Here is a 56,635-nt window from a genome sequence, read left to right as displayed (position 1 = left end):
CCGAAGCCGAAGGCGTCCATCAGTTCCAGGGCATGGCGGGTCACCAGCTCCGTCCTCTCGAAGGGATTGTAGGAGTCGCACATGGCTCCGCTGCCGATCACTCCGGGCCGCACCTTTCTCCTCAGCTCATCCCGGAGGAGCACCAGGGCATTTTCCTTTACGCGCACCCGGTCAAAGCCCTCCACATGGTAGCATGTGCTCCTGCTGTCGCAGTAAATGCACCCATGGGAGCAGCCCCGGTACAGGTTCATGTTGTAATCGCTGCCAAACCAGGAGGTATCCTTGTTCCTGGTAAGGATGGTCTTTGCAGGGACTGTGTCCATATCGATCCTCCTTGTCTGTCAAAGAAGGCCGGAGCACGTGCGCTCCGGCCCATGGCCGTTATGGGAACTCTGTGGGATTCTTCTGTCCGCTTAGGGATTCCAGGAACCCGTCCAGCTGCCGTTGGTTTTTCAGGACCACGGTTTTTTCCCCGCAGGTCTCCTTCATGGCCCGCCAGAGCTTTTTCTGCTTTCTGGTGCGGCTGTCCCAGAGGATCCAGCGGATAAATTCCAGATCGAGCTTTTCCTCGCAGCCCTCCGTCATGGAGCTTCTGGCCCTTCCCTTATGGTCCAGATATCTCCGGTATGCCCTGAAAAGGCAGGAAAACCGGTTGAAATCCATAAAAATGATCCGGTCGGCTTCCTGTAATCTCCGTTCATACTCCAGCTTCCTGTAATTTCCGTCAATGACCCAGGAGGCATTCCTGTCCATAAAGGCCCGGACCTCAGACCTCCCCTGTTCCTCTGCCTTCTCCTCCCAGCCAGGCAGCCAGTGGACCGTGTCCAGGTGGAGGACCGGGATCTGATAAAGTCCCCCCAGTCTTCTGGCCAGAGTGGATTTTCCGCTGCCGGAATAGCCGTTTACTACGATCTTCATGAGGGCCGTTTCCTATAAGATCTGGATCTGGCAGCTTCTCATGGTCTCCAGGGCCGCCGCGTGCTTCTCCGGCGTTACTCCCGCGCAGCAGGAGGCGTCCACGGATACCGGAAGCTCCGGCATGAACGCCTTTATGAGAAGGGCGTTGGATACCACGCAGATATCGGTACAGAGTCCCACAAGCTCCACCGCCTCCAGCTCTCCCGCTTCATACATGGCTTTTAAAGCCTCTGCCAGGGCCACAGAGCCAAAGGCCGGCTTGTCAAAGCACTGGGCTTTGCGGCTGTCCTTCATCTCCTCCAGCTCCGGGATCAGCTCCCAGCCTTCCGTCCCCCTGACACAGTGGGCCACCGGAAGGTATTTCCCCTCCTGGGTCTCCATGTAATCCTCTCCATGGGTATCTCTGGTAAAGAGCACGGTCCCGTCAAAGTCCCTGGCCTTTTTTACCACCGCCGGGACAATGGAGACGGCTTCCTTACTCCCCAGGCTTCCGTCCACAAAATCCTTCTGCATATCGACCACCACCAGCACACGTTTTCCCATATCCTTTTCCTCCGCATTTCTTTATTTTTAAGTCTGCCGATCCCCAGAGGGATCCAGGCCTCCTCTTTCCTCCATAGTACCATCCCCTGGAGCAGATGTCAAAACGAACTGTGTTTTCCGATCCCCTTTGCCAGGAACAGCTCCATGGGCTGCTCATACCCGGGGATATCTACCACAAGGCCGCCGCAGTCCTTATATCCCAGCTTCCTGTAAAAATGCTGTGCCTCCTCGTCCACCTGTGTGGAGGTCAGGAGCATGCCGAAGCCCCGCGCCCGCATGTCATTTTCCCAGTGTTCAATCAGCCTCCGTCCAAAGCCCTTTCTCTGGAACCTGGGATCGATGTACAGCAGGGTGCAGAACGGCGTATTGTCCCAGAAAAGATTATATCTGAGGATCCCGGCCCGCTGTCCTTCAGCCAGTAAGACATAGCCTCTCTGACCGGCAGTTTTTTTATCAAATTCCTCCTCCGGAAGATGCCTGTCCAGGCTGTACCAGAACGCCTTGTCCTCTGGCCGGACATACCGGATCTCCAGGGTCTCTTCCATCCCGCATACCTCCAGTTCTATGGGTACGGCCGCCGGAAAAGCCCCGGCGGGGGAAGCCTTCGTCCTTTGTCCGCCTGCTTCTCCCACCGGGGCCTGCCGTATGTTTTCTGTGTCTTATTTATTTAAAGTACTTCACGCCGCTTTCAAAGATCTTCATATCCTGCTCGCCGTAGATGTTCTTTGCCACAGCATCGCCGCGTCTCTCTGAATGGGCCATTTTTCCGTATACCCGTCCGTCGGGGCTTGTGATACCCTCGATAGCCATGTAGGAGCCATTGGGGTTCCAGTATTCGTCCATGGTGGGGTTGCCGTCTGCATCCACATACTGGGTCGCCACCTGGCCGTTGGCAAAGAGCTTCTTAAGCCACTCGTCGCTGGCCACGAACCGGCCCTCGCCGTGGGATACCGGGTTCACATAAACACCGCCCAGCTCTGCTTCCGCAAGCCACGGGGACTTGTTGGAGACCACCTTAAGGTTCACCATCTTGGAGATATGGCGTCCGATGGTGTTGTAGGTCAGCGTCGGCGCGCCGGCATTCTGCTCCGTAATGGTGCCGCCCGGCACAAGCCCCAGCTTGATGAGCGCCTGGAAGCCGTTGCAGACGCCTAAGATCAGACCGTCCCTCTCGTTTAACAGCTTCATAAGAGCCTCCTTCACCACCTCGTTGCGGAAGGCAGTGGCGAAGAACTTGGCAGAGCCCTCCGGCTCGTCGCCTGCGGAGAAGCCGCCCGGGAACATGACGATCTGGGCCTTTTCGATCTCTTTTCTGTAAAGCTCAACGGAATCTCTGATATCCTCAGCGCTTAAATTGCGGAATACCTTTGCGCTCACATTGGCTCCGGCGCGCTCGAATACCTTTGTACTGTCGTACTCGCAGTTGGTTCCGGGGAATACCGGGATAAACACATTGGGAGTACCGATCTTATGGTTGCAGATCACGATCTGATCTGCCTTAAATACTTCCTGCTTCACTTCCTCCTGCTTTACGCCGGACTCTGTGGGGAATACGTTCTCCAGCGGAGCGTTCCATGTATCCAGTGCCTCTGTAAGGGGAATGGATACGCTGCCGTATTCAAAGGCCGCCCGGTCGGTGACCTCACCGATCAGCGTATAGCTGATGGAAAGCTCGCCCACCTTTCCGTCCGGAACCTCGCAGACGATATCGCCCCAGCCCGGTGCGAAGAAGTCTCTGGGATCCACATTATGCCCGATCTTTACGCCCATATGGTTTCCGAAGGCCATCTTGCTGACAGCCTCTGCCATGCCGTGGCGCTCCACCGCATATGCGGAAACGATCCTTCCAGCTTTGATATCCTCAAAGAGCTTTCCATAGCCCTCGGTGATCTGGCTGTATACAGGAAGGTCATAAGCGTCTTTTTCGATCTTAAATACAACGATCTTATTTCCGGCCTTCTTAAATTCCGGAGAAATGGCCGTCTTTTCGCTGGCCACATCCACAGCAAAGGAAACCAGTGTGGGCGGAACGTTGACTTCCTTTCCGTCCTCCTCATTGAAGGTACCGGACATGCTGTCCTTGCCGCCGATGGACGGAAGGCCAAATCCCATCTGGGCATTGTATGCGCCCAGTAAGGCTGCAAAGGGCTGTCCCCAGCGGGTGGGATCCTCTGTCATCCTCTGGAAATATTCCTGGAAGGTGAAACGGATCTTCCGGTAGTCGCCGCCGGCTGCTGCGATCTTGGCAACGGAGGAAAGCACGGCATAAACGGCTCCATGGTACGGGCTCCAGCTGGACAGATACGGATCAAAGCCGTAGCTCATCATAGTCACAGCATCACATTTTCCCTTTAATACCGGAAGCTTTGCCACCATGGTCTGGATCTCGGACTGCTGGAATTTTCCGCCATAGGGCATCATTACTGTGCCGGCTCCGATGGAAGCGTCAAACCGCTCCACCAGTCCCTTCTGGGAGCAGACATTTAAGGAGCCCAACATCTTCATCCAGCTTTCCTTAACGTCGCCCACTTCCTTTCTCTCAAAGGGCGTTCCTTCCCGGTTGGGAACTGTCAGGGTCACGTCGGCCTCCTGGTGCGCTCCGTTGGTATCTAAGAACGCGCGGCTCAGGTCCACGATGGTCTTTCCTCTCCAGGTCATGGTCAGACGCGGGCTTTCTGTTACCTCTGCCACTGTAACGGCCTCCAGGTTCTCCTCTGCCGCATAAGCCAGGAATGCATCCACATCCTTGGGATCCACCACCACAGCCATTCTCTCCTGGGACTCGGAAATGGCGATCTCCGTGCCGTCCAGGCCTGCGTATTTTTTCGGAACCTTGTCCAGGTCGATATAAAGACCGGCTGCCAGCTCACCGATGGCAACGGATACGCCGCCTGCACCGAAGTCATTGCATTTTTTGATCAGTCTGGAAACCTCCGGACGGCGGAACATCCTCTGGATCTTACGCTCTGTAGGCGGATTTCCCTTCTGGACCTCTGCGCCGCAGACCTCAATGGAAGCCTCTGTGTGGACCTTGGAGGAGCCGGTGGCTCCGCCGATGCCGTCGCGGCCGGTGCGTCCGCCCAGGAGGATGATGATATCGCCGGGATCAGAAGTCTCACGGATCACATTTTTTCTGGGAGCTGCGCCCATGACCGCTCCGATCTCCATTCTCTTTGCCACATAGCCCGGATGATATAATTCCTTTACGAATCCGGTGGCCAGGCCGATCTGGTTTCCGTAGGAGCTGTAACCATGGGCAGCCTCGGTCACGATCTTCCTCTGGGGGAGCTTGCCCTTTAAGGTCTCGTTTAACGGTCTTGTGGGATCGGCTGCACCAGTGATGCGCATGGCCTGGTAAACATAGGTACGGCCGGATAAGGGATCACGGATGGCTCCGCCAAGACAGGTGGCAGCGCCGCCGAAGGGCTCGATCTCTGTGGGATGGTTATGGGTCTCGTTCTTGAAGTTCACAAGCCATTCCTCAGTTTCTCCGTCGATCTCCACGGGAACCACGATGGAGCAGGCGTTGATCTCCTCGGAGACCTCCAGATCCTCTAATTTTCCTTCTGCCCTTAATTTCTTCATTCCCATAATGGCAAGATCCATCAGGCATACGAACTTGTCGTCTCTTCCCTTATAGATCTCCTTATGGTCGGCCAGATACTGATTATAGGTATCCTCGATGGGCTTCTTATAATCGCCCTCGGTGAAGGTCACATTTTTAAGCTCTGTGGAGAAGGTGGTGTGGCGGCAGTGGTCGGACCAGTATGTATCCAGCACACGGATCTCCGTCACAGACGGATCCCTCTTCTCTTCGTTTTTATAATAAGCCTGGATATGAAGGAAGTCCTTGAAGGTCATAGCCAGATTTAAGGAACCGTACAGCTCCTTTAAGGCTGCCTCGTCCATGGAAGCAAAGCCTTCAAACACAGCCACATCCTCCGGCTTTTCAAATACGGATACCAGAGTTTCCGGGATCGTTTCAGAGGCCTTCCTGGAGTCCACCGGGTTGATGCAGAAGGCCTTAACGGCGTCCAGCTCTTCCTTTGTAAGACTTCCGGAGATCACATAAGTGGTGGCAGTCTTAATGACCGGCTCCTCTGTCTCTTTTAACAGCTTCACACACTGCTCGGCAGAGTCTGCTCTCTGGTCAAACTGACCAGGCAGGTATTCCACAGAAAAAACGGCGTCGTCTGCGCCATGGACAAAGTCTCCTTCAAACACCTCATCCACCGGCGGCTCGGAAAAGATCGTACCCAGAGCCTCCCGGTACACATCCTCCGACAGATTTTCGATGTCGTAGCGGACCAGGACACGGACCCCTGTCACACCGGCGATCCCCAGATAGCTTTCGATCTCATCGCAAAGCTCTCTGGCCTGGACAGCAAATTCCGGCTTCTTCTCAACAAATACGCGCTTTACGCTCATGTTTCTTCCTCCTTGTGAAAATCTTTATATAAACAGGTTGCATTCTTGTTCTCTTATCATCTTACCACAAACGAAATAAATAAGTAAAATTAATATATCTAATTTTATTTATATTTTAAACTAATAAATCATCAATCCTGGAGGCTGCGGTTCAGCTCACTGAGCTTCAGTGCGTCCATGGTCATCTTCATGATCTCACGGACATCCTCCTCTGTCATCTTCATGCGCTCCGCCAGCTCCTTTAAGCTGGCCTCTCTTCCCAGCTCCTCGGCCATGCGCTTTGACACCTCCTGGAGCACGTTGACCCGGGCCAGCATCTCCTCCTCCAGATCCATCTCTGCCTTCTGCTCCCGGATCACCTCCTCCATCCGCACATGGATCCGGCTTTCCAGCAGCTTTTCAAAGCCCTCCTGGAAGCCCTCGTCCGCCAGCTCCATCAGCTCCATGCTGGCCTCCTGGATCAGATCCGCCATGGGCACTCCCCGGTTCAGATAATCCTGGATAAAAAACAGGGCCTTTTTCAGATTTCCCTCCACCAGTCGGTTTTTTGCCTCCCGGTCTCCGGCCTTCATCCTCTTAAGGAGCTCCCGGTTCTCTTCCTCGGTACAGGGCGGGATCACCGCCAGCTCCTCCATATAGACCTGGTAGATATCCTCTGTGCCGGTTTCCGTGTTCTGTTCCATCTCTTCTCTCATCTCTTCTGACATGCTGTTTCCCTCTTTTCAAAACTCTTAAGTTGTGCTACAATAGTGTCGTTTACCTATAAGGAGGACTAATAATGGATATCAATTACGAATTATATAAAGTATTTTACTATGTGGCCCGGACCTTAAGCTTCTCCGAGGCCTCCAAATGTCTGTTCATCTCCCAGTCGGCCGTGAGCCAGTCTGTGAAGGTCCTGGAAAAAAAGCTGGGCCAGACGCTTTTCATCCGCAGTACGAAAAAGGTCCAGCTGACTCCCGAGGGAGAGATCCTGTTCAAGCACATTGAACCGGCCATGAACCTGATCCAGAAAGGAGAAAACCAGCTTTTGGAGGCCAACTCCTTAAACGGCGGCCAGCTGCGGATCGCCGCCAGCGACACCATCTGCCGCTACTATCTGGTCCCCTATTTAAACCAGTTCCACAAGGCCTACCCCAACGTCCACATCAAGGTGTTTAACTTTACCTCCATCGAGTGCGCCCACGTCCTGGAAAACGGCCAGGTGGATTTTATCCTAAGCAACTACCCCAACTCCGGGCTTTTAGCCAGCCACAGCGTCCGGGCCATCCACGAATTCCACGATGTGTTCGTGGCCAATGCCGAGGCCTTTCCCCTGACGGATCAGATCCTGACCCTGGAGGAGCTAAAGGAGTACCCCATCATGATGCTGGACCGGAAAAGCACCACCAGCGAGTTCCTCCACTCCATGTTCCAGCGCTCCCACCTGGATCTGGTGCCGGAGATCGAGCTGAGCAGCAACGACCTGCTCATCGATCTGGCCCGCATCGGCCTGGGGATCGCCTTTGTGCCGGATTTCTGCATTCCCGCCGACGAATCCCAGCTTTATATCCTTAAGCTGGCCCAGAGCCTTCCGGCCAGAAAGCTGGTGGTGGCCTCCAACGGCTCGGTCCCCTTATCCCAGGCGGCCAAACAATTCATGGATATGCTGTAAAATGGCCCTAGGGCTCCCTTCCATTCCAGAAATCCTCCAGGCACCGGGCCGCATTTCCCCGGTTCACCACCTGGAAACGCTCCCATTCCCTGGGAAACAGTTCCAGATGATCCATTCTTAAAAACCGGTCATCCAGCAAAAGGATCACTCCCCGGTCCCCAGGCGTCCGGATCACCCGCCCGGCCGCCTGGAGGACCTTATTCATGCCGGGATACTGGTAAGAAAAATCAAAACCCTTCTCCTCTGTCTCATCAAAATACCCCTTCAGCACCTCCTGCTCTACGCAGACCATGGGGAGCCCCGTGCCCACCACGATGACCCCGATGAGCCGCTCCTCCTTCAGATCGATGCCCTCCGAAAAGACGCCGCCCATGACACAGAAGGCGGCCAGGGAATGGCTCCTCTCCTTTTCAAACTCCTCCAGGAATTCTGTCTTTTCCGCTTCTCCCATCCCCTGGCCCTGGACCAGCAGATCCGCCTTCAAAGGCTCCTCCTCCAGGATCTCCTCGATCTCGCCCATATACTGATAGGAAGGAAAAAACACCATATAATTTCCCGGCCGGCTTTGGGTGACGATCCGGATATAGTCCGCCACCTTCCGGTATTCTGACGGGCTGCGTCTCGTGTAGCGGCTGCTCACGTCTTCCGCCACCATAAGGAGGCGGTTTTCCTCTGGAAACGGCGAATTCACATACACCGCGTAATCCTCCTGGTTTCCGGAAAGCAGGGTCTTATAATACCGGACAGGAAGGAGCGTGGCCGAAAACAGGATGGTGCTGGCTCCCTGATCCATGCATCTGGAAAGGAGCCGGGAAGGATCCACGCAGAAGAGGCGCACCAGGAAGGAGCCGTCCTCCCGGTTTTCCTCATAGATCCGGTAATGGCCGTCCAGCTCTTCATAGACGTTTAAAAAATCCCGGAGGCAGAAATAAAAGTCCAGCACCGTCTCCCGTTCCGGGAACTCCGGGAATTCCTCCATAAACGTTTCCATATAAGAAAAGGCGGTCATGATCCCGGCAGCCAGCCCCGTCACATCCTCCAGGAGCTGCCAGTCCCCGCACTCCCGCTTCATGGAAAGCAGCAGCTTATTGCACCGGTCCAGCTGCCGCTCCAGCCTGGGCGACTTTCCCTTTATGATCCGCTTCACCTCCAGGAAATCTTCCTTATAAACAGAGGCGCTGTACATCTCCCTGGCCCTGGACACCAGGTTGTGGGCCTCATCCACCAGGAAAAGATAATCTCCCGAGGCCCCGTCGGCAAAGTAGCGTTTCAGCCGCACGTTTGGATCGAACACATAATTGTAGTCGCAGATGATCCCATCGGTCCAGCTGGAAATATCCAGGCAGAACTCAAAGGGGCAGACCCGGTATTTTTCCGCGTATCTCAACACGGTCTCCCGGTCCATCTCCTGCTCCAGGTGCAGGATGTCGAACACCGCCTCGTTGACCCGGTCAAAATGACCTTTGGCATAGGGACATGCCTCCGGATTGCACTCGGTCTTCTCCATGGGGCACAGCTTTTCTTTGGCCGTGATGGTCACGGCCGTGAACACCAGTCCCCGGCTCCTTAGGATCCTGAACGCCTCCTCCGCCACCGTTCTGGTGATGGTCTTGGCCGTCAGATAAAAAACCTTGGAGGCCTTCCCCGCTCCCATGGCCTGGACAGCGGGAAAAATGGTGGAAAGAGTCTTTCCGATGCCTGTGGGAGCCTGGATGAACAGCCGCTTTTTCCGGGAAATGGTCTTATACACGGCCACCGCCAGATCCCGCTGGCCCTCCCGGTAGGGAAAGGGAAACTCCAGGCCGCTTATGGACTGGTTCCTCTGGAGCTCATGGTGACACAGATATCTGGCCCACTTAAAGTATTCGTGGATCACCGAACGGAACCACACCTCCAGCTCCTCCTTCGACCTGTCCTCATGGAACCGGCGGATCTCCTCGGTCTCCAGATTACAGTAGGTAAGCTGGATCCGCACACCGTCCAGATCCCGGTCGCAGCAGTAAAAATATCCGTAGCACATGGCCTGGGCCATATGCACCGCCACCGGCTCTGTAAGCCGCTCCAGATCCATATACACGCCCTTGATCTCATCAATGGTCACGATGCCGTCTTCCTCAAAGATCCCGTCGGCCCGGCCCTCCACCAGAAGTTCGATGTCCTCTTCTTCGTCCAGGGCCGTATATTTTAACGGCACCTCAGCTCTGTAATTCCCGCCCATCCGCTTCTGGATCTTTTTATGGATCCTGGTCCCCGCCGCCATGGCATCCTTCTGGGCCGCTCCGGAACGGCGGTTATCGATGTCTCCGGAGCGGAGCACGAACTCCACCAGCGCCCGCACCGAGATCCTGACCTGTTTTTTCTGTTCCATGCTTCCTTCCTCCGTTCCTTGCTCCATTATACAATACCGGCCCGGAAAAGTCTAATTTCCTGTAAAGAAAAAGCTGGGATCCGAATCGGATTCCAGCTTTTCTAATCAGCAGGGGATGAGGGGCTCGAACCCCCATTTACAGTTTTGGAGACTGCCGCTCTACCATTGAACTAATCCCCTATAAATTTTTCATGAGATTTTTTACTGCCTCTCACGTTTAAAGATGATACCACAGCAGCACCCAAATGTCAATTACTATTTTCCGAAAAATTTAAAAAACTGATGTAATTATTCCTTCCGCTGTCATCAAAATCCTCTCTTTTGGAGAAAAGCCACAGAAAAACCCGGAAAAAGCAAAAAAACTAGTATATTTTGTCGGTTGACTATTGAAATAACAAATGATATAAAGGAAATGAACACGGAAAATCAATAGCATTTATTTTTAAAGGAGTGATACCCATGATGACGCAGAGAAAGATCCGGATCTCTACCATCGCTGAAGCAAAGGACTTTGTAGCCAGAGCCAGTGAGTGTGATTTCGATATTAATATTTTCTACAACCGTGTGATCATCGATGCAAAATCCATCCTTGGAGTCCTCAGCCTGGACTTTACAAAGGTCCTCACTGTGGAATTTAGCGGAGAAAACCCTGGCTTTGAGGAATTTCTGGACGACCACGACGCGGCAAAGATCCACGCTGTGGCATAAAGATCCCGCAGGCCGGAAACACACCGGGGCTGCTGCCAAAGGACATTTTTGTCCCCTGGCGGCAGCCCCATTTTTTATTCGATCCAGGCCACAGCCCTGGCCGGCGCTCCATCGCTGTTTTCGATCTTCATCGGAAAACAGGCAAACCAGAAGAGTCCCTCTCCGCAAAGCTCCAGATCCTTAAGATTCTCAATGTTCACGATCTCACAGTCCTTAAACAGCTTTTTATGGCGGGGAAGGTCTGCATCGTCCATGGGATCCAGTCCGATCACATCGAACCCGATCCCCTTATAATGCCCCTTTATGATGTGATCCAGGACCTCATCATCCACACATGGATAATTTCCAAAATACGCCTCTGTTCCCCAGCGCTTATCCCATCCCAGGTTAAAAAGCAGGAAATCCGCCTCCTCTGCCAGGGCCCCGTATCTCCGGACGCGGTCCATGGTAATGGCGTCTCCCTCCGCAAGGTCCCGGCAGTCGATCACCAGCGCCCGGCCAGTAAACTGCTCTGCCGGAAACTGGTCCAGGGTCGTCCGCCCCTCATATAAATGGGCCGGCGGATCCATATGGGTTCCCGTGTGGGAATACATATGGAGAAGCGTTTCCTTAAATCCATCCTTTTCATAGCTGCTGGCCGGTGAAAGCTCCGGCGTTTCCGTTCCCGGATAAACCGGCATATCCTCCCGGATCGTATGGGTCAGATCGATCACTTTCATTTCATATCCCTCCTCTTTTCCTCCTGGCGATCCGCCGGTCCTGAAGCCGTGTTCCAGCCGCCTTATGTGCGGCTGGGCACCGGCTGGAACGGGAGCTCATCCGTATGGGAAGCCGGGGAAGAAGAAAATACCCCCTCGATGGCCTCCCGTACATTTTCCACTCCAATGAGCCGGATCCGTTTTTCACTCCGGAGCTTCTCCAGGTTGGCCTTTGGGAGCACACAGGCCGTAAAGCCCATCTTCACAGCCTCCGCCACCCGCTGCCCGGCCTGGGAAACGGCCCGGACCTCGCCGGAAAGGCCCACCTCTCCAAAGATCAGCATGCCCGGATCCACCTCCCGGTTCTTGAAGCTGGACACCAGGGCCATGACCACCGCCAGATCCAGGGCCGGCTCATTCATCTTCATGCCGCCGGCGATGTTTACATAAGCGTCGTACCGGCTCATAGCGTAGCCGCACCGCTTTTCCAGGATCGCCAGCAAAATATTGATCCGGTTATAATCCACGCCGTTGGCCGTTCTCCTGGCCATTCCGAAACTGGTGGCCGTCACCAGCGCCTGGACCTCCAGGAGGATGGGCCTGGTCCCCTCCAGAGAGCAGGCCACCACAGCCCCGGAGGCCTCCCTGGGGCGGCCGGAGATCAGCATCTCCGACGGATTTTTCACTTCCTCCAGTCCCTTTTCCTGCATCTCAAACACACCGATCTCGTTGGTGGAGCCGAACCGGTTCTTCACGGCCCTTAAGATCCGGTAGGAATCGTTCCTGTCTCCCTCAAAATACAGCACCGTATCCACCATATGCTCCAGGACCCTGGGACCGGCTACCACGCCCTCCTTGGTCACATGGCCCACGATGAAAATGGTGATCCCCAGCCCCTTGGCGGTCTGCATCAGCAGGTTTGTGGATTCCCGTACCTGGCTGACGCTTCCGGGGGCGGAGGAAATATCCTCCCGGTACATGGTCTGGATGGAGTCAATGATCACCACGTCCGGCTTTCCGTTTTCAATGGCCCCCCGGACCAGATCCAGGTTGGTCTCACAGAGAAACAGAAGCTCCCCGGTGATCGTCCCGATCCGGTTGGCCCGCATCTTGATCTGCTTTAAGGACTCCTCCCCGGAAATATAAAGGACCTTTTTTCCGGCCATGGACAGATTCCGGCAAACCTGGAGTAAAAGGGTGGATTTTCCGATCCCGGGATCTCCGCCCACTAACACCAGGCTTCCCCGGACGATCCCGCTCCCTAAGACCCGGTCCAGCTCCCCAAAGCCGGTGGCCATCCGGTCCTGCTCCTCCAGGGAAATATCCGAGATATGGACAGGGGCAGTGCCCCGGCCTGGGACGCGGACCCTTTCGGCTCCCTGGGATCTCCGTTCCGAGACCACAGGCTCCTCCACAAAGGTATTCCACTCCTTACACGCCGGGCACTGCCCCATCCACTTACCGGATTCATAGCCGCATTCCTTACAGAAAAATACTGTTCCTGTCTTTGCTTTTGCCACTATAATATCCTTTCTTTCCTGCTTACTTCCGGATCACTTTCACTTCCACGGCCTTTCCCTCGGAAAGCTCCACGGAAAGGCTCAGCTTTCCGCTCATGTTGGTCTTCATGCCGCCGATGGCTGCGCCGTCCTCAAACACCTCATATTCCATGTCGTCTTCCAGCTGGATCGTGATCTGGGCGTCCTCTGTTCCCTCCACCTTAAAGGATACCTCTGTGTCCTTTACGGAAAAATCGGTCACTGCAGTTCCCGGAACAGACTCGTATACGAACATGCCGTTGCGCTCCAGTTTTGTGATCTCCTTAAAGGTCTTTACTTTATAAAGATCTCCGTCATGCTCGAAATCCTCGGCTTTGGATTTCACGTCCAGGGAATAATTGCCAAAGCTGATGTTCCCATTCTCTTCTGTACGGATTAATTCATTGATCACTGACATAATACTTAGTCTCCTTTTGTGTATTTCCTAAAACTTCTGCGGTCTTTTATGATCCTTTTTTGATCACTTTTATCATACCACAACCCCATCCTGTTTTCTAGCAGTTTGTGGGTGCCTGGCAGAAAATTTAAGCTGTCCGTCCTTTAAAAGGAGCTTCACCGAATCTCCCTCTCTTACCCTTCCTTCCAGGACGGCCTCCGCCAGCTTATCCTCCACCAGGTTCTGGATGGTACGCCGCAGGGGCCTTGCCCCGTATTTTTCATCATAGCCCTTTTCCACCAGGAAATCCTTCACGTCCTCCCCGGCGTTTAAACGGATGGACATCTGCTGCTTCGTCCGCTTTCCGACGGTATTCAACATAATGGAAACGATCTCCTTCATATGGGTCTTATTGAGGGGATGGAACACGATGATCTCGTCGATCCTGTTTAAAAACTCCGGCTTGAACAGCCGTTTTACCTCATCCATGACCCCCGTTTTCATCCTGGTATACCTGGCCTTTTCATCATCCTGGGAGGTGAAGCCCAGGTGTCTGGGGGCGATGATATTCTCCGCTCCGGCATTGGAGGTCATGATCACGATGGTATTCTTAAAATCGATCTTATGTCCCTGGGAGTCGGTGATATGGCCGTCGTCCAGCACCTGGAGAAGGATATTGAACACGTCGGGATGGGCTTTTTCCACCTCATCAAAAAGGATCACTGAATAGGGATTCCTCCGCACCTTTTCGCTCAGCTGTCCGCCTCCCTCATAGCCCACATAGCCTGGCGGGGAGCCGATCATCTTGGATACGCTGTGCTTTTCCATATATTCGGACATGTCCACCCGGATCAGGGCATTTTCTGTCCCGAACATGGCCTCGGCCAGAGCCTTGCAGAGCTCTGTTTTCCCGACGCCGGTGGGTCCCAGGAATAGGAAGGAGCCGATGGGCCGTCTGGGATCCTTAAGGCCCACTCTCCCCCGCCGGATGGCTTTGGAAACGGCGGTCACGGCCTCCTCCTGGCCCACCACCCGCTCATGGAGGATAGACTCCAGCTTTAAGAGGCGCTCTGTCTCTTCCTCCTTCAGCTTGCTCACGGGGATCTTCGTCCAGCCGGAGACCACGTCCGCGATCTCCTCCTCGTCCACGAAAAGGGGCCTGGAGTTTTTCTCCTCCTCCCACTTTTCCCGGAGCTTCCCGATCTTCTCCCGCTTCTTTTCCTGCTTTTTCTTTATTTCTCCCGCTTCCTCATAGGCCTCGGACCGGATGGCCTCCTCCTTGGCCTTTTCCAGCTCCCTGATCTCTGCCTCCAGCTCCTTTACGCCTCTGGGCTCCACAAAAACCGAAAGCCGCACCTTGGAGGAGGCCTCGTCGATCAGATCGATGGCCTTATCCGGCAGGAACCGGTCGTTGATATACCGGGAGGACAGACGGACGGCCGCTGTCAGGGCGGCGTCGGTGATGGTCACGCGGTGGTGCTCCTCATACCTGGGGCGCAGGCCCTTTAAGATGGCCACAGCCTCCTCCTCTGTGGGCTCCTCCACGGTCACCGGCTGGAACCGGCGCTCCAGGGCCGGGTCCTTTTCGATATACTTCCGGTATTCCTCGATGGTAGTGGCTCCGATCAGCTGGAGCTCTCCCCGGGCCAGGGACGGCTTTAAGATATTGGAGGCGTCCAGGGCCCCCTCTGCGCCGCCTGCGCCGATGATGGTATGGATCTCGTCGATGAACAGAAGCACATTTCCCGCTTCCCGCACCTCGTTCAGCACATTTTTGATCCGTTCCTCAAATTCTCCCCGGTATTTGGAACCGGCCACCATGCCGGAAAGGTCCAGGATCACCACCCGCTTTCCACGGATGGTATCCGGCACATCCCCGGCTGCGATCATCTGGGCCAGGCCCTCGGTCACCGCCGTCTTTCCCACGCCCGGCTCTCCGATGAGGCAGGGGTTATTTTTCGTCCTGCGGCTTAAGATCTGGATCACCCGGCCGATCTCATGCTCTCTTCCGATGACCGGATCCAGCTTTCCCTCTGCTGCCAGCTTTGTAAGATCCCGGCTGTATTCGTCCAGCACCGGCGTATCCGCCTTTCCATCCCTTCCGCTCCGGCCCTGGGCCAGCTCCTCACGGCCGGCGGCTCCTTCCTCTCCCATGGCGGACAGAAGATCGATATAAAGCCTCTGGATATTGATGTTTAATGTATTTAAAAGCCGCACAGCCACACAGTCCGTCTGCTTTAGCATCGCCATAAGGATATGCTCCGTTCCGATGAGCGGGGCATGGAAGCGGACCGCCTCCCTGTAACTGTTTTCCAGCACCTTCCTGGCAATGGGCGTATAGCCCTCCCGGTCACGGATCTGGGTGGGCTGGCTGGAGGACACCAGCTTCTTCTCCAGCTCCAGGACCCGCTCCAGCTTCACGTCTCCGGCCTCCAGGACCCTGGCTGCCGTTCCCGTGCCCTCCTTCATGAGTCCCACCAGGATATGCTCGGTCCCCACAGTCCGGGAACCCGTTTCCTCTGCGGCCTCTGCGGCCAGGATCAGGGCCTCCTTTGCTTTCTCTGTATATCGCTCCATAAAGTTCCTTTCATTCCTCCTGTCAGATGATTTCCGGCAGACGGGCCCTTAAAAAGTCTGCCCGCGCCGCATCCAGCTCCTCACGGCTCAAGGGTCTCTCTGCCTGGCTTAAAAGATTCGCCGGCTGGATCCCCAGCATGAGCCCATAGACGGAGCATGGCTCCTTCATTTTCAGTATCCCGTCGGCAGCTCCCGCCATGATCTGGGATAAAAATTCCATGGCGTCCTTTCTGGTCAGCCTTCTGGCATATTTTAACACTCCATAGGATTTATACGCCTCGTCTGCGCAGGCCACCGGCCTCTGGCCCATGGCAGTCCGCCGGAGCCGCCGTTCCTGGGCGTCCAGCTCCGCCGCCGCTTTGGCCACCAGGTCCACGATCTCCTTTTCCGTCTGTCCCAGGGTCTTCTGGTTGGAGATCTGGTAAAGAGAGCCGGGATTTTCCTCCCCCTCTCCGTAAAGGCCCCGGACCAGGGTCCCGAAACGGCCCATGTCTGAGGTAAGGCTGTTAAAATTCTTCCGCCTGGAAAGGGCCGGCAGGTGTAGGACCACCGACGCCCTGAGCCCTGTTCCCACGCTGGTGGGAAACGACGTCAGATATCCGTATTTTTCATCAAAGGAATATTCAAACCGGCTGCCCAGAAGCTCCTCCATCTGGTCGGCCCGCCGGTAGCACTCTGTCAGGGCGGCTCCCTTTTCCACTGCCTGGATCCGGATGTGGTCGTCGCCGTTTATGGTGATCCCCAGCCGTTCATCCTCAGATAAGACCAGGCCTGCGGCCGCCTTTTTCTTTGAGACCCCGCGGCTTATGGCCCTGCGCTCTAAAAGCGCCGTCCGCTCCAGGTCCGGGATCCGGTCCAGATATAAATAGCGGCTGCGGCTGCCGGAAAAGGCCCCGGACTCCTTCACGCCGTTCATGAGCCTTCCCGTCATTTCCACGCTCTGTTCCTTTGTCATCTTTCCCGGAAAAGGATATTCCCTCCAGTTCCTCACCAGCCGTACCCGGCTGCAGATCACGCTGGAGCCCTCTTTTTCCGGCACATCAAACCATTTTTCCATTCTGGTCTGCTTCCTCCTTCAGTCCCCGGATCTCATCCCGGAGCCTTGCGGCCTCCTGGTAATCCTCTCTCCGGACCGCGTTTTTAAGCTGTAAGGAAAGCCTCTGGATCCGGTCCTCTCCCGCTTCCGGGGCTTTTGCTTCCTGGTCCCCCAGATCTCCCCCGGAGGCCGTCTTTTCTGCCGTGTCCCCATACGCGGCGGGCCGTTTCCCCACATGGCGCTCGCTGCCCTGGAGATGCCGGATATTTTCGCCGATCAGCGGATCGAACACGCTGTAACAGTCCCCGCATCCAAACCGGCTGTTCTTTACAAAGTCCTCATAGGTGGTGCCGCAGACAGGGCAGACCACGCCTGCAAACCGGCTCTCATCCTGGGCTGCATCCGGGATCCCAAGAAGCCCCGAAAGCAGCTTTCCCAGAGGAAATTCTCCCTCAAACAGAGCCGAATACTGCCCCAGGTCCAGCTTTCCGGCACACTGGGCGCAGAGGTTGTGCTCTGTTTTCACTCCTCCGGCCACCTCCACATATTTTACGGTCGCTTCCCGCTTTCTGCATTGTTCGCAAAGCATAGGCTTCCTCCTTTATTCCTGCCCCAGGAACTCATCATAGAGCTCATCCACCAGGGCGTGGACCTGGTCCCGGCCCACATCCCGGCAGATCCCCCGGGCAACGATCAGGGCCAGATCATCCTTCATTTCGTCCATGGCCCTCAGCTTATCCATATCCAGGGCAATGACGGCCCCCCGCCTCCGGTCCAGGCGCAGGAAACCTTCCTGTTTTAACACAGAATATGCTTTATTGACCGTATGCATGTTAATTCCGATCTCGTCCGCAAGCTGTCTCACCGAAGGCAGGCTGTCTCCCTCATGCAGCGTTTCCGTGGCGATGCCCCGGATGATCTGGTTGCAGAGCTGTACATATAAAGCCTCCTCGCTTTCAAAATCGATCTTTAGTATCATCCACTCACCGTCTTTCCTGTAACAACTGTTATATTCATATAGTAACAGCTTGCATCCCATCCGTCAAGCGGTACTTTCTTCCCTAGCGCGTCCTGGTACCGTCCTCGTTCCGGGTGTCCAGGATCTTTTCAAAGATCCAGCAGATGTCGTCCAGCAGCACCTCCATCTGCGGCCGTTTCTCCTCGTCCATATAATCAGCGTACAAAAGGCCGAACATGGTCTGATAATCGTCGTAAAGGGCCTCGGGAATATCCGTCATCTCCGACAGCTCATAGGAGCGGCGGCGCACCCACCAGGAAAAATCGTAATCCCGCAGTTCCTTTTTCATATTCAGGTACATATATTCCCCAAATCCGGCCCAGATGGCGTCCGGCTCGGAAAAACGCAGGTAATGGTCCGCCTTGCTGAGCTTATGGCGGATATAGTACCGGTCTCCGGTCTCCTCATCCTTAACGGCCCCGTAATATCCCTTCTCCGGACAGTAGATGAACTTATAGCCGTCGTCTAAAAACTTCTTTCTCCAACCTGCCGGAAGGGCGTTGATCTTTTCAGCGATCTCGTCTTTTACGGTCTCCTCCACAGAGATCTTTCCTCCATCCTGCCGCTCTGCCGTAATGAAGTACTGCTCGTCGGGCTGGCCGTCCATATTAAAATAGTGGAAGCCCACATATTCGTTTCCCACCATGCTGCCGTCCTCATGGAAATAGAATTTCCGGCCGCCGATGGTCTTTGAGGCTTCCAGGTTCAGAACGCCGGAGGAATTGAACCAGTACCACTTTCCCCCGATCTCCTGCCAGTGGATCCGCACGTTTCCGTTTTCATCATAATAATACCATTTTTCATCCCCGTCGCCGGTGTAGCAGCTCCAGCCCTCCGCCAAAGCGCCTCCGTCCTCAAAAAAGTACCGGAGATTGCCCACCTTCTGCCATCCGGTCTGCATATAAGAATCGGACCCGAAATGGTACCACTCTCCGTCGATATCCTCCCAGGTACCCGCCGCCATGCTTCCATCGGACCGCTCATATTTCCACCGGTTCCCGTCGGGGATCCAGGTCCCGTCGGCTCCAAAGGCGGTGCATACGGCCTGGAGTGAAAAAAGCGCTCCCAGGGCCGCTGCTGCCATCCATTTTCCTTCGTATGGTTTCCTGTTTTTCATATTTCCCTCCAAAAATCTGTTCTCGTCCTTTCCAATCCTCTGTGTCTGCGCTATAATAGCTCCAGTACAGGCAGCCTGCCCATACAATCTGCTTATGAAAGGAGGATCCTCATGAAACGAATCCTTGCCTGGGCCGGGATCCTGGCCGCAGCGGCCGCATTCCTGGCTCTCATCGTCCTGGCTGTCACCGGAGCTCCCGCCAACATCCTCATGGCCCTTGTTTTTGTGGTGATGATCGTTCCCGTCCTTATTTACGGCTTTCTCATGTTCGTAAAGCTGAAAAAAGACGACCGGGATAAGGATATGGAGTAGCTCCATTATACCCTTTTTCCCGGCCGTCTGCAACGGCGCTTTCTTTCCGTTTTCTTACTGTTTTCTGAAACTCTCTTCTGTCCCCGCGCTCTGTGGGGAGCGCCGCTTACCTTCTGAAGATGATGTCGTCCCTTCCCGGTCCGTTGGATACCATGGTCACCGGAACGCCCAGCTCCTCTTCGATGGTCTCCACATATTTCTGGCAGTTTTCCGGCAGCTCCTCGTATTTCTTAATGCCCCGGATCTCACATTTCCATCCCGGAAGTGTTTTATACACCGGCTTTGCTCGCTCCAGATCCGGAGTGGTGGGGAAATCCTTTGTGATCTTCCCGTCGATCTCGTATCCCACACAGATGGGGATCTCATCCAGATATCCCAGAACGTCTAACACCGTCAGGACAGCCTCTGTGGTTCCCTGGACCCGGCAGCCGTACCGGGTGGCCACGGCGTCAAACCATCCCATCCGTCTGGGCCGGCCTGTGGTGGCTCCGAACTCACCTCCGTCTCCGCCCCTGCGCCGCAGCTCGTCAGCCTCGTCTCCGAAGATCTCGCTGACAAAGGCCCCTGCGCCCACAGCGCTGGAATACGCCTTTACAACGGTGGTGATATTTTTGATCTCATAGGGCGGGATCCCGGCGCCGATGGCGCCGTAGGCAGCCAGTGTGGAGGAAGAGGTAACCATGGGGTAGATCCCGTGGTCCGGGTCCTTTAAGGAGCCCAGCTGGCCCTCTAACAGAATATTCTTCCCTTCCTTTAATGCATCATGCAGATATCTGGAAACGTCGCATACATAGGGCGCGATCATCTCTTTATATTCCATCATGGTATCGAACAGTTCTTTCGGATCCAGCAGCGGCTTATGGTATAAATGCTCCAGCAGCACGTTCTTTAAGGCGCATACGTTCTCCAGCTTCTCCATCAGCGCAGTCTCGTCCCCGAACAGCTCACAGACCTGGAAGCCGATCTTTGCATATTTATCTGAATAAAACGGTGCAATGCCCGATTTCGTGGAACCGAAGGACCTTCCCGCCAGTCTGGCTTCCTCGTACGTATCAAACAGGATGTGATACGGCATCATGATCTGGGCCCGGTCTGACACCAGGATCCTGGGCATGGGAACGCCCTTGCTGGTGATGTCCTTCAGCTCGCCGATCAGATACGGGATATTGAGGGCAACCCCGTTTCCGATGATGCTGGTGGTATGATCATAAAAAACGCCGGACGGAAGGATGTGCAGGGCAAACTTCCCATAATCGTTGATGATGGTGTGGCCCGCATTGCTCCCTCCCTGGAAGCGGATGATGATATCGGACTCCTTTGCCAGCATATCGGTGATCTTGCCTTTTCCCTCGTCGCCCCAGTTGGCTCCTACGATTGCTCGAACCATTGTTGATCCTCCTTTGGATGTGTGTCGGTCTGCCAGAGCTCTTTCTGATCTCTGACGCATCCTTAGTGTATACCAGAAAGGTCCATAAGTAAAGAAAATATTGCTTATATTTCCCATAATCCTATATTATATTCCCGATGCTCCCAACACCTCCAGAAACCGTTCCCCTGCCGGAGAAACGGGATTTTTCCGGTCCGTTACAATACAGATCTCCCGGTCCGGCATCCTCTCACCAAAGGTCAGCTCAAAAAGCTCTCCGGCTTCGATCTTCTCCCTGGCAAATTCGTCCATCACACAGCCAATGCCCAGATTCCGCATAGCAAACTGGACCACCATATCGCTGGTGGCCAGCTCAAACTCCGGCTCTAAAAAAACGCCCCGCTCTTCCAGAAACTGGTCCATAAACCGCCGGGTACTGGTATTCTTCTCCAGAAAGATACAGGGCAGGTCCATTAAAGCCCCGTACTCCAGCCGTTTTCCTTTGAGGCTCTGGTACTGGTTCCCAGCCACAAAAACGTTCCGGATCTTTTTCACCGGCCTGACCGCCACCTCCGGTCTGGCGTCGAATGGCGTGCTGACCACACCGAAATCGATCCTTCCCTCATACAGGGACTGGATGGTCTCCGGCGTCGGGGCGTTGGATACCATGACCTTGATATTGGGATACCGGCCATGGAACCGCTCCAGGTGGGGGAGCAGGTAAAACTGCAGGGTCATATCACTGGCCCCGATGCGTACCTCACCCATGTCCAGGTCCACCAGCCGCCTTAACATCCGCTCTCCGTCCAGGAGATTTTCGATCCCCCGCTCCACATAGGGGAACAAAAGCTCCCCCTCGGCCGTCAGCCGGACGCCCTTCTGGGTCCGGATAAAGAGCTGGCTGTTTAACGCCTTCTCCAGCTGTTTCACCGCCTGGCTCACCGCCGGCTGGGAAATGCAGAGCGCCTCTGCCGCAGCGGTGATGCTGCCGAGACGCCCTACATAATAAAACACTTTATAATATTCCGTATTGATACTGCTGGTATCCATGAATAAACGCCAGCCTATACGTTGATCTCAGCCTTGATGCCGAGAAGATCTTTATTTTCCTCCAGAACGGGACGGATCACCTCATCCAGGAACTCCTCCACCTGCTGGGGAGCGCGGCCCACGTACTTTTTCGGGTCCATGGTCTTTTTAAGCTCCTCCAGGGTCAGATTGAAGGACGGGTCTGCGGCGATCAGCTCCAGAAGATTATTGTCCTTGCCTTCCGCCTTTACATTCCTTCCGGCCTCCATGGAAAGCTCCCGGATCCTCTCATGGAGCTCCTGGCGGTCCCCGCCGGCCTTTACTGCATCCATCATGATGTTTTCGGTCGCCATAAACGGCAGCTCGGACATCAGGCGCTTTTCAATGACCTTGGGATATACCACAAGACCGTCCACCACATTGAGGTAAAGGTCCAGGATCCCGTCCACGGCCAGGAAGCCCTCAGGGATGGAAAGCCGCTTGTTGGCAGAATCATCCAGGGTCCGCTCAAACCACTGGGTGGAAGCCACCAGCATGGGGTTCATCATATCTGCCATCACATAGTTGGCCAGGGAAGCGATCCGCTCGCTCCTCATGGGATTTCTCTTATACGCCATGGCAGAGGAACCGATCTGGTTCTTCTCAAAGGGCTCCTCCACTTCCTTTAAGTGCTGGAGGAGACGGATGTCGTTGGAGAATTTATGGGCGCTCTGGGCGATGCCCGCCAGGACGGAGAGCACGCGGCTGTCCACTTTCCGGGAATAAGTCTGGCCGGAAACCGGGAAGCAGCCCGTAAAGCCCATCTTTTCCGCGATCATCTGATCGGCCTTCCGGCATTTTTCATGGTCCCCGTCAAACAGCTCCAGGAAGCTGGCCTGGGTTCCGGTGGTCCCCTTGGAGCCTAACATCTTCATGGAGGAGATCACATAGTCCAGGTCGTCCAGATCCAGCTTTAACTCCATAAGCCATAAGGTGGCCCGCTTTCCCACGGTGGTGGGCTGGGCCGGCTGGAAATGAGTGAAGGCCAGGGTGGGCTGGTCCTTATACTTCTCCGCAAAGGAAGCCAGCTCCGCCATCACGTTCACCAGCTTCTTCCTCACCAGCTTAAGGGCCTCTGTCATCAGGATAATGTCCGTATTGTCCCCCACATAGCAGGAGGTGGCGCCCAGGTGGATGATCCCCTTGGCGTTGGGACACTGGAGTCCGTAGGCGTATACGTGGGACATAACGTCGTGGCGTACCAGCTTTTCCCTTTCCTTTGCCACATCGAAGTTAATATCGTCCTTGTGGGCCTTCAGCTCGTCGATCTGCTCCTGGGTGATCGGCAGGCCCAGCTCCTTTTCCGTCTCAGCCAGGGCGATCCAGAGCTTTCTCCAGGTGCGGAATTTCTTTTCCGGGGAGAAGATGTACTGCATTTCCCTGCTTGCATATCTCTCAGAGAGAGGGCTTTGGTATCTGTCGTACATGATATTCCTCTTTTCCTATACTATTTTCTGTCCTCGATCCCAAGGCGTCTGAATACCTCGTTGTATGCGTCCTCCACGTTGCCCATGTCTCTTCTGAAGCGGTCCTTGTCTAGCTTCTCATGGGTCTCCTTATCCCAGAGACGGCAGGTATCCGGGGAAACCTCGTCAGCCAGGATGATCTGGCCCTTGTGGCGGCCGAACTCGATCTTAAAGTCCACCAGGTCGATGCCCAGGCTGTCAAAATATTTCTTCATCACTTCGTTTACCTTGAAGGCGTATTCTGTGATGGTGTCGATCTCTTCCTCAGTGGCCAGCTCCAGGGACAGGGCATAATATTTATTGATGAACGGATCGTGAAGGTCGTCGTTCTTATAGCTGAACTCCAGAGTGGGGCGCTTGAACACGATGCCCTCTTCCACACCCATCTTTTTTGCAAAGCTGCCGGCAGTGATATTCCGGATGATGACCTCCAAAGGAACGATCTCCACCTTCTTTACTGCTGTTTCCCGGTCGGAAAGCTCCTCCACGTAATGGGTGGGGATCCCCTCCTTCTCCAGAAGCTTGAAGATGTGGTTGGTCATGCGGTTGTTGATGGCTCCCTTGCCGACGATGGTGCCCCTTTTCAGACCGTCCATGGCAGTGGCGTCATCCTTATAATCTACGATCAAGATGTCAGGATCTTCTGTTGTATAAACCTTTTTTGCTTTTCCTTCGTACAGTAAATCAACTTTTTTCATTCCTTTGCCCATCCTTTTCTTTTGATAGTTGGTAACTGGTTCATTTATAAGCTGTTCAAATAAAACAGCAACAGTTCAGAAGGAATTATAATACATCATTCTGGGAAAATCAAGAATAACTTTACGGCCCGGCTGTTTCCGTCTCTGTTTTTCTGTGAAACCAGAACAGGGGGCCTCCGGACTCGATCCCAATGCCGAACACCTCGCCTGACCGGTCCCCCTCCAGCTCCGGCGGACCGTCTGCCGTTTCCCTTGAAACCTCCACCACTGTATGCCCCTTTATATAGAAAGAAGCCGCTGCCAGAAGCTCCAGGACCAGCAGGAGCCTTATGAAAAACCAGAACGCTTTCCTTCTTTTTTCTCTTCTGTATCCATGCCGCCACGGATGGTACGGCCTGTATACATAGCGGATGGCTCCACCTCCTTTTCCTATGTAACCAGAATACCATATTTCCCTGGGAATAAAAAGAGGGAGTCCCACATTTTTCGTGTTACTCCCTGTCCCCTGTTTACTGGCCGCCTGCGGTGCCGGATGCCCCGCCTCCCGTGGTCTGGCCGGACGTTCCGTCCCCGGTCCCATGGGATGTGCCGTTTTCTCCTGCCCCGGTGGTCCCGGTGGTGATCTCCTCCATTCCATCCTTCACATCATCCACCATATCCCGGATGACGCCGCCGCTCTCTCCGTCTGTCCCGCTTTCGCCGGATGGAAGGTCAACGCCTGTGGCCGAGGTCCCGGGCACCTCCTCTGTGGCCCTGCTTCCGGGAGCCGTGGAAGACTCCTCCCGTCCGGAGCTTTGTCCTGCGGTGCTTCCATTGGTATCATTTCTTCCGCAGGCAGCGGCCGCACAGACAACAGCAGCCAGCATAATGCCAAAAGTGATCCGTCTGATCTTTTCCATAATAAAAAATCTCCTTTCTTTCTGCCTTAGTATGCACGAAAGAAAGGAGAATATGTATCAGCCGATCACATCGGCCATGTCGTACATGCCCGGAGCTTTTCCTGCCAGGAATTTGGCTCCCTGAACTGCGCCCTTGGCAAAGATGGCCTTGGAATACGCCGTATGCTGGAAGGTGACCACCTCGTCCTGTCCCGCAAAAATCACGTCGTGCTCGCCCACAATGGAGCCGCCGCGGATGGCCTGGATGCCGATCTCTTTTTTATCGCGCTTCACACGCTCGGCAGTCCTGTCGTATTTATAGTGGTATTCGTTCCCCAGGCTCTCATTGACCACATCGGCCAGGGCCAGGGCCGTTCCGCTGGGAGCGTCCACCTTCTGGTTGTGGTGCTTCTCCAGGATCTCGATATCAAAGCCCGCCTCTGCCAGCACAGGAGCCGCCTGCTTTAAGATCTTAAATAAAAGGTTCACACCCAGGGACATATTGGCGGACCGGAGTACCGCCGTGGTCTCTCCAAGGGCCTTCACCCGCTCCAGCTGCTCCTCCGAAAGCCCTGTGGTACATAAGACCACCGGCGTCTTCGTTTTTTCACAGTAAGCCACAACGCCGTCCGTGGCCTTCGCAGAAGAAAAATCGATGACCACATCGGCCGCCGGACACTGGTCCAGGGTTTCGTATACCTCATAATCTGCCAGCTTTAAGGGATTCACGTCCACACCGGCCACGATCCGGATCCCGTCGTCCTTTGAAACGATGTCCGTGATCACCCGGCCCATGGCTCCGTTGCAGCCGTTTAAGATCGCATTTACCATAATTATGCCTCCAAAACAGAAATTTATAAAAGTCCGAATTTTTCCATTTCTTTCTTTAAAAGCTCCTGGTGAGCCGGTTCCATCTCTGTCAGCGGAAGCCTGGGCACTCCCACCTGTTTCCCCATGAGATTTAAGGCCGCACGCACGGGGATCGGATTCACCTCGCAGAACAGGGCCTTAATGAGGGGCAGAGCCTTTAACTGGAGCTTTCTGCTGCCCTCCAGGTCTCCCTGGAAGAACTTTTCACAGATATCATGGGCCGTTCTGGGCGCAATATTGGAAAGGACAGAGATCACTCCTTTTCCTCCCAGAGCTAAGAGCGGAACGATCTGGTCGTCGTTGCCGGAATACAGATCCACGGCTCCATCTGATAACTGCATGATCTCCGCAATGGCGGAAAAGTTCCCGCTGGCCTCCTTCACGCCTACGATATTGGGCACGTCCCGACAGAGATCCACGATGGTCTGCGGAGCGATGTTTACGCCGGTACGGCTGGGAATATTATAAAGGACTGCGGGGATCTTGATGGCGTTGGCCACAGCTGTAAAGTGAGCCTTTAATCCATTCTGGGTGGCCTTATTATAATACGGGGACACCAGAAGCACGCCGTCGGCTCCCGCTCCTTCCGCTTCCTCAGAAAGGGTGATCGCCGTCTTTGTGCAGTTGGAGCCGGTTCCCGCGATCACGGGGATCCTTCCCTTCACTCTCTCACAGGTAAAGCGGATCACCTCCAGATGCTCCTCCTCTGTGGTGGTGGCAGATTCTCCGGTGGTTCCCATGGAGACGATACAGTCCGTATGGCCTGCGATCTGCTCCTCAATGAGCTCATCCAGTTTATCAAAGCTGATCTCGCCGTTTTCTTTAAATGGTGTTACGATGGCAACACCTGCACCTTCAAAAATAGCCATATGCTCCTCCTCCAAAAAAGAGCCGACATCCGCCAAGACGCCAGCTCCAAAACTTCATCCCTCGTTTTCCATAATCCTATCATCAATCCAGGGAATTGTCAACTTTTAAATTTCCGCCTGACAGGCCCGGGATCCCCGGCCATTACAGATTTTCCACATAGGAGATCTGATCCGCATACTGCCGGATCTCATCGGGGCAGACCCGTCCGGTCATGATCAGATCCGTCTCGTCGTCCGCAGACTGGAGGAAACGGATAAATTCCTCCCTGGAGATCACCTCCTGGTCCACCAGGCCCAGGACCTCGTCCAGGATCAGCAGGTCACACTCTCCCGTAGCCATGACCTTTTTTGCAAAATTAAAGCCGTTCCTCAGATTCATGGTCTCTTCCTTTTTCTGGTCCTCTGGAAGATCCTCAAAATAGCATCGGGAACGCTCGAAACGAAACACCTTCATCTCCAGATCCATGCGCTCCAGGATCTCCAGGCTCCTTTCCTCCAGAACGCCCTTTAAAAACTGCACGATGATCACCTTTTTCCCGGCCAGGGCTCCCAGCAGTCCATACCCCACTGCGGAGGCAGATTTTCCATTTCCGGGACCATAGATTATGCGTATCGTATTTTTTCTCATGTCCAGCACCTCATCCTTTATGTACGATCCGTTTTCACAGATATATTCAGTAAGATGGATCTAAGCCCGCATATCTTAACACATTTTTTCGTATTTTGCAAGTTTTCCTTAAACAGGAGCTAAGACCGCCCTGGGGCTTCCCTGTCTGCGGCGGGCCGCCTCTTCAGGAAACCTCCCTTCTTCCGGACCCTGCTGTCTCCCGGATCACTGGCAGCATTCCAGCTTGCTGACCGATACCTCATACGCCGTCCTCTTCTCACACTCGGTCTCACTGAGCTTTTTCGTGTATTCCCGGCTCTGGACCCGGCCCCAGATCTGGATCCTGGTCCCCACGGAAAATCCCGAGGCAAACCGGGCGTTCCTTCCCCAGGCGATGCAGGGAATGTAGTCAGACTTCCCATAAGGACGGTTCACGGCCACCAGAAGGTCCGCGATCTCCCGTCCCAGAGGCGTTTTCCTGTATATGGGCTCCTTACATATGTATCCGTCCAGAAAGATCTGGTTGGTCTTGGTATAATCGGTAAATTCCTCTAAAAACTGTACCTCCCGCACGAACACAGAAAGCACCAGGCGGTTTTTCACGCCTTCATGGCGGTTATAGGAACGGAACTGGCCGTCAGCCTCGATGGTGCAGCCCCGGTAATCCCTTGTCACATCCATAAGCCGCTCCGAAACCATAAGAGGGATCACATCCGCCTGCTCGCTGAGCCGGCTGACAGAAAGATCCACAAGATAAAATCCCTCCCCGAACACTGCATGGCTGAATGTAAAGTCTGATACGATGGTTCCGATGACCGTGACCCTGTTGTTTTCCATAACTTTTTCTGACATAGTATTTCTCCTTTATTCGATATGATCAGTCCTTCTGACCGGCCGTTCTCTCCGGCACACTATAATATGTATTCAGCCGTTTCTTTTCTTAGAACAAAAAGATCCATGTTTCGTTCGACATAAACTGCCATGGTTCTCCTTGTCATTTTTCTCCCGTCATGCTAATATCTTTTTATGATACCAGGACTCTGATGCCGGTCAGCAGAAAGGACCCGGCTCCCGGACCGGTACCCCCGTACCCATATTATGGAAAGGAGACTTGTCCTATGATCCGTTTTTTACTGGAATGCAAACGGCTCTTTGAAAAATATTCCAAAGACGAAATGTCCGTCTATGCGGCCCAGGCCTCCTTTTTTATCATCCTGGCCTCCATCCCTTTCCTCATGCTCCTTTTATCCCTGATCCAGGCCACGCCTCTGGTGAACGAGTCCGATCTTCTGTCCCTGGTGGTCCAGATGGTGCCGGATACCCTGGACGGCCTGGTGGTCTATGTGCTGGACAGTCTCCATTCCGACTCTCCCATGGCCCTTTTGTCAGCCACGGCCATTGCAGCCCTCTGGTCCTCCTCCCGGGGAATGTTAAGCATCGAGCGGGGCTTAAACCGGGTCTGGGGCACAGAGATCCAGAGAAACTATATCGTCCGCCGGATCATCTGCGCCGGATATACAGTCCTTTTTTCCCTCATGTGTCTTTTGTGCATGGTGCTCCTGGTGTTCGGGGAGCAGATCCAGAAACAGGTCTGGGCCTGGATCCCTTTGATGTCCACCTTTGATTTTCTGGCCTTTCCTGTGAGAGGCCTGGTCACCCTGGCTATTTTATTTATATTTTTCCTGGCTATTTATGCGGTCCTTCCTTTCCGCAGGCTTTCCGTTAAAAGCCAGACGCCGGGAGCTGCCTTCGCAGCCGTGGGCTGGGCCCTGTTTTCCACCGCATTCTCCATTTACTTCCGGTATTTTAAAAATTTCACTGTGACCTACGGAAGCCTGGCGGCAGTGATCCTGATGATGCTGTGGCTGTATTTCTGTATCTGTATCCTGTTCATGGGCGCGGAGATCAACTGGTGGTGGGAGCTTCACGCCCCATCCCGGAACTGGAACCTGGCTCACTGCCCGCATAAGTAAAAGGGACCGGAGCCCGGCAAAACGCCGGACCCGGTCCTTTCTCCTTTTATGGCTCCGCGAACCCCAGAGCCTCTATATTTTCCCGTGTCAGTGCCCTATAAAGAGGCTGGATCTCCTCCTCATCCCCCAGACATTCCTTTCTCCATTTCGCATAAAACGCCCCGTCCTTTACTGCCCTCTTATTATAGTCTCCATCCCAGCCTGCCGGCATCAGATAAAAGATCAGACCGTCGCCATCCTCATCGATCTCGTCCGGGAACTTCTCATCCATCACACCCTTATCCCATGCATCCATACTGCCATAGGACTCATATACATCCCTTTCCGGATCATAACGGTAATAGTTCTGGGGCCAGACCCGGCCCGCCAGCCCCTGGTTATGGGACCAGTCCGCCGATGCGCTGCCATTTTTATAATATCGGACTTCCGGGAATTCGTTCATCTCCAGATAACATTCTTCGCCGTCGCAGCCGTATACAAATTCCCCCATCCCAGCCACGCATGCGGCCGTCCATTTTAACAACAGTTCCTCTTTCCCGTCTCCGTCCACATCACAGATCGCAAAGCTATTTTTCTGCGTTTCCTCCTCGTCTCTGTAATCCAGCGGCCTCCCATCGGGAAGGAGCCCTTGACTGTATGCGTCCCAGAGGATTTTTCCATAGGACGCCGGCAGACTGGCACCGGACTCTATAACAGCCATCTCCGCCTCCTGTCCATCCTGCCCAGACTCCGCTCCGTCAGTCCCCGGCAGCCGTTCCCAGTACATGGTCTCTCCCATGGTTTCTGTGGTCAGATACCAGCTCCCATCCTCCGTCACAGGGATCACTGCAAAGGACGCAGGACTTCCTCCTCTCCCCTCTGGCTCATAGGGCGTTATATCTGCCACGAGGATCCCGTCTTCCTCCCGGACCGTACCCTCTCCGCCTAAGACAATCCCCAGATAAAAGGAAAAGCTTCCGTCCGCGCCAATGGTCATCTGGCTTCCCTCATGAATCCCGGTCCCAAACATTTCCTGGAGATCTCCAAACTCCTTCAGATGATCCTCTGTCTTTGTCCCGGCCAGCCGCCAGTTTCCGGCGGCCGCCTCCAGGATTCCTCCGGTCCGGGCATCCTCTGCCGGGGAGGTCTGTGCTTCTGTCCGGGCAGGCTCCGCAGGGGAGGTCTGTTCCTCTGTCCAGGCAGGCTCCGCAAGGGAAAAATCCGCTTCTGCACCCTTTCCGCAGCCGGAAAGCACCGCCGCCAGCACCGCCATTCCCGCAAACACTCCGGCCCTTTTCCATCCGGCCGCACCCGTATTCTCTCGTCTCATTCCGCCGTCCTCCTTCGCTCCTCAGTCCGTTTCCAGTTTTTTTCATTGTAGCATAGAACTTCCTCCTGTTTTTTAAGTTTTATTTACTTTTTTTTGTTTTTCCATATACATTTTATATCCCTATCCATCGCCTGGAAGCCAGAGCCAGCAGGTGTGACATAATCTGACCTTATCGTTTTTGACGGAATTGTATATTTCCGCACATTATGGTCCGTTTACAAATTATTTTACAAATCCCGGAGATCGCCAGTGCTGCCGTAAAAAAGGAAGGCCAAAAGGGAAATGCACCCCTCTCAGCCTTCCTTTTATCTTATCTGCATATCCTGGGCAGGTCAGCTCTGTTCCCGGTCTCCAGGCCAGTCCCAGTCCGGCAGATGGCATTCACAGAATCGCCAGCCGCTAGGATGTCCTGGAGTTGTCTCCGGTCCGGGACGCCGCTCGAGAAACCGTCTCCCGGCCCTCCAGAACCTGTCTGGATCCCTTACTTCGCCAGCATCATCCGGTCGTTGGCGAACTCGCCGCCGCTGGCCTCTCCAAACTTCTTTAACAGATCCTCCACCTGGAGGTTCTTTTTTTCCTCTCCCGCCACATCGTAGATGATGCGGCCCTCGTGCATCATGATCAGACGGTTTCCGTACTGGATCGCGTCCTTCATGTTGTGGGTGACCATAAGGGCAGTCAGCTCCCGCTCTTTTATGATCTCATCGGTCAGCTCCAGTACCTTTTTGGCAGTCTTGGGATCCAGGGCCGCCGTGTGCTCGTCCAGAAGGAGGAGTTTGGGCTTTTCCAGAGTCGCCATCAGAAGCGTCAGCGCCTGGCGCTGTCCCCCGGAAAGAAGACCCACCTTACTGGTCATCCGGGTCTGGAGCCCCAGCCCCAGCTTCGTCAGGGCTTCCCGGTAAAAATCCTTTTCGTTGGCCCTGATGCCCCAGGAGAGTCCCCGCTTCCTTCCTCTCCGGAGGGCCAGAGCCAGATTTTCCTGGATCTCCATGCCCGCGGCCGTTCCCCGCATGGGATCCTGGAACACGCGGCCGATGTACTGGGCCCTTTTATATTCCGGCTCCCTGGAGATATTGACGCCGTCGATCTCGATCTTCCCCGAATCGATGGGATATACCCCGGCGATCATGTTCAGCATGGTGGATTTTCCGGCTCCGTTTCCCCCGATGACCGTCACAAAGTCGCCGGGATCCAGATGAAGGTTCAGACCGCAGAGGGCCTTTTTCTCATTGATGGTTCCTTTATTGAATGTTTTCCGTACATTGGTGATCGTAAGCATTATGAATCCTCCTCCCCTGTTTCCGAATATTCCTTCCTGGCCCTCCATTTTCCCAGAAGCACAGGAACGCTTAAGGAGAAGGCCACAAATACGGCCGTAAACAGGTTCATATCATTGGTCTCCAGGCCCACCCGGAGCACCAGGGCACGGATCAGGAAGTAGATCACAGCGCCCACCACCACGGAGCTCAGCTTGCAGGCAAAGTTAATGAGCCGTCCCATGAGCACCTCGCCGATGACAATGGCAGCCAGGCCGATGACGATGGCGCCGCGGCCCATGTTGATATCCGCATATTTCTGGTGCTGGCACACCAGGGCTCCGGAAAGCCCCACCAGGCCGTTGCTTAGCATCAGTCCCAGAAGCTTCATCCGCTTCACATTGACTCCCAGGGCGCGGATCATGTCCTCGTTGTTTCCCGTGGCCCGGAGAGCGCTTCCGATCTCTGTTCCGAAAAACCAGTACAGCACGGCCACAATGAGAACGGCCGCAGCCACGCCCACCAGGATCGACGCCTGGGCCTGGGTGATCCCCAGGCTGTCTCCTACGCTGGAAATGAGTGTTTTCAGCTTTAATAACGGAAGATTGGATTTTCCGCTCATGATCCGTAAGTTTATGGACCACAGAGAGATCTGGGTCAGGATCCCGGCCAGGATCGCCGGGATCTCCAGGACCGTATGCAGGATCCCCGTCACAGCGCCCGCGGCCATTCCGGCCAGCATAGACAACAGGAGCGCTGCCAGTGTATCCAGATCAAAATTAATGATCAGAGTGGCGCAGACGCACCCTCCCAGGGCAAAGCTCCCGTCCACCGTCAGATCTGCGATATCCAGAAGCCGGTAGGTGATGTACACGCCCAGTACCATGATCCCCCACAGGACGCCCTGTGCCACAGCGCCCTGCATTGCAACAAGTATACCACTCATTTTTCTTTCCCCGCTTATCCTCTTTTTTCCTATTCTACGATCTCAGCGCCTTCCAGGCCGGAAATATCGATCCCCAGAGCGTCGGCTGTGGTCTTATTGACTGTCAGAGCACAACGCTCTGCCGGAAGGTAGCCGATGGGCATTTCTGCCACATCTGCACCCTTTGTAAGGATCTCAATGGCCTGCTCGCCGGTCATGTAGCCCAGCTGGTAGTAATCAATGCCGTAGGTGGCAAGTCCCCCGGCGTTTACCATGCCGGCCTCTCCGCAGATCACCGGGATCTGGTTGTCCGTGGCGATCATGGCAACGGTGGACATACCGGCAGCGATCACATTATCCGTAGGCGCATAGATCACGTCCACCTTGCCCACCATGGACTCCACCACGCTCTGGATTTCGTTGGAGCTGGGAACCGTATACTCCTCACAGGAAAGCCCCGCCTCCTTACAGGCCTCTTCGGCCATGGCGATCTGGAGCTGGGAATTGCTTTCTGCCGAGCAGTACAGGAAACCCACTTTTTCTGCGTCGGGAAGCAGCTCCTTCAGCAGATCGATCTGCTCCTTTACCGGCGTCAGATCCGAGGTTCCCGATACGTTGACGCCGGGCTTTTCATTGTCGTTTACCAGCCCGGATTCTGCCGGATCGGTCACAGCTGTCAGAAGCACCGGGATCTCCTCTGTCACGCCGGCCACTGCCTGGGCCGCCGGAGTGGCAATGGCAAGGATCAGATCGCTGCCGTCGTTTACCAGCTTCTCTGCAATGGTCATACAGTTGGCCTGTTCGCCGGAGGCATTCTGCTGGTCTGCCTCATAATTGATACCAGCCTCGTCCAGGGCCGCGAAAAAGCCCTTGTTGGCAGCGTCCAGAGCGTCATGCTGGACCAGCTGGAGCACACCGATCTGATACGTTTCTCCCGATGCGTCTGCCTCTTCTGCCCCGGCGGCTTTGGAGGTCTCCTGCCCGGAGCTTTCCGCTCCCGCTTCTTTTGCCTCACTCTTTGCAGCCGTTTCTTTTGCGCTGTCTTTACTTCCGGAGCCGGAACAGCCTGCCAGCGACATGGCCATGGCCCCCGCCAGAATTAAGGATAATACTTTCACGTTCTTTCTCATAATACAGATTCTCCTCCGCAATAAAATTCATAACACAGATTGTACTACAAAAAAGCTGTTACGTCAACAGTACATAACTTTAAATTTCATGAAGTTCAACGCGCTAAAGTTAAATTCCGGCAAACATCCACAGATCCTGCCATGCAGCAGGGAAAAGGGCAGAAAAAAGGAAGGCGCACCCATGGGCCCACGCCTTCCTTTGCCTTTAAAAATATTTTTTGTTGCCCCAAAGGTTACTCCGCTTCAGGTCCAGGTACTCGTTATAGGCTTTTTCCAGGATCTGCTTCTCATTGGAGAATTTCAGAAGATGGTAGGCCTCATAAAACTTGTAGTATCCGGAATCCACGAAATATTCCTCCCGCTGTGGTTTGCTGTAATAACTGTCTGCCATCATCAGATACCAGTGTACGTCCTTTTCCACCGTATCCTGGGGCGTGCTGAAAGAATACTGGCTCTTTCCGATATATTTAATGATCGAAGCGGTAACGCCAGTCTCCTCCTTCACCTCCCTGAGGGCGGTTTCCTTAAACTCTTCGCCCGGTTCCACAGTTCCCTTGGGCAGGACCCAGCCTTCATATTTGTTCTTGTAATTCTTATAAAGGACCAGGATCTTGCCGCGAAATATAACCACACCGCCACAGCTCGTTGCCTCTATCATTGCAATCCCTCCTGTTGTAAGACGCCAGAGAGGCCGCCTTATTTGGTGTGTCTGATACGCTGGGACTAGTATACTTCTTTTTTGACAGTTTTGCAACCCACGTTTTATAGGATATATTTTTCCTATTTCAGATATTTTTCAAACCACTCCATCATTTCCGAAAGTCTGCGGAGCCGGTGGGAGGGCTTGCCGGACCGGGACAGCTCATGGTTTTCCCCATGGAACAGGCACATCCGGGTCTCTACGCCAAAATATTTCAGGGCAGAGAACATCTGGAGGGCGTCGCCCATATAGCAGCGGTAGTCCTCGTCCGACTGGATGAACAGGGTGGGCGTCTTGGCCTTATGGGCGTATTTTAAGGGTGAGCATACCCACATCTTATCCGGGCTGTTCCAGGGATCGCCGGCCGTCTCCTGGAGGTCGAAGGAATATCCAATATCTGTGGTCATGCTGAGGGAGATCCAGTTGGAGATGCTCCTCTGGGAGGCCGCCGCCGCAAACCGGTCGGTGTTTCCGATGGCCCAGTTGCACATGAAGCCTCCATAGCTTCCGCCCATGATCCCCACCCGCTTTTCATCGATCTGGGGATAGCGCTTTAATACCTCGTCGGTCATGGCCAGGCAGTTTTCAAAATCCACGGTGCCATACCGGCCGGAAAGGTCTGCAAAGGCGTTTCCGCGGCCGTCGCTACCCACGGGGTTGGTGAAAAATACAAAGTAGCCCGCATTGGCAAAGGCCTGGCTTTCATGGAAGAACACCGGGCCAAAGGTGGCTCTGGGGCCGCCGTGGACCGTAAGGAGCGCCGGATATTTCTTTTCCGGATCGAAGCCTGCCGGCTTCATCACATAGCCGTCCAGCTCCACGTCCTTATATGTAAAGGTAAATTCCTCCACCGGGCATACGTCCCGTTCCGCCAGCAGTCCGTCGTTGAAGGCCGTGAGCTTCTCTTCCTTCCCGTCCTTCAGACGGTAAATTTCCGTCAGCCCCATATCCCGCATAGCGGTATACCATACGGCTCCGGCTCCCAGGGATAAGGTATGGACGCTACCCTGGCGGTCGTAAAGGGTCTCAAAATTCCCCTCTGCGTCCACGGAGCAGATGACGCTCTGCTTTCTGAAGGTGGAGATGAAATAGATCCTTTCGTCATCGTGGACGATCCCTTCCCCGTCTGCAAATTTACAGTCGCTGCAGATGGAGTTATGAATGCTCCGGTCGAAGAATGCCAGCTCCTTAAGCGTTCCATCCTCCAGACGGAAAAGCTGCGGATTCTCATTGACGCCATAGGTCTTCATTTCCGATCCGAACAGTGTGACGCTTCCCTTTAAGATGCAGGCATAGTCGATCCGCATCCGGTCCTGGGGGATCAGTGTTTCCCGTTCATAGCCTTCCAGTCCCACCCGGTAGAGGCCCGGTCTCCAGGATTTCAGATCCGTATACTGGACTCCCGTATACAGGAGGCAGTCCTCCTCCAGCCAGAAATTCTCCACAGTTTCGTATTCCGGGGTTATGATCTCCAGGGTTTCCTTCTCTCGGTCGTAAACGGCCAGACGGTTCCGCTTTTTATTGACCACGCCCTTTCCGTTGGCCCAGAAGGGAAGCTCGTCAAAGACCTCATAATCCTTTTCCTCTTTGGCGTACTCGTATTTCACGGACATGAATACCTTGTTCCCGCATACGGCGAATTTTCCCACAGCATAAGGAACGGCAAAGGAAAACTCCGCCTCTCCCCCGTGAAGGCCGATGGTATAAAAGCAGGTCCAGGTCTCTCCGTCCTCGATCTTATCTTTATATTCCTTTTCCCGGCAGCCGGCAAAGAGAAGCGTTTCCCCGTCGATCCAGGAAAAATTCCTCTCTTTTCTTCCGGACGTCAGCTTCCGGACGCTTCCGTCGAAAAGATCCATGGTCCACAGACAGGAATCATAGCAGTTTTCCTTTTCGTTGACGTCCACCACTGCAAAAACGCCGTGCTTTCCATCTGGAGCCGCTGTGAGCCCTGTGGGATAATGATAGTTCATAAAATCTCTGATATCGATCTTCTTCATGTAAGCCCCTCCATAAAAAGGCCATGGGAAAGCTCCCGATGGCCTTGTTTTTCTTTTATGCTTCTCTGTACCCGTTGGGATTCATGGACTGCCATCTCCATCCATCGGCGCACATATCGTCGATCCCGCGTTTTGCTTCCCAGCCCAGCTCTTCCTTCGCCTTTGCAGCGTCTGCATAGCAGGTGGCGATGTCGCCGGCCCGTCTGGGCTTGATCACATAGGGGATCTCTTTTCCCACAGCCCTGGAGAATGCATGGATCATATCCAGGACGCTGTATCCGTGTCCGGTTCCCAGGTTATAAATATAGACTGCCGGGGTATCCTCAAATTTCTTTAAGGCCTTTACATGGCCGTCTGCCAGATCCATCACATGGATATAATCCCGGACTCCCGTTCCGTCCGGCGTATCGTAGTCGTCTCCGAATACGCCCACCTCTTTCAGCTTACCCACAGCCACCTGAGTGATGTAGGGCGTCAGGTTGTTGGGGATGCCGGCCGGGTCTTCTCCGATCATGCCGCTCTCATGGGCGCCCACCGGATTAAAATAACGTAACAGGATCACAGTCCACTCCGGATCCGCTTTCTGGATATCCGTAAGGATCTGCTCCAGCATGCTCTTGGTCTGGCCGTAGGGATTGGTGCACTGTCCCTTGGGGCAGTCCTCGGTGATCGGCACAAAGGCAGGATCGCCGTATACGGTGGCAGAGGAGCTGAAGATGATCTTCTTTACTCCGTGCTTTCTCATAACGTCACAGAGCACCAGGGTTCCGGTGATGTTGTTGTAATAATACTCCAGGGGCTTGGCCACAGATTCCCCCACGGCCTTTAAGCCTGCAAAATGGATCACTGCATCGATCTTTTCCTTTTCAAAGATCGCCTCCAGCGCATCCCGGTCCAGCATATCCGCCTTATAAAAGACGATATCCTTTCCGGTCAGCTTTTTTACCCTCCGTAAGGATTCCTCGGAGGAATTGCTCAGATTATCGAAAACAACGACCTCATGGCCCTGGTTTAAAAGCTCCAGGCATGTGTGGCTGCCGATATATCCGGCTCCGCCAGTTACTAAAATTCTCATATTGTCACGCCTCTCTTTCCTGGATACGTATCTTTTCCGCCGCCGGTCTTTCCGGCTTCCCGGTCATTCTCTATTCTATCACGGCCGCTGGAAAAAAGGAATCCTTTTTTCCAGCAGTTTCAAGGAAGCCGGTCTCAGGGGATCAGATATGCGTCGAACAGCTTTTTTGCAATGGGGCCCGCCGTTCTTCCTCCGGAGCCGCCTTCCTCCACGATGACACAGACAGCCAGCCTCGGATCCTCCGCAGGCGCATAGCCCACAAACCATGCATGGGTCTCCTTCCCCGTCTCAAACTCCGCCGAGCCGGTCTTTCCCGCTGCCTGGTAGGCGTCCGTCCTTAAGGAGGAGCCGGTCCCTTCGTTTACCACCCGCACCAGCAGCTCCTTTAAAGCCGCCGCCTCGTTGGCCACCATCAGCTCCCCATAGGCCTCCGGCTTGAATTTTTTCACCGTCTGGCCGCCAGGATTCTCCACATGGTCCACAAAGTACGGCTTCATCAGGATCCCGTCATTGGCAATGGCTGCCATGACCATCAGATTGTGCATGGGCGTCATCAATGTGCTTCCCTGGCCCATGGCCGTCTGCATGATCTCCCAGTCCTCTGCATCCGCTTCCATCTGGTATACGCTTTGTTTATAAGGAATGGAGAGAGGCTGGTCCCGGTTGAATAAAAGCTGCTCGGACAGTCCCTTTAATCCGTCAAGATCCAGCTCCAGTCCCAGGGAAGCGAAGGCCCCGTTGCAGGAATTGGCAAAGGAAGCTGCAAAATCCTCCTCTCCATGGGCCGTTTTGTGGTAGCACTGGATCCGGATATTCTCATATTCATAGATCCCGTCACAGGAAAAGTGAAAGCCGTCATAGGCTCCCGGATGCTCCCTCATATATTCCAGGGCCGTGATGACCTTAAAGGTGGACCCAGGCGGGTAAAGTCCCTGGGTGGCCCGGTTCAGAAGCCTAGCCTCCTTACTGTCCCCGTTCACCAGGCTGTCCCATTCATCCTCCACTGTATTGGGATCAAAGGCCGGCTTGGATACCATGGCCAGCACCTTCCCTGTATCCGGCTCCATGGCGATCACTGCTCCCCTCCGGTCTCCCAGGGCATCCCAGGCCGTCTGCTGGAGACGCAGGTTCAGGGTCGTCGCCACATTGTCTCCGGTGCTCTTCTCTCCCGACAGCTCATCTATGATCTTTTCCATAAGGTTCACATGGGAGCTCAGAAGATGGAAATTCACCAGGGATTCCAGTCCTGTCTTTCCCATGGTGGAATAACCGGCCACATGGGCAAACAGTTCTCCGTAAGGATAGCTTCTCGCCTCCTTCCCGTCCTCTCCCACCACGGTCTCTGCGATGACCGTTCCGTCGTCAGCCAGAAGCTTTCCGCGGACCACCCGGTCCGCCATGCCGGCGATCCTGGCATTATATGGATTGTTGATCACATCCTCGCTCCGGAACTGGAGAAAGGCTCCCATATAGAGTCCCATGGCAGCGAACACACCCACCACGCCGTATGCAAACCACAGGATATTTTTATTGGCCCTGGGATTTGGCCTGGTCTTTTTCATCTTCCTCCTCCTCTCCGCGTTTTAAGATGTACAGTCCCTGGATGATGTTAAAAAGGATAAAGGTAGCCAGCACAGAGCTTCCTCCATAGCTGACGAAGGGCAGGGTCACGCCGGTGGAGGGGATGAATTTGGTGGCTCCGCCGACGGTCAGGAACACCTGGGTAATATAGACCGTTCCCAGTCCGAAGGCAATGAGCTTATAAAACATGGCCTGCATCTTCGTAGCGATCAGCATGAACTGGAGAAAGCAGCCCACGCAGATAAATAAAAGACAAAGAGCATAGATCCCGCCCAGCTCCTCAGAAACTGCTGAAAAAATAAAATCCTTATCCACCACCGGGATCTTTTCCGGCATTCCCTGGTAAAGTCCCATACCGAACCAGCCGCCTGTGCCGATGGCAAACAGGGACTGGGCCGCCTGGTATCCGATGTCATCCACGTCGGACCAGGGATCCCTCCAGGCCTGGACCCGCCGCCTTACGTGCGAAAACATATGGTAAGCCGCCACAGCGGCCCCGGCTCCTCCGGCAGCCCCCGCTCCCAGATAAAACCAGTTGGACGTGGCCACAAAAAGCATCATCAGATAGGACACAAAATAGATCAGGGCGTTCCCCAGATCCCTGGACGCAGCCAGAACCAGCACATGGGCTGCGGCTGCGGCCGTGGTCACGGCAATGGTCTTAAAGTCCGTGGAACGGTAAAACATGGTGGCCACAAAAAACACGAAGCTGATCTTCACAAACTCCGACGGCTGGAAGGAAAAGCCGCCGATGGAGATGGAAAGCTGGGCCCCATAGGACGTGTTTCCCAAAAGGCATACGGCGGACAGCAGGGCCAGCCCCAGGCCGCAGTAGATCCAGGGGATCTTTGCCAGCTGCCATACACGGTCAATGATCAGGGGTATGATCCATGTGATCACAGCCGCTGCCGCCACGATCACAAACTGACGCATGGCCCGGGAGGGATTTAACCGGGTCAGCATGATAAAGCTGGTGCATAAAAGCATACACGTATTATTCACCAGGAGCCTGGACACGTTCCGGTAAAAAAAGCGGTACAGATAAATATAGCACAGGAAGAAGATCACCTGGGCCCCGTAAAAGAACGCCAGGCTCTCCAGCCCCGTGTTTAAAACGATCACCATATTCGCCAGAAAGTGGAGCATGAACATGCAGACCAGCTGTCTGGAGCAGGCCAGATCCCGGCCCTCCTGATCCTTCATGGAGAAGAACCGGAAATTATAATATGTGTAAATGGCGATCAGAAGGATGATCAGGTATCTGGATACCTCCACAACAAGATTCGTCAATGTCTCACCTACTCTACGCCCCGCTTAAAATGACCGCGGGTAAAATTTCCGGACGGAGGGTCCTGTTTTTTTCCTTCCATATATTCCTCATAGAAGGTGCGGAGCACCCGTTTCGCCGTCTCCCTGTCCTCCAGCGTAAGGATGATCCGGTACGCCGCCGGCGACAGCCTGGCTGCCTCGCCGGAAAGCCCCAGAAGCGACAGGGGGCTTTCATTATAGATCGTATTAAAGCAGAACCGGCACTGGTTCTTCACCGGGAAGGCCTTTCCCTTTCTGTCTCTCAGATATAAGACCTCCGGCCGCCCGGTGCAGCCTTCCATGGTCTTTTTCACGCACTGGGCCGATACCATCATAGGGAGGTACCCGTAAACGATCAGCTCTCCCCGTACCCCTGCGTCGGAAAGCTCCCTGGCGTTCAGCTCCACCGGAAGAGTCACCCGGCTGGCCCCATAGGCCTTCATGGCCTTTTCCGCCCGGTGGTTGAACACATACATGCCGTGGTCGAAATACTGCTTCATTTCCGGCAGATGCTTTCTTAAAAATCCCGGCTCCTCCATGGAACCCACGCCTATGGCGTCAAAGCCGGCGTTTTTAAGCTCCTCCATATGGGCCAGGAAAAACTGCTCTGCCTGGGAACGGAAGATCCTGGGCATCATCAGATAACAGGCGCTTCCAGCCTTATGGCAGCCGTCCGCCAGCTCCTTCCACTGGCCCGGATCAAATTCCTCGCCTGCCAGGTAGATCCCAAAGGGCGTTTCTGCCCCGGACTCCCGTTTTTCCCGCACCAGGGCCAGAGCCTCCCGGAGCTGGTCCATATTGGAAACGGATACGGCAAATTCCGGAGCCGTTTTCTGCCCGTCCAGACATGCCTGGAGTCCGGTCCCTTTTTCCTCTCCGTTTTCTCCGGCGGCGGCCCGTTCTGCGCCTTCTGCCTCCGTATTTTTATGCTCTTCACCGGACTTCCGGCGGAACCGCTCCGTCACAGCCCTGCAAAGCTCCTCCAGGGCCTCTCTCCTCAGCCTGTTTAAGGCCTGTACCGGAAGGAATACCTTTCCTTCCACCAAAACCTCCAGTTCCTCAAAGAAGAACGGAGAATCCCCGGTCTTCATCAGCTGCTTCCGGATCCTGTCCCCATCCATGGGAGCGTTCTTTGCCGTTTCCGCCAGGTCCCCGGTACAGGCAACGGAAATCGGCTCCAGAACAGCCATTCCGGCTTCCATGGTTTCTGCGGGTTCCAGCGAGGGCGTATATTCCACAGTCAGCCGCACCGGCTTTCCCTCTGAGACCAGGGCAGTCCCGCGGATGGGCTCTTTTTTCACCGCATCCACATAGGTCCGGTCCAGATGATCGAACAGCTCCTGATCCGGCTCCCGGAAGGCCGGCTTTTCCTTTAAGACCACCATATCCCGGCCATTGTGCTCCTTATAATAGCCCTCTGACTGGCCGCCTCGGTCAAACAGCTCCAGAAGCGCTCTCCGGTCCGCCGGATCCACCCGGTAGCCGGACCGGCCATGTGCCAGGTACATATCCACATATTTCCGGTAAATGCTCACCACACCGGCCGTATACCGGGGACTCTTCATCCGTCCCTCGATCTTTAAGGAGCAGACCCCTGCCTCCAGGATCTCCGGCAGAAGATCCAGGGTACAAAGATCCTTAAGGCTCAGCACATACTTTTCATTTTTCCCTCCAAGGACCTTATCTCCCTTCTCCACGTCAAAGGGCAGGCGGCAGGTCTGGGCACACCGGCCCCGGTTGCCGCTCCGTCCCCCGATGAGGCTGGAAAACAGGCACTGGCCCGAATAGCAGTAGCAGAGCGCCCCGTGGACAAAGGTCTCCACCTCCAGCCCTGTGGTCTCACGGATCTCCCGGATCTCCTTCAGGGAAAGCTCCCTGGCCGGTACCACCCGGACGGCCCCCATCCTTTTAAGCTCCGCAGCACTGTATTTTCCTGTCACGGTCATCTGGGTGCTGATGTGGAGGGGCAGATCCGGAAAATGCTCCCGGATATAAGAAAATACACCCAGGTCCTGGACCAGGACCGCATCCAGTCCCGCCTCATAATAGGGCTTTAAATACCCGTATAGCTCCGGCAGCTCCTTTTCCTTTACCAGAGTATTGACCGTCATATAGATCCGGCAGTTGTGGAGGTGGACGAAGTCGATGGCCCGGATCATTGCCTCCTCATCCAGATTATCTGCATAGGCCCTGGCTCCGAACCGGCTTCCGCCGATGTAGACCGCATTGGCCCCGGCGTTGACGGCAGCCACCATGCTCTCATAAGATCCGGCCGGCGCCAGGATCTCAACCTTTCTCTTTTCCATACGCTTCCTTTCCGGCCAAAAGCCCAGAAAGGGCCGCTGCATATCGTTAAATTCCATGCGGCAGCCCGTTTTTCTCTTTTGTATCCTACTGTTCCGTCTGGGCGTCCAGCTTCATCTGGACGCTGATCAGCTCATGCTTCAGACTGTATATCTCCCTTTCCAGGTCGTCCCTCTGGGCCTTCAGCATCTTCGCCTCCTGAAGGGCCTTGAAATAATCGTCGGCCAGGTTCAGGTAGATCATTACCTCCTGGTAATCCTTATTCTGTCTTGTAAAGCCCGGCTGGGCCTTCAGGATCCCGATCTTCTCATTGATATAAGCAGCCACCTTCTGGAGATATTCCTGCTCCTCCGATCCGCCCAGGGTGTAGATATTCCCATTGATCAGCACTTCTGTATAATTTTTTCTTTCCATGTCTGTTCTCCCGATTTTCTTTCCTTGTATAGTCTATCACATCCGCTCCGCCGGAGCCAGAAATTATTCCTTACGGATTTCCTAATAGTTTCGTAACGGTCCGGCTCCCATCCTTACGCTTCCCCGCCGTCCGCCGGTATGCCGAGATGAACATAAGCTGCCTCTGTGGCTACCCGTCCCCTGGGCGTCCGGTTGATGAGCCCGTTCATCAGAAGATACGGCTCATATACATCCTCCAGAGTCCCGGAATCCTCTCCAATAGATGCCGCCAGGGTCTCCAGTCCCACGGGGCCTCCTCCGAATTTCTGGATCATGGTGAGGAGGATCGTCCGGTCGTTGTTGTCCAGTCCCAGCCGGTCCACATCCAGGATATCCAGCGCAAAATCCGCCACATCCTTTGTGATGACGCCGTCGTATTTTACCTGGGCAAAATCCCTGACCCGCTTCAGAAGCCGGTTTGCCAGTCTGGGGGTGCCCCTGGATCTCCTTGCGATCTCCCAGGCTCCCTCCTCCTGGATCTCCACGCCCATGACCTTCGCTGACCGTTTTACGATCACGCAGAGCTCCTCCGGCGAGTAAAATTCCAGACGCTGGATCACGCCGAAACGGTCCCGGAGGGGAGCCGTTAAAAGTCCCGCCCTGGTGGTGGCCCCCACCAGGGTAAACCTCGGAAGCTCCAGCCGGATGGAACGGGCGGCAGAATCCTTTCCCAGCATGATGTCGATGGCAAAATCCTCCATTGCGGGATACAGGACCTCCTCCACCTGGCGGTTGAGCCTGTGGATCTCGTCCACGAACAGCACGTCCCCCTCCTGGAGGTTGTTGAGGATCGCCGCCATCTCCCCGGGCTTTTCGATGGCCGGACCGGAAGTGACCTTCAGATTCACTCCCATTTCGTTGGCGATGATCCCGCACAGCGTCGTTTTTCCCAGTCCCGGCGGGCCGTAAAATAATACGTGGTCCAGGGCCTCTCCCCGGGTCTTCGCAGCGTCTATAAAGATCTTTAAGGTGGATTTTATCTTTTCCTGGCCGATATATTCCTTTAAATACCGGGGCCTTAAGGTTCCTTCTATTTTTTTATCTTCTTCTGTCTCTTCTGTTGTAATGATTTTACGACTCATACCAACCTGCCTGTTCTATTGATTGTTCCAGTTCCTTCCTATAAAAAGGCCAGATGCCTCAAGGCTCCCTTTAAAACGTCTTCTGCCGTCATTTCTTCGGTGATCTTCACCTTCTTTACAGCTCCGGCCGCCTCTGCCGCCGAATAACCAAGAGCAGTCAGAGCCTCCACGGCCTCTTTTCCTGCCTGGCCCACTCCGGATATCTCCTCCGGTACTGCCAGGGACTCCTCCAGTCCTCCGGCCAGCACGTCCTCCGGCCGTATCTTATCCTTCAGATCCAGGATGATCCTCTGGGCCGTTTTGGGGCCCACACCGGGAGCCCTGGATATGGTCTTTGCATCGCCGGACGCCACCGCCATCCGCAGCACATCGGGCCTTAAGGCGGACAGGATCCCAAGGGCGCTTTTGGGGCCGATGCCGTTGACGCCGATCAGCTGCTTAAACATCGCCAGATCCTGCCGGGACAGGAAGCCGAACAGGCTCATCCCGTCTTCCCGGACGCTGAAATATGTGTAGATCTTTACGCTTTCCCCCAGGGGCGGAAGCTCTGAAAGCACCGGCACAGGCACGAAGATCTGGTATCCGACTCCGTGAGCCTCCACCACCGCTGAATCCTCATTTTTTTCCGCCAGGGTGCCTCTGATATATGAAATCAATGTATTTTCCCTCCGAACCGCTCATAGGGCGTTGCTCTGTAACAGAATCATACCATAGACAAAAAGCCTTTGCAAGATAAACCCGGGATGAATCGAACAAATTTTCTGGTATTGAACCGCTGGTTCATTGACATTCCATCCGAAACCACGTATACTGAGATCAGATTCCAGCCCAGATCTGCACGCGAAAGGAACGATACCCATACCTATGATAACGATCCAGAATACTTTTGACGCGGAGGGATCCTATCCCCTGGCCCGCCTGGGGGATCCCGCTTCTCTCCTGTTCTTTGATATTGAGACCACCGGCTTCTCCGGAGACTTCTGCACAGTCTATCTGATCGGCTGTGTGTTTTTTAAGGAAGGCCGCGCCCATTTTATCCAGTGGTTTGCCGATACAAAGGCCTCTGAGGCCCAGGTGATCCAGAGCTTTTTCTCCTTTTTAAAGGACTACTCCGTCCTGGTCCATTTTAACGGAGATACCTTTGATATCCCCTTCCTTATGAAGCGGTGCAGGGCCCTTAAGCTCCCCTGTGATTTTTCCGGCGTGGAAAGCGTGGATATCTATAAGCGCATCAAGCCCTGGAAAAAGCATCTGGGACTGGAAAACCTGAAGCAGAAGACCATCGAAGGCTTTCTCTCCATCTGCCGGGAGGACAGCTTCGATGGCGGACAGCTCATAAGCGTTTACGAGGACTATCTGAAAACCCGGGACGAAAACCTCTTAAGACTCCTTCTTCTCCATAATGAAGAGGATCTGAAGGGAATGCCCTCGCTCCTGCCGGCCCTGTTTTATCCGGATTTTTTTACCCAGGATTTTACTCTTCTGGATCTGAAAAAGGCGGCGGGTGAAACGCCCCGGCTCCTGCTTTCCTTAAAGGGAGAAGAAGAGACCGTTCTGCCCCGGCCCCTCTGTGCCGCCGTCCCCTCCTACGGTTTTGCGGCTGCCGGAAATGCCCTGGAGCTTTCCATCCGGCTTTATGAGGGAACCCTTAAATACTATTATCCCAACTATAAGGACTACTATTATCTGATCTACGAGGATACGGCGGTCCACAAAAGCGTCGGCGAATACGTGGACCGGGACGCCCGCATAAAAGCCACAAAGGAAACGTGCTATACGAAAAAAAGCGGCGTTTTCCTTCCCCAGCCGGAGCCTGTCTGGACTCCGGAATTTAAGACCTCTTCCAAAGACAGGACTGGATTCTTTGAGTTTTCGCCCTCCTGTTTCCAGGATCCCGTCCGGCTCAACCAGTATATTAAAAAAATCTGGGCGGAGCTTTTTTAAGCCGCCCAGATCTCTTAATAATCCCCTTTTTTCAAAAGATACCGCAGATACCGGAAGGTATACGGCTCCCCCTTTTTCTCCAGCATACGGAGCACCTTATCCAGCTCCCGTTTGGTTTCCGGGTGCATGGTCAGAACATCCTTGCTGCGTGAAAAATATGCATATGGGTCTCCGTCCGTGTACGCCCTGCCCCGGTACGTCCTGGATGCGGCGATCCGGTCCATGACCATCTCAACAAAATACCGGACCGGCATCTTCACTCCAACGATCCTCCAGTTATCCTCCCTGGTGGAAACATCGGTCCAGTACTCAAAATGGTGCTTATTCCTCCCTTTGTGGTGGAGCCAGGCCGGAGAATATCCCATGATCTCCTTCTCAGCCGCATTGGGACTGCGGTCTCCCTGATAATAGCGGACTCCCGTCTTAAATTCTGTCCAGGTATATTTGGACAGATCGTGGAGCAGCCCCTGTCTGTAAAGCCCTACCTGGAAGCAGCCCTTCATGACCAGCAGCCGGTGGTGGGTGATGGTCCGGAAATGGTTCCAGGCGTTATTTTTCATTTTGTGCTGAAAATCCAGTCTTTTTTTCATCATTGCAAGATTCCCTCATATTTTTTGAATAACCGCAAAATCATCCACATGATTTTATTTGACATCCCTAACCGGTTGTGCTATTGTGAACACAGCAGGCGCGGCCTGCAAGGTCTTATTGCGGAGGTATCATATGAAAGGTACAGTTAAGTGGTTTAACAACCAAAAAGGTTACGGCTTTATCTGCGATGCAGATGGGCATGACGTGTTCGTACACTACTCTGGTCTTAATATGGAAGGCTTTAAGACCCTCGACGAAGGTGCAGACGTCGAATTCGACGTGATCGAGGGTTCCAAGGGTCCCCAGGCCGTCAACGTAACCAGACTCTAATCGCCGATTCTCATTGTGCCTTTTTCTAACCAGAGAAACAGCTTGTTAGAACGAAGCGGATGTGCATGAAGCTGATTACATCAGAGGATGCTGCAAAACAGGTGAAGAAGCTTTCCAAAGCCCTTCCTTTGCAGCACCCCCTTTTGCAGCATTCTCCGGGATCCCGTTCTCTCCGGTGTTTCTGATCCGTATCCTTTATGGCCTGGTGGCCTTTTCCAGCATTCCCTTTAACTCATCCACTGTAAATGTATAGATCTTATTACAAAAATGGCAGCTCACCTCAATGGGCTTTCCTTCGTCGATCATGCTCTGGAGTTCTTTTTTTCCAATGCTCGTAATGGCTCTTGCTACCCGGGACTTATGGCAGTCACAGTGGAACCTGGCAGGAAGACGGTCCAGGATCTCCAGGCCCATATCCCCCAGAAGATCCTCCAAGATCTCCTCCGGTGTCTTTCCAGCATCCAGAAGAGCGGTGATGGAGCTCATCTCTCCCAGACGGGCCTCCAGCCGGTCGATGCAGTCATCAGAAGCTCCCGGCATCAGCTGGATAATGAAGCCTCCGGCCTGGCGGACCGTGTTATCCTTATTCATAAGGACTCCCAGAGCTACCGAGGACGGAACCTGCTCAGAGGTGGCGTAATAGTACGTCAGATCCTCGGCGATCTCACCGGAAACCAGAATGGTCTGGCCCACATAGGGCTCCTTTAAGCCGATATCCCGGATCACACTTAAGACGCCCACCCCAAGAGCGCCTCCCACATCCAGCTTTCCCTGGGCGTTGGGCGGCAGCATGACCTCCGGATTGAAGGCGTAGCCCTTGACGTCCCCTTTAGAATCTGCGGTCACCAAAAGGCCGCCAATGGGGCCGTCTCCCTCTGCCCGGAGGGTCAGAAGATCCTTTTCTCCCTTCATCATGATCCCCATCATGGCTCCGGCCGTTAAAAGCCGTCCCAGGGCTGCCGTAGCCACCGGGCTGGTATTATGGGCATCTCTGGCAGCCTCCACCAGATCCCTGGTGGTAGCTGCAAAGGCGCGGATCTGTCCCTCCGCTGCCGTTGCTCTGATTATATAATCCGTCATATTCTCAAACCTTCCTTAATTATTCTGCTTCTTTCCATGTTCCCTGGCTATGACATAGATCCTTTCGCTTTCCTTCCGGGGCGCATCCTTTGTAAAAGCGTCATATGCCGTCACAAATTCCATTCCGGCCAGAGCCAGGGCCTCCTGTATTTCTTCTAAGGAATAAGCCCGCTGGTAATGGGTCTCCTGGTATTTTCTGTAAAGACCGTTTTCCTCCCGCAGGAATATCGCCAGATCGTAAATATTGATCCTCTCCTCCGGATCATACTGATTGTCCCAGATAAAACTGGATTCCTCCCGGTCCTCTGCCACTGTGGTGTCTCCCATGACCTGGGCGTACTTATATTCCGTATTGAGATCGAAAATAAAGACTCCGCCCGGATCCAGATAATTATTGACCAGGGAAAAAACCTCTGCCAGGTCCGCCGGGTCTGTGATATAGTTGATACAGTCACAGATGGACACCACAGCCCTCACAGTGCCGTACAGCTCAAACTCCCGCATATCCTGGCAGAGATACAGGATATCCTGTCCCGACTCCGCCCGCTTTCCGGCTGCCAGCTCCAGCATTTCTTCTGAATAATCAATGCCGATCATATCATAGCCCCTGGCAGCCAGAAGCTCCGTAAGGCTCCCGGTGCCGCAGCCCAGGTCCAGGACCAGTCCGTTCTCCACACCGTTCTCCTTTAAAAGCCCTGCCAGGTATTCGCACCATTCCCCATAGGGGACATTATCCATAAATGTATCATAAACCGCCGCAAATCCCGTATATGCTTCCATGTGTCTCCCTCGCGTAAAAAGGGAGCGCAGCAGAATTTCCACAGATTCTGCAACGCTCCCATGTCCGTCAGCTTTTTACTGATTCCGTCCGCAGCACTTTTTATATTTTTTACCACTTCCGCAGGGACACGGATCGTTGGGGTAGATCTTATGGCCTTCGCGGCGTACTGTACCGGAAGCCTTCTGGGCCTTATAAAGCTCGTTCCTCTTTTCCTCAGTGAGGATCGTTTCCCACTGGGGAAGGCCGTACAGCCAGGTCGCCTTCGCTTCCACCATATTGTAGTACAGCTTTTCCGGATCGATCTCGATCTTAACGGCCGTATTCTCGTCCATTGTCTCGATGGGATTCTCATATCCCTTTAAGCTCTCGTTGATGCCGTCTAAAAATCCGGTCATGATGAGCACTTCTGTCTCATACTTTTCAGCCAGCTCCTTTACGGTCCCCTCTACCACCTGGGCCGGGTCGGAAAGGATCTTCTCGTAGATCCCCTTCTCCACTGTAAAATATCCCGTCCAGAGATCTTCTCTCTTTTTATCGTCGAGGCCATCACCGTATGCCAGGTTTCTCCATGTTTCAAGTAAAGTTGCCATTGTAAAACCATCCTTTTCGTATTCTTAAGATACAGACTCTTAGTATTATAGCATATTGGGAAAAATCTGTAAATACCTGTATTCTTTTTCTTTCCCGGCGCATTTTACTGGTTCCGGGCGGTTTCCCCCGCCCGTTTTTTTCCCAGGACCCGTTTAAAAAAGCTCTGAGGGATCTCAAACACAAAAATGATCCCCAGAACGATGGCCACCGCCGCCTTGACAGCGGAAAAGCCCGTACGGCTGGCCAGTTCCATCTGATCCGTCACGATATAATAAGCTGTCCAGTAGATCCCAGCCCCAGGCACCAGGGGAAAGATCCCCGGGATCATGAACAGAGTGGCCGGGCACCGCTCCATGACCGCAAACAGCCTGGACAAAAAAACCACCGCTGCTGCCGCAAAAAATGTAGCCTCCGTTACAGTCATCCCGGCCCATTCCAGGACAAAATATGTGAGCCAGCCCCAGGCACCGCAGGCCGCGCAGAAGCCATAGTATTTCCTCGGTACATAAAACAGGACGGAAAAAGCCGCCGTCCCCACGCCCGCCGCCAGAAGCTGCTTAAAAAGCTCGCCTGTGGGAAAAGGCGGAAAAAAAGCAAACCATGCAGAAAGCTTCGTCATAGCAGATTTCCTCCTGTGATCCGGTAATAAGCGGTGAACATCATCCCCACTCCCAGGGCGATCCCCAGGACCACCAGCGCCGTATCCATCATCCGCACCGAACCGGCAATATAGTCCCCGTCCGTCAGATCCCGGATCGCGTTGGTGAAGGCCACCCCGGGGATCATGGGGATCACAGAGCCGATGATCATGGAGCTGACGTTATGGCCCAGGCCCAGGTGATAGAATACCATACATAAAAACGTTACCAGGGCCCCTCCCAGGATATGCTCCACCAGCCGGGAAAGCCTGTATCCCCCGTAAAGGATATACACATACAAAAGCATCCCGGATAAAAATGCCGCCGCGCTGTCCAGGAGATCACCGCCGAAAAACAGGCAGAATGCACCGCTTCCCACTGCTGACGCCATGATCTGGACAATATTTCGCTTTCCCGGCATGTTTTCAATGTCGTCCAGGCACCGCTCCAGATCCGCGATGGTGTGTTTTCCTTCCTCGATCTCCCGGGAAAGCTGGTTGACGGCCGCCACCCGGTTCAGGTGGGCGCCGCTGACGGGAATGTGTTGCACCCTGGCAAAGAATTCTTCTCTCTGGTTTCCCATGGTGGAAAAGATCCCATTGCTGAGGACAAATGAATTTGCCGACTGGATCCCGTAATGACGGCAGATCCGGTCAATGGTCTCCTCCACCCGGGAGATCTCTGCACCGTTTTCCAGAAGGATGTGCCCGGCCCGCATGGCGATCTCCATGATCTCCTGCCTGTCCCCGGCCACAGGCTCCTCCTTCGGGTCCGGCGCTCTGTTTTCTTCCAGTTTCATAGTTCTCCTCTTTCCTGCCTCCTACGGCTTACACCGGCCGCAGGGACTGTATCCCTGTTCCAGCAGCTCCTCTCTGGTTCCTTTAAATTCCTTTTTGTTCTCCGGCCCCATCTCCGCCGCGCTGGAGCAGGCGGGGGCGTGGAACTTCATAGTATTTGTATTGAGGATATATTCCTTCTCCTCCTGATCCGGCTTTCTTCCCTCCTGGGGAGCCGTATCTTTAGCAGTCCGGAAGGTGACCTCCGCGCCGTCGCTGGTACAGATGATATCTCCCTGGAGATCCGTCCGGTACACCGTCACGCCCGCATCGCTCAGACGGCTTAAGACCTCCTGGGTGGGATGGCCGTAGGTATTTCCGGTCCCCACAGAGATCACGCCGTACTCCGGCATCACCTCCCGAAGGAACGGATAAGAAGTGGAGCTGTCGCTTCCGTGGTGGCCCACCTTTAGGACCGTGCTCTTTAAGACTTCCCCTGTATCCAAGATGTCCTCCTCCTCTTCCCGCTCCGCATCTCCGGTGAATAAAAATGACGTATCCCCATATACGATCCGGAGAACGATGGAGGTATTGTTGGTCTCATCCGTCTCCCGGACCGGTCCCAGGATCTTCACCTGGGCGCTTCCCAGGGAAAAGCTGTCTCCGGCCTCTGGTATGGTGATCTCTGTCCCCTGCTTTTCCAGTCCCTCCAGAAAATTTCTAAAGGCCCTGCTGTCGTACTCCGTCACCGGGGCAAGGGCTGTATCCACAGACGCATACGTAAGGGCTCCGGAGAGGCCTCCCACATGGTCCTCGTGGGCATGGGTACAGACCATATAATCCAGCTCCTCCACCTTCTGCTTTTCCAGATAGGTATAGATCACGTCCGAATCCTCAGAGTTTCCGCCGTCGATCAGCATGCTTTCCCCGTCACAGAGCACCAGGGCCGCGTCCGCCTGGCCTACGTCGATGAAATGGACTTCAAGGCCGGAACCGTCCGCCGTCTGTTCCGCCGGCAGCTCTGTCCCAGCACTGTTTCCGCAGCCGGAAATAAGTCCTGCCGCCAGCAGCATCGAAAGCAGGAACCGGCCCCATATTTTCTTTTTGTTTCGGATCTCTTCCATAAAATTCCTCTTTTCTTTTGTAATTCCTTCCGCAGTCAGAACTATTGTACTCTGAAAGAGAAAAAAAGGCAACCCGCCTTCCTTCCCAATCTTTTCCTCCGGAAACCTTGAAAAAAAAGCGGAATCCGCTATAATCGAAAGGAATCAATATTACGTCAGGAGATACGATCCCATGAAAATTGTATTAGAGCATCTCACAAAAAAATTTCCGGCCCGCGGGAAGAAGGGGGAAGAGGTGACAGCCGTCAGTGATTTCACCTTTGAGATCCCCGACGGCTCCCTCATCGGCCTTCTGGGGCCGTCCGGCTGCGGAAAAAGCACGGCCTTAAACCTGCTCTGCGGCCTGGAAGCTCCCACAGAGGGGAAGATCTATTTCGGGGACACCGATGTGACGGATATGCCCCCGGAGCTCAGAGGTGTTGGCATGGTGTTCCAGAATTACGCCCTGTATCCCCATCTGACTGTGCGCCAGAACATCCTGTTCCCTCTGGAAAACCTCAAAGGAAAGCAGAAGCTTTCCAAAGAAGAAATGAACCGGCGGGCAGAAAAAGCCGCTGGACTGGTACAGATCCAGGGGCTCATGGACCGGAAGCCCCGAGAGCTTTCCGGCGGCCAGCAGCAGCGGGTAGCCATCGCCAGGGCCCTGGTGAAAACGCCCAACGTGCTCCTCTTAGACGAGCCCCTGTCCAACCTGGACGCCCGCCTGCGGCTCCAGACCCGGGAGGAGATCCGGAAGATCCAGCAGGAGACCAGAGTCACCACCGTTTTCGTCACCCACGACCAGGAGGAGGCCATGAGCATCTCCGACCAGATCGTGGTCATGAAGGACGGGATCTTCATGCAGATGGGCCGCCCCCAGGAGGTGTACGACGATCCGGCCAGCCTGTTTGTGGCAAAATTCCTGGGAAACCCGCCCATCAATATGTTTAAGGGAGAGGTGCGGAAGGAGACGCTGTGGCTGGGAGACCAGCCAGTCCTTTCTGTGAAGGGCGTTCCGGACCAGCCAGTGACCGTGGGGATCCGTCCCGAGGGCTTCATCCTCACCGAAAACGGCCCCTTTGCCGCCAGCTTAAGCCGGGTGGAGGTCATGGGCCGGGACGTGAGCGTGATCTCCTCCCATCCCTGTTCTGAAAATCCCTCGGTCCGCTCCATCATCACTGCAGAAACGCCCGTGGACCGGGACGCCGGATCCGTGCATTTTTCCTTAAAGCCGTCCAAGGTGTTCCTGTTCCACAGGGAGACCGGAGCGCGGATCCCATTTTCCATCTCATAAAACACAGGGGGACTTCCTTATATGAAACATTCAGATCTAAAGCCCTGGCTGTACCTGCTTCCGGCCATCCTGTTTCTCGGCTGCTTTATGGTATATCCGCTCATAGACGTTTTCGTCTATTCCCTGGAGGAGGGCTATAACTTTGCTTCCCAGACGTATTTCGGCGTGGGAACCTACAACTATTCCTATGTGCTCCACGACCCGTATTTTCTCCAGGCGGTGAAAAACACCTTCCTCCTGGTGGTCATCACGGTTCCTATGTCTACAGGCCTGGCGCTCCTCATCTCCCTGGGCTTAAGCTCCATAAAGCCCTTAAGAAACCTGTTCCAGACCATTTATTTTCTGCCCTATGTGACCAACACCCTGGCCGTGGGCCTGGTGTTCATGATCCTGTTCCAGAAAACGGAATACACCGACGGCCTTGTTAATCTGATGATCCAGTGGTTCGGCGGCCCGTCCGTGGATTTCATCGACGGCCCCTACTGGGCTAAAATGACCGTACTCTGTTTTTATACGGTCTGGGTGGTGCTGCCCTTTAAGATCCTGATCCTCACCAGCGCCCTGGCTTCGGTGAATCCGGACTATTATAAAGCGGCCCGGGTGGACGGGACCTCCCGGTTCAGGACCTTTACCAGGATCACCCTGCCCATGATCTCTCCCATGATCGTGTATCTGGTGATCACCGGCTTCATCGGGGCCTTTAAGGCGTACAGCGATGCTGTGGCTCTGTTCGGCACCGATCTGAACGCTGCCGGAATGAACACCATTGTCGGGTACGTTTACGATATGCTGTACGGGGCCTCCGGCGGTTATCCGTCCTACGCCTCAGCGGCTGCCATCATCCTTTTTGCCATCGTGCTCACCATCACCTGTGTGAATCTCCTGGTGAGCCGCAGGCAGAACCAGTAACAGGAGGTCAATATGAATCATCCAAATCAGACGGATCTTGAACGGATCCGGCAGACAGAACGCAGGCGGGCTCTTGTCAGAAAAGCGCTCACCTACACAGCCCTGGTCTTATGGGCCCTTATGGTGCTGTTTCCCTTTTACTGGATGCTCTTAACCTCAGTAAAAAGCTACGGCTCCTACAACGCGGAGCACATACCGGCGCTCTTTACCCTGTCTCCCACCTTAGAAAACTATAAGGCAGCTTTTACCGCAGTCCCTCTGGGCCGGTATCTTCTGAATACCCTGGTATTCACAGTGCTCACCACGGCCATCATGGCGGCGGTCAGCATCCTGGCGGCCTACGCCTTTGCCAGGCTGGAATTTAAGGGAAAGAATCTGGTATTTTTACTGTTTCTTTCCTTAATGATGATCCCCAATGAACTGGTGGTCATCACCAACTTCGCCACCATCACCGGCCTGGACCTCAGAAACACCTTCGCCGGTCTGATCCTGCCGTCGGTAACGTCCGTCTTTTATATTTATCTGCTGAAGGAAAACTTTGAGCAGGTGCCGGACGAATTATACAAGGCGGCCCGGGTGGACGGAACCTCCGATTTTAAATATCTATGGAAGGTCCTGATCCCCATCTGCCGCCCTACCATCGTCACCATTATCATTTTAAAGATCATTGAATGCTGGAACTCCTATGTATGGCCCCGGCTGGTCACCGATAACCCGGACCTTTTCCTGGTATCCAACGGGATCCAGGAGATCCGTGAGAACGGCTTTGGCCGCGAGAATATCCCGGCCATGATGGCGGCCGTGGTGGTGATCTCAGTGCCGCTCATTACACTGTTCCTTGTATTCCGCAAAAAGATCATGGAAGGCGTATCGAGAGGAGGAATGAAAGGATGATCCGATGGAAACGGCTTTTTCCCCTTTTTCTGGGCGCGGCCTGCGCCGTTTTCCTGTCCGGCTGCCACGGCTCCAGGGAAACGGAGGCCTTCCAGCCGCCGGAGACCTTTGATGAGACAAAAGCATATGAGATCACCTTCTGGGCCAAAAATGACACCAACAAGCGTCAGACGGACATTTACAAAAAGGCCATTGAGGATTTCCAGGCCCTGTATCCCAATATCACGGTAAACCTGCGGCTGTATACAGACTATGGAAAGATCTACAACGACGTGATCACCAATATCTCCACCGGGACCACACCCAACGTCTGCATCACCTATCCCGACCACATCGCCACCTATCTCACCGGAGACAACGTGGTGGTCCCCCTGGACGCTCTTTCTGAGGATCCGGAATTCGGGCTGGGAGGCAGCCGTCTGAAATTTGACGGTCCCGGAAAGGAGGATCTGATCCCGGAATTTTTAAAGGAGTGTACCGTAAACGGGCGCACCTACGCCATGCCCTTCATGCGTTCCACCGAGGCCTGCTATATCAATAAGACCTATGTGGAAAAGCTGAGCTACACCCTGCCGGAGACCCTCACCTGGGATTTTATCTGGGAGGTATCCGAGGCGGCTGCCAAAAAGGATGAAAACGGAGTCTATAAGGTCAACGGACAGAAGGTGATGATCCCCTTCATCTATAAATCCACAGACAACATGATGATCCAGATGCTGAGACAGAAGGGCGCAGGCTATTCCACGCCGTCGGGGGAGATCCAGCTCTTTAACGATACCACCAGGGAGCTCCTTTCTTCCATCGCCGGCCATGCTGGGACCGGGGCCTTTTCCACCTTTAAGATCTCCAGCTATCCGGCCAACTTTCTGAATGCCGGTCAGTGCGTTTTCGCCATCGATTCCACAGCAGGAGCCACCTGGATGGGCGCCGGGGCTCCCCTTTCTGATATTGCTGAGGATGCCCGGGTGGATTTTGAAACAGAGATCATGCCCATTCCCCAGTTTGATCCGGAGCACCCGCAGATGATCTCCCAGGGACCGTCTGTATGCATCTTCAATAAAGAGGATCCGGGAGAGGTGATGGCTTCCTGGCTCTTTACCCAGTATCTGCTGACTAACCAGGTCCAGACCGCCTACGCCCGGACCGAGGGGTACGTTCCTGTGACCTCCATGGCCCAGGATTCAGCGGAATACCAGGACTATCTTTCCAGGGCCGGGGAGGATGACGATGATTTTTATAAAATAAAAATCCAGGCATCCATGCTGCTCCTTTCCAACACCGGAAATACCTTTGTAACTCCTGTGTTCAACGGCTCTGCCTCTCTCCGGGACGCAGCGGGCCAGCTCATCGAAAGCGTGACCAAATCTGTCCGGCGGAAGGAGACCGTGGACGATGCCTACATGGACCGTCTTTTTGACGATGTGGCCAGCCTTTACCATCTGGATGAGGTGAAGGCCCAGACCTCTGGAAAGAC

At 54.4% G+C, this 56,635-nt stretch carries 55 protein-coding genes and 1 tRNA gene (2 of these 56 cut by a window edge); 10 read left to right on the top strand and 46 right to left on the bottom strand.

Going from position 1 to position 56,635, the window contains the following annotated elements; all coding sequences use genetic code 11:
- The 6 genes from OCV69_RS02430 to OCV69_RS02405 all read right to left on the bottom strand — a co-directional run.
- Positions 1-323, bottom strand: the 5' end (the start) of a protein-coding gene (locus OCV69_RS02430; protein WP_158357335.1) for an SPL family radical SAM protein. 568 nt of this gene lie to the left of the window's left edge; the window shows 323 of its 891 coding nt (coding positions 1-323); its start codon is at positions 321-323; the stop codon falls past the left edge of the window.
- A 58-nt stretch (positions 324-381) separates the two neighbouring features.
- Complete coding sequence (locus tag OCV69_RS02425; RefSeq protein ID WP_158357333.1) at positions 382-918, bottom strand: DNA topology modulation protein; 537 nt, start codon at positions 916-918, stop codon at positions 382-384.
- 12 nt (positions 919-930) lie between these two features.
- Complete coding sequence (locus OCV69_RS02420; protein ID WP_158357331.1) at positions 931-1,461, bottom strand: cysteine hydrolase family protein; 531 nt, start codon at positions 1,459-1,461, stop codon at positions 931-933.
- 98 nt (positions 1,462-1,559) lie between these two features.
- Positions 1,560-2,006, bottom strand: coding sequence for a GNAT family N-acetyltransferase (locus OCV69_RS02415; RefSeq protein ID WP_158357329.1), 447 nt, complete (start codon positions 2,004-2,006; stop codon positions 1,560-1,562).
- 118 nt (positions 2,007-2,124) lie between these two features.
- Complete coding sequence (locus OCV69_RS02410) at positions 2,125-5,889, bottom strand: phosphoribosylformylglycinamidine synthase (protein WP_158357327.1); 3,765 nt, start codon at positions 5,887-5,889, stop codon at positions 2,125-2,127.
- Positions 5,890-6,020: 131 nt separating this feature from the next.
- Positions 6,021-6,596: a sigma-70 domain-containing protein gene (locus tag OCV69_RS02405; protein ID WP_158357325.1), complete on the bottom strand. Its 576-nt coding sequence runs from the start codon at positions 6,594-6,596 to the stop codon at positions 6,021-6,023.
- Positions 6,597-6,667: 71 nt separating this feature from the next.
- Here OCV69_RS02405 and OCV69_RS02400 point away from each other — a divergent pair, with 71 nt between their 5' ends.
- Positions 6,668-7,543: a LysR family transcriptional regulator gene (locus OCV69_RS02400; RefSeq protein ID WP_158357324.1), complete on the top strand. Its 876-nt coding sequence runs from the start codon at positions 6,668-6,670 to the stop codon at positions 7,541-7,543.
- A 7-nt stretch (positions 7,544-7,550) separates the two neighbouring features.
- Here the strand turns inward: OCV69_RS02400 and OCV69_RS02395 are convergent, their stop codons facing one another.
- Entirely contained in the window at positions 7,551-9,911 is a 2,361-nt protein-coding gene (locus OCV69_RS02395; RefSeq protein ID WP_158357322.1) for an ATP-dependent DNA helicase, read from the bottom strand.
- A gap of 109 nt (positions 9,912-10,020) precedes the next feature.
- A tRNA-Trp gene (locus tag OCV69_RS02390) sits at positions 10,021-10,091 on the bottom strand.
- 282 nt (positions 10,092-10,373) lie between these two features.
- Here OCV69_RS02390 and OCV69_RS02385 point away from each other — a divergent pair.
- Entirely contained in the window at positions 10,374-10,619 is a 246-nt protein-coding gene (locus OCV69_RS02385) for an HPr family phosphocarrier protein (RefSeq protein ID WP_158357412.1), read from the top strand.
- Between the two features lie 74 nt (positions 10,620-10,693).
- On the opposite strand, the gene OCV69_RS02380 is transcribed toward OCV69_RS02385, so the two are convergent.
- From OCV69_RS02380 to OCV69_RS02345, 8 genes are all read right to left on the bottom strand, one after another.
- Complete coding sequence (locus tag OCV69_RS02380) at positions 10,694-11,338, bottom strand: cyclase family protein (RefSeq protein ID WP_158357320.1); 645 nt, start codon at positions 11,336-11,338, stop codon at positions 10,694-10,696.
- 62 nt (positions 11,339-11,400) lie between these two features.
- On the bottom strand, positions 11,401-12,837 hold the full coding sequence (radA, locus tag OCV69_RS02375) for a DNA repair protein RadA (protein ID WP_158357318.1): 1,437 nt from the start codon (positions 12,835-12,837) through the stop codon (positions 11,401-11,403).
- 22 nt (positions 12,838-12,859) lie between these two features.
- Entirely contained in the window at positions 12,860-13,273 is a 414-nt protein-coding gene (locus tag OCV69_RS02370; protein WP_022274118.1) for a hypothetical protein, read from the bottom strand.
- A 72-nt stretch (positions 13,274-13,345) separates the two neighbouring features.
- Positions 13,346-15,829 carry an ATP-dependent Clp protease ATP-binding subunit gene (locus OCV69_RS02365; protein ID WP_158357316.1) on the bottom strand — a complete coding sequence of 828 codons (2,484 nt, stop codon included), beginning with the start codon at positions 15,827-15,829 and terminating at the stop codon, positions 13,346-13,348.
- Positions 15,830-15,851: 22 nt separating this feature from the next.
- On the bottom strand, positions 15,852-16,886 hold the full coding sequence (locus tag OCV69_RS02360; protein WP_158357314.1) for an ATP--guanido phosphotransferase: 1,035 nt from the start codon (positions 16,884-16,886) through the stop codon (positions 15,852-15,854).
- A complete protein-coding gene (locus OCV69_RS02355) occupies positions 16,870-17,454 on the bottom strand; it encodes a UvrB/UvrC motif-containing protein (RefSeq protein WP_158357312.1) in 585 nt (194 codons plus the stop codon). Before OCV69_RS02355 ends, OCV69_RS02360 begins: the two co-directional genes overlap by 17 nt.
- A 12-nt stretch (positions 17,455-17,466) precedes the next feature.
- Positions 17,467-17,844, bottom strand: a complete 378-nt coding sequence (locus OCV69_RS02350) for a GntR family transcriptional regulator (RefSeq protein WP_158357310.1) — start codon at positions 17,842-17,844, stop codon at positions 17,467-17,469.
- Positions 17,845-17,926: 82 nt separating this feature from the next.
- On the bottom strand, positions 17,927-19,000 hold the full coding sequence (locus OCV69_RS02345; protein WP_262562941.1) for an N-acetylmuramoyl-L-alanine amidase family protein: 1,074 nt from the start codon (positions 18,998-19,000) through the stop codon (positions 17,927-17,929).
- Between the two features lie 111 nt (positions 19,001-19,111).
- Here OCV69_RS02345 and OCV69_RS02340 point away from each other — a divergent pair, with 111 nt between their 5' ends.
- Positions 19,112-19,312, top strand: coding sequence for a hypothetical protein (locus OCV69_RS02340; RefSeq protein WP_022274124.1), 201 nt, complete (start codon positions 19,112-19,114; stop codon positions 19,310-19,312).
- 106 nt (positions 19,313-19,418) lie between these two features.
- On the opposite strand, the gene OCV69_RS02335 is transcribed toward OCV69_RS02340, so the two are convergent.
- The 10 genes from OCV69_RS02335 to OCV69_RS02290 all read right to left on the bottom strand — a co-directional run bounded on the left by OCV69_RS02335 (position 19,419) and on the right by OCV69_RS02290 (position 27,986).
- The gene (locus OCV69_RS02335) at positions 19,419-20,699 is read right to left on the bottom strand and encodes an adenylosuccinate synthase (protein ID WP_158357306.1); all 1,281 of its coding nucleotides are present in this window, start codon (positions 20,697-20,699) and stop codon (positions 19,419-19,421) included.
- 126 nt (positions 20,700-20,825) lie between these two features.
- Positions 20,826-21,728 carry a LysR family transcriptional regulator gene (locus tag OCV69_RS02330; RefSeq protein ID WP_158357304.1) on the bottom strand — a complete coding sequence of 301 codons (903 nt, stop codon included), beginning with the start codon at positions 21,726-21,728 and terminating at the stop codon, positions 20,826-20,828.
- Between the two features lie 14 nt (positions 21,729-21,742).
- Positions 21,743-23,173 carry an adenylosuccinate lyase gene (gene purB, locus OCV69_RS02325; protein WP_158357302.1) on the bottom strand — a complete coding sequence of 477 codons (1,431 nt, stop codon included), beginning with the start codon at positions 23,171-23,173 and terminating at the stop codon, positions 21,743-21,745.
- 20 nt (positions 23,174-23,193) lie between these two features.
- On the bottom strand, positions 23,194-23,910 hold the full coding sequence (gene purC / locus OCV69_RS02320) for a phosphoribosylaminoimidazolesuccinocarboxamide synthase (protein WP_158357300.1): 717 nt from the start codon (positions 23,908-23,910) through the stop codon (positions 23,194-23,196).
- 121 nt (positions 23,911-24,031) lie between these two features.
- Positions 24,032-24,490 carry a hypothetical protein gene (locus OCV69_RS02315; protein WP_158357298.1) on the bottom strand — a complete coding sequence of 153 codons (459 nt, stop codon included), beginning with the start codon at positions 24,488-24,490 and terminating at the stop codon, positions 24,032-24,034.
- Positions 24,420-24,809 (bottom strand): hypothetical protein, encoded by a 390-nt coding sequence (locus OCV69_RS02310; protein ID WP_158357296.1) that lies wholly within the window; start codon positions 24,807-24,809, stop codon positions 24,420-24,422. The genes OCV69_RS02315 and OCV69_RS02310 overlap by 71 nt, the downstream gene beginning before the upstream one ends.
- 57 nt (positions 24,810-24,866) lie before the next feature.
- A complete protein-coding gene (gene dapB, locus OCV69_RS02305; protein WP_158357294.1) occupies positions 24,867-25,619 on the bottom strand; it encodes a 4-hydroxy-tetrahydrodipicolinate reductase in 753 nt (250 codons plus the stop codon).
- 23 nt (positions 25,620-25,642) lie between these two features.
- Positions 25,643-26,527: a 4-hydroxy-tetrahydrodipicolinate synthase gene (dapA, locus tag OCV69_RS02300; protein WP_158357292.1), complete on the bottom strand. Its 885-nt coding sequence runs from the start codon at positions 26,525-26,527 to the stop codon at positions 25,643-25,645.
- A 142-nt stretch (positions 26,528-26,669) separates the two neighbouring features.
- On the bottom strand, positions 26,670-27,155 hold the full coding sequence (locus tag OCV69_RS02295; protein ID WP_022274132.1) for a cob(I)yrinic acid a,c-diamide adenosyltransferase: 486 nt from the start codon (positions 27,153-27,155) through the stop codon (positions 26,670-26,672).
- Between the two features lie 204 nt (positions 27,156-27,359).
- Positions 27,360-27,986 carry a single-stranded DNA-binding protein gene (locus OCV69_RS02290; protein WP_158357290.1) on the bottom strand — a complete coding sequence of 209 codons (627 nt, stop codon included), beginning with the start codon at positions 27,984-27,986 and terminating at the stop codon, positions 27,360-27,362.
- Between the two features lie 266 nt (positions 27,987-28,252).
- Between OCV69_RS02290 and OCV69_RS02285 the strand changes: the two genes are divergently transcribed.
- Positions 28,253-29,107: a YihY/virulence factor BrkB family protein gene (locus OCV69_RS02285; protein ID WP_158357288.1), complete on the top strand. Its 855-nt coding sequence runs from the start codon at positions 28,253-28,255 to the stop codon at positions 29,105-29,107.
- Positions 29,108-29,153: 46 nt separating this feature from the next.
- On the opposite strand, the gene OCV69_RS02280 is transcribed toward OCV69_RS02285, so the two are convergent.
- The 13 genes from OCV69_RS02280 to ruvA form a co-directional block, all read right to left on the bottom strand.
- Positions 29,154-30,416 carry a hypothetical protein gene (locus tag OCV69_RS02280; RefSeq protein ID WP_158357286.1) on the bottom strand — a complete coding sequence of 421 codons (1,263 nt, stop codon included), beginning with the start codon at positions 30,414-30,416 and terminating at the stop codon, positions 29,154-29,156.
- A gap of 481 nt (positions 30,417-30,897) precedes the next feature.
- Complete coding sequence (locus OCV69_RS02275) at positions 30,898-31,695, bottom strand: ABC transporter ATP-binding protein (protein WP_158357284.1); 798 nt, start codon at positions 31,693-31,695, stop codon at positions 30,898-30,900.
- The gene (locus OCV69_RS02270; RefSeq protein ID WP_158357282.1) at positions 31,695-32,618 is read right to left on the bottom strand and encodes an ABC transporter permease; all 924 of its coding nucleotides are present in this window, start codon (positions 32,616-32,618) and stop codon (positions 31,695-31,697) included. The genes OCV69_RS02275 and OCV69_RS02270 overlap by 1 nt, the downstream gene beginning before the upstream one ends.
- A 29-nt stretch (positions 32,619-32,647) precedes the next feature.
- Positions 32,648-33,727, bottom strand: coding sequence for an ABC transporter substrate-binding protein (locus OCV69_RS02265; protein WP_158357280.1), 1,080 nt, complete (start codon positions 33,725-33,727; stop codon positions 32,648-32,650).
- A gap of 205 nt (positions 33,728-33,932) precedes the next feature.
- On the bottom strand, positions 33,933-34,385 hold the full coding sequence (locus OCV69_RS02260; protein ID WP_022274137.1) for an NUDIX hydrolase: 453 nt from the start codon (positions 34,383-34,385) through the stop codon (positions 33,933-33,935).
- 122 nt (positions 34,386-34,507) lie between these two features.
- Positions 34,508-36,427 (bottom strand): alpha/beta hydrolase family protein, encoded by a 1,920-nt coding sequence (locus tag OCV69_RS02255; protein ID WP_158357278.1) that lies wholly within the window; start codon positions 36,425-36,427, stop codon positions 34,508-34,510.
- A gap of 55 nt (positions 36,428-36,482) precedes the next feature.
- On the bottom strand, positions 36,483-37,502 hold the full coding sequence (gene galE / locus OCV69_RS02250) for a UDP-glucose 4-epimerase GalE (RefSeq protein ID WP_022274139.1): 1,020 nt from the start codon (positions 37,500-37,502) through the stop codon (positions 36,483-36,485).
- 134 nt (positions 37,503-37,636) lie between these two features.
- Positions 37,637-39,064, bottom strand: a complete 1,428-nt coding sequence (locus tag OCV69_RS02245) for a peptidoglycan D,D-transpeptidase FtsI family protein (protein ID WP_158357276.1) — start codon at positions 39,062-39,064, stop codon at positions 37,637-37,639.
- Positions 39,030-40,373, bottom strand: a complete 1,344-nt coding sequence (locus tag OCV69_RS02240; RefSeq protein ID WP_158357274.1) for an FtsW/RodA/SpoVE family cell cycle protein — start codon at positions 40,371-40,373, stop codon at positions 39,030-39,032. The genes OCV69_RS02245 and OCV69_RS02240 overlap by 35 nt, the downstream gene beginning before the upstream one ends.
- An 8-nt stretch (positions 40,374-40,381) precedes the next feature.
- Positions 40,382-42,697 carry a U32 family peptidase gene (locus tag OCV69_RS02235; protein WP_158357272.1) on the bottom strand — a complete coding sequence of 772 codons (2,316 nt, stop codon included), beginning with the start codon at positions 42,695-42,697 and terminating at the stop codon, positions 40,382-40,384.
- 85 nt (positions 42,698-42,782) lie between these two features.
- A complete protein-coding gene (locus tag OCV69_RS02230; RefSeq protein ID WP_022274144.1) occupies positions 42,783-43,109 on the bottom strand; it encodes a cell division protein ZapA in 327 nt (108 codons plus the stop codon).
- A gap of 113 nt (positions 43,110-43,222) precedes the next feature.
- The gene (gene ruvB / locus OCV69_RS02225) at positions 43,223-44,230 is read right to left on the bottom strand and encodes a Holliday junction branch migration DNA helicase RuvB (protein ID WP_158357270.1); all 1,008 of its coding nucleotides are present in this window, start codon (positions 44,228-44,230) and stop codon (positions 43,223-43,225) included.
- Positions 44,231-44,268: 38 nt separating this feature from the next.
- Positions 44,269-44,886, bottom strand: coding sequence for a Holliday junction branch migration protein RuvA (gene ruvA, locus OCV69_RS02220; protein WP_022274146.1), 618 nt, complete (start codon positions 44,884-44,886; stop codon positions 44,269-44,271).
- A 208-nt stretch (positions 44,887-45,094) separates the two neighbouring features.
- On the opposite strand from ruvA, the gene OCV69_RS02215 reads away from it, so the two are divergent.
- Positions 45,095-46,174 (top strand): ribonuclease H-like domain-containing protein, encoded by a 1,080-nt coding sequence (locus OCV69_RS02215; RefSeq protein WP_158357268.1) that lies wholly within the window; start codon positions 45,095-45,097, stop codon positions 46,172-46,174.
- A gap of 14 nt (positions 46,175-46,188) precedes the next feature.
- On the opposite strand, the gene OCV69_RS02210 is transcribed toward OCV69_RS02215, so the two are convergent.
- A complete protein-coding gene (locus OCV69_RS02210) occupies positions 46,189-46,767 on the bottom strand; it encodes a DUF5662 family protein (RefSeq protein WP_331485615.1) in 579 nt (192 codons plus the stop codon).
- Between the two features lie 130 nt (positions 46,768-46,897).
- Between OCV69_RS02210 and OCV69_RS02205 the strand changes: the two genes are divergently transcribed.
- On the top strand, positions 46,898-47,095 hold the full coding sequence (locus OCV69_RS02205; RefSeq protein ID WP_022274149.1) for a cold shock domain-containing protein: 198 nt from the start codon (positions 46,898-46,900) through the stop codon (positions 47,093-47,095).
- A gap of 195 nt (positions 47,096-47,290) precedes the next feature.
- On the opposite strand, the gene hslO is transcribed toward OCV69_RS02205, so the two are convergent.
- The 6 genes from hslO to OCV69_RS02175 all read right to left on the bottom strand — a co-directional run bounded on the left by hslO (position 47,291) and on the right by OCV69_RS02175 (position 52,085).
- Positions 47,291-48,175, bottom strand: a complete 885-nt coding sequence (gene hslO / locus OCV69_RS02200; protein WP_158357266.1) for an Hsp33 family molecular chaperone HslO — start codon at positions 48,173-48,175, stop codon at positions 47,291-47,293.
- A gap of 15 nt (positions 48,176-48,190) precedes the next feature.
- Entirely contained in the window at positions 48,191-48,955 is a 765-nt protein-coding gene (locus OCV69_RS02195) for a class I SAM-dependent DNA methyltransferase (RefSeq protein WP_158357264.1), read from the bottom strand.
- 75 nt (positions 48,956-49,030) lie between these two features.
- A complete protein-coding gene (locus OCV69_RS02190) occupies positions 49,031-49,546 on the bottom strand; it encodes an SEC-C metal-binding domain-containing protein (RefSeq protein ID WP_158357263.1) in 516 nt (171 codons plus the stop codon).
- Positions 49,547-49,650: 104 nt separating this feature from the next.
- Positions 49,651-50,166, bottom strand: a complete 516-nt coding sequence (locus OCV69_RS02185; protein WP_158357261.1) for a threonine/serine exporter family protein — start codon at positions 50,164-50,166, stop codon at positions 49,651-49,653.
- Positions 50,163-50,984: a threonine/serine exporter family protein gene (locus OCV69_RS02180; protein WP_158357259.1), complete on the bottom strand. Its 822-nt coding sequence runs from the start codon at positions 50,982-50,984 to the stop codon at positions 50,163-50,165. Before OCV69_RS02180 ends, OCV69_RS02185 begins: the two co-directional genes overlap by 4 nt.
- Before the next feature lie 21 nt (positions 50,985-51,005).
- Positions 51,006-52,085: a ComEC/Rec2 family competence protein gene (locus OCV69_RS02175; protein ID WP_262562939.1), complete on the bottom strand. Its 1,080-nt coding sequence runs from the start codon at positions 52,083-52,085 to the stop codon at positions 51,006-51,008.
- A gap of 172 nt (positions 52,086-52,257) precedes the next feature.
- On the opposite strand from OCV69_RS02175, the gene OCV69_RS02170 reads away from it, so the two are divergent.
- The 4 genes in view from OCV69_RS02170 to OCV69_RS02155 are tightly spaced (at most 21 nt apart) and all read left to right on the top strand, a layout consistent with a single transcriptional unit that may run on beyond the window.
- Positions 52,258-53,358, top strand: a complete 1,101-nt coding sequence (locus OCV69_RS02170) for an ABC transporter ATP-binding protein (RefSeq protein ID WP_158357257.1) — start codon at positions 52,258-52,260, stop codon at positions 53,356-53,358.
- A gap of 21 nt (positions 53,359-53,379) precedes the next feature.
- Positions 53,380-54,267 (top strand): carbohydrate ABC transporter permease, encoded by an 888-nt coding sequence (locus OCV69_RS02165; RefSeq protein WP_158357255.1) that lies wholly within the window; start codon positions 53,380-53,382, stop codon positions 54,265-54,267.
- 12 nt (positions 54,268-54,279) lie between these two features.
- Complete coding sequence (locus tag OCV69_RS02160) at positions 54,280-55,161, top strand: carbohydrate ABC transporter permease (RefSeq protein ID WP_158357253.1); 882 nt, start codon at positions 54,280-54,282, stop codon at positions 55,159-55,161.
- Positions 55,158-56,635: the 5' portion of an ABC transporter substrate-binding protein gene (locus tag OCV69_RS02155; protein ID WP_158357251.1), read on the top strand. The gene runs 121 nt beyond the window's last position; the window shows 1,478 of its 1,599 coding nt (coding positions 1-1,478); it begins with the start codon at positions 55,158-55,160; its stop codon lies off the right edge, out of view. Before OCV69_RS02160 ends, OCV69_RS02155 begins: the two co-directional genes overlap by 4 nt.

The organism is Alitiscatomonas aceti, from assembly GCF_025567195.1.
Classification (GTDB): Bacteria; Bacillota; Clostridia; order Lachnospirales; family Lachnospiraceae; genus Alitiscatomonas; species Alitiscatomonas aceti.
The sequence above is the reverse complement of the archived record's forward strand: the minus strand, read 5'-3'. Positions and strand labels throughout refer to the sequence as shown.

What these genes read in the sequence shown, in the direction of transcription:
- OCV69_RS02350 (WP_158357310.1), bottom strand. Translation starts at nt 17,844, where the DNA reads ATGATACTAAAGATCGATTTTGAAAGCGAGGAGGCTTTATATGTACAG.
- OCV69_RS02165 (WP_158357255.1), top strand. Translation starts at nt 53,380, where the DNA reads ATGAAACATTCAGATCTAAAGCCCTGGCTGTACCTGCTTCCGGCCATC.
- OCV69_RS02280 (WP_158357286.1), bottom strand. Translation starts at nt 30,416, where the DNA reads ATGAGACGAGAGAATACGGGTGCGGCCGGATGGAAAAGGGCCGGAGTG.
- OCV69_RS02370 (WP_022274118.1), bottom strand. Translation starts at nt 13,273, where the DNA reads ATGTCAGTGATCAATGAATTAATCCGTACAGAAGAGAATGGGAACATC.
- OCV69_RS02400 (WP_158357324.1), top strand. Translation starts at nt 6,668, where the DNA reads ATGGATATCAATTACGAATTATATAAAGTATTTTACTATGTGGCCCGG.
- purB (WP_158357302.1), bottom strand. Translation starts at nt 23,173, where the DNA reads ATGTACGACAGATACCAAAGCCCTCTCTCTGAGAGATATGCAAGCAGG.
- OCV69_RS02425 (WP_158357333.1), bottom strand. Translation starts at nt 918, where the DNA reads ATGAAGATCGTAGTAAACGGCTATTCCGGCAGCGGAAAATCCACTCTG.
- OCV69_RS02270 (WP_158357282.1), bottom strand. Translation starts at nt 32,618, where the DNA reads ATGAGTGGTATACTTGTTGCAATGCAGGGCGCTGTGGCACAGGGCGTC.
- OCV69_RS02175 (WP_262562939.1), bottom strand. Translation starts at nt 52,085, where the DNA reads ATGGAAGAGATCCGAAACAAAAAGAAAATATGGGGCCGGTTCCTGCTT.
- OCV69_RS02275 (WP_158357284.1), bottom strand. Translation starts at nt 31,695, where the DNA reads ATGCTTACGATCACCAATGTACGGAAAACATTCAATAAAGGAACCATC.
- OCV69_RS02185 (WP_158357261.1), bottom strand. Translation starts at nt 50,166, where the DNA reads ATGACGAAGCTTTCTGCATGGTTTGCTTTTTTTCCGCCTTTTCCCACA.
- OCV69_RS02315 (WP_158357298.1), bottom strand. Translation starts at nt 24,490, where the DNA reads ATGGGACCGGGGACGGAACGTCCGGCCAGACCACGGGAGGCGGGGCAT.
- OCV69_RS02230 (WP_022274144.1), bottom strand. Translation starts at nt 43,109, where the DNA reads ATGGAAAGAAAAAATTATACAGAAGTGCTGATCAATGGGAATATCTAC.
- dapA (WP_158357292.1), bottom strand. Translation starts at nt 26,527, where the DNA reads ATGGCTATTTTTGAAGGTGCAGGTGTTGCCATCGTAACACCATTTAAA.
- OCV69_RS02285 (WP_158357288.1), top strand. Translation starts at nt 28,253, where the DNA reads ATGATCCGTTTTTTACTGGAATGCAAACGGCTCTTTGAAAAATATTCC.
- OCV69_RS02180 (WP_158357259.1), bottom strand. Translation starts at nt 50,984, where the DNA reads ATGAAACTGGAAGAAAACAGAGCGCCGGACCCGAAGGAGGAGCCTGTG.
- OCV69_RS02335 (WP_158357306.1), bottom strand. Translation starts at nt 20,699, where the DNA reads ATGGTTCGAGCAATCGTAGGAGCCAACTGGGGCGACGAGGGAAAAGGC.
- dapB (WP_158357294.1), bottom strand. Translation starts at nt 25,619, where the DNA reads ATGGTAAATGCGATCTTAAACGGCTGCAACGGAGCCATGGGCCGGGTG.
- OCV69_RS02340 (WP_022274124.1), top strand. Translation starts at nt 19,112, where the DNA reads ATGAAACGAATCCTTGCCTGGGCCGGGATCCTGGCCGCAGCGGCCGCA.
- OCV69_RS02395 (WP_158357322.1), bottom strand. Translation starts at nt 9,911, where the DNA reads ATGGAACAGAAAAAACAGGTCAGGATCTCGGTGCGGGCGCTGGTGGAG.
- OCV69_RS02190 (WP_158357263.1), bottom strand. Translation starts at nt 49,546, where the DNA reads ATGGCAACTTTACTTGAAACATGGAGAAACCTGGCATACGGTGATGGC.
- OCV69_RS02415 (WP_158357329.1), bottom strand. Translation starts at nt 2,006, where the DNA reads ATGGAAGAGACCCTGGAGATCCGGTATGTCCGGCCAGAGGACAAGGCG.
- OCV69_RS02410 (WP_158357327.1), bottom strand. Translation starts at nt 5,889, where the DNA reads ATGAGCGTAAAGCGCGTATTTGTTGAGAAGAAGCCGGAATTTGCTGTC.
- OCV69_RS02195 (WP_158357264.1), bottom strand. Translation starts at nt 48,955, where the DNA reads ATGGAAGCATATACGGGATTTGCGGCGGTTTATGATACATTTATGGAT.
- OCV69_RS02330 (WP_158357304.1), bottom strand. Translation starts at nt 21,728, where the DNA reads ATGGATACCAGCAGTATCAATACGGAATATTATAAAGTGTTTTATTAT.
- OCV69_RS02205 (WP_022274149.1), top strand. Translation starts at nt 46,898, where the DNA reads ATGAAAGGTACAGTTAAGTGGTTTAACAACCAAAAAGGTTACGGCTTT.
- OCV69_RS02365 (WP_158357316.1), bottom strand. Translation starts at nt 15,829, where the DNA reads ATGGAGCGATATACAGAGAAAGCAAAGGAGGCCCTGATCCTGGCCGCA.
- OCV69_RS02215 (WP_158357268.1), top strand. Translation starts at nt 45,095, where the DNA reads ATGATAACGATCCAGAATACTTTTGACGCGGAGGGATCCTATCCCCTG.
- OCV69_RS02255 (WP_158357278.1), bottom strand. Translation starts at nt 36,427, where the DNA reads ATGAAGAAGATCGATATCAGAGATTTTATGAACTATCATTATCCCACA.
- hslO (WP_158357266.1), bottom strand. Translation starts at nt 48,175, where the DNA reads ATGACGGATTATATAATCAGAGCAACGGCAGCGGAGGGACAGATCCGC.
- purC (WP_158357300.1), bottom strand. Translation starts at nt 23,910, where the DNA reads ATGAAAAAAGTTGATTTACTGTACGAAGGAAAAGCAAAAAAGGTTTAT.
- OCV69_RS02170 (WP_158357257.1), top strand. Translation starts at nt 52,258, where the DNA reads ATGAAAATTGTATTAGAGCATCTCACAAAAAAATTTCCGGCCCGCGGG.
- OCV69_RS02385 (WP_158357412.1), top strand. Translation starts at nt 10,374, where the DNA reads ATGACGCAGAGAAAGATCCGGATCTCTACCATCGCTGAAGCAAAGGAC.
- OCV69_RS02295 (WP_022274132.1), bottom strand. Translation starts at nt 27,155, where the DNA reads ATGAGAAAAAATACGATACGCATAATCTATGGTCCCGGAAATGGAAAA.
- OCV69_RS02360 (WP_158357314.1), bottom strand. Translation starts at nt 16,886, where the DNA reads ATGGAAAAATGGTTTGATGTGCCGGAAAAAGAGGGCTCCAGCGTGATC.
- OCV69_RS02345 (WP_262562941.1), bottom strand. Translation starts at nt 19,000, where the DNA reads ATGAAAAACAGGAAACCATACGAAGGAAAATGGATGGCAGCAGCGGCC.
- OCV69_RS02260 (WP_022274137.1), bottom strand. Translation starts at nt 34,385, where the DNA reads ATGATAGAGGCAACGAGCTGTGGCGGTGTGGTTATATTTCGCGGCAAG.
- OCV69_RS02210 (WP_331485615.1), bottom strand. Translation starts at nt 46,767, where the DNA reads ATGATGAAAAAAAGACTGGATTTTCAGCACAAAATGAAAAATAACGCC.
- OCV69_RS02235 (WP_158357272.1), bottom strand. Translation starts at nt 42,697, where the DNA reads ATGGAAAAGAGAAAGGTTGAGATCCTGGCGCCGGCCGGATCTTATGAG.
- galE (WP_022274139.1), bottom strand. Translation starts at nt 37,502, where the DNA reads ATGAGAATTTTAGTAACTGGCGGAGCCGGATATATCGGCAGCCACACA.
- OCV69_RS02290 (WP_158357290.1), bottom strand. Translation starts at nt 27,986, where the DNA reads ATGTCAGAAAAAGTTATGGAAAACAACAGGGTCACGGTCATCGGAACC.
- OCV69_RS02245 (WP_158357276.1), bottom strand. Translation starts at nt 39,064, where the DNA reads ATGAAAAAGACCAGGCCAAATCCCAGGGCCAATAAAAATATCCTGTGG.
- OCV69_RS02160 (WP_158357253.1), top strand. Translation starts at nt 54,280, where the DNA reads ATGAATCATCCAAATCAGACGGATCTTGAACGGATCCGGCAGACAGAA.
- OCV69_RS02310 (WP_158357296.1), bottom strand. Translation starts at nt 24,809, where the DNA reads ATGGAAAAGATCAGACGGATCACTTTTGGCATTATGCTGGCTGCTGTT.
- OCV69_RS02405 (WP_158357325.1), bottom strand. Translation starts at nt 6,596, where the DNA reads ATGTCAGAAGAGATGAGAGAAGAGATGGAACAGAACACGGAAACCGGC.
- OCV69_RS02355 (WP_158357312.1), bottom strand. Translation starts at nt 17,454, where the DNA reads ATGCTTTGCGAACAATGCAGAAAGCGGGAAGCGACCGTAAAATATGTG.
- OCV69_RS02380 (WP_158357320.1), bottom strand. Translation starts at nt 11,338, where the DNA reads ATGAAAGTGATCGATCTGACCCATACGATCCGGGAGGATATGCCGGTT.
- ruvB (WP_158357270.1), bottom strand. Translation starts at nt 44,230, where the DNA reads ATGAGTCGTAAAATCATTACAACAGAAGAGACAGAAGAAGATAAAAAA.
- OCV69_RS02265 (WP_158357280.1), bottom strand. Translation starts at nt 33,727, where the DNA reads ATGAGAAAGAACGTGAAAGTATTATCCTTAATTCTGGCGGGGGCCATG.
- OCV69_RS02420 (WP_158357331.1), bottom strand. Translation starts at nt 1,461, where the DNA reads ATGGGAAAACGTGTGCTGGTGGTGGTCGATATGCAGAAGGATTTTGTG.